Source organism: Vibrio sp. 2-1-2a (assembly GCF_032648565.1).
Taxonomy (GTDB): domain Bacteria; phylum Pseudomonadota; class Gammaproteobacteria; order Enterobacterales; family Vibrionaceae; genus Vibrio; species Vibrio diabolicus.
In genome coordinates this window covers 461,371-517,429 of sequence record NZ_WBOH01000002.1, presented here as the reverse complement: position 1 = coordinate 517,429, position 56,059 = coordinate 461,371, and the positions used below count along the sequence as shown (strand labels likewise).

Sequence of the window (56,059 nt, the reverse complement as noted above, 5' to 3'; positions counted from 1 at the left end):
CCGTTTAGAGGGGCGTGCAAGGATTGCGGTAAGATAGTCGTTTTTATCATTGTCTTTTAAGCTGAGAGTCCTTGCGTCTGTGAGTCACATGGATGATCACAATTTCATCTCTCAATCAGTAAATCTTACTTTCAAACATAATCCGGACAATTCCGTAATTCTTCCGCTGTTATCATGTTGCATTAACTGAATGAATTCACAACGAGTAAACGGATTGGCTTAGCGTTGAAACATTTTGTCTTTGCTTTTCAATTGCACCGTATGCATTTGTTTGCCATTCTTTTGCTATTCTCTTTTACGGAAAAGACACGTGTTAAAAAAACTCCTTCCTATTATCTCTTTGAGCCTACTCTTTGGCTGTGCTCAACAAAATGATCGTGCTCAGCAATATCTTGATGGTGAGTTTCCTCAGATCCTCAATCAAGTGGATGTGGTTGAGTCTAACAAACCACGCGATTTTACTGAATTTAACAAGCAAGCTGAGCAAGTGGTGATAAAGTCACCATCCATGGCGAAGATGTACCAACCGCTATATCAACGATTAAGTGAGTGGGCGCAACAGAGCGGAGATACCAGTGCGTTGAGTGCGTTTGGCATTCAAGCCGCGCAATTGGGTGGTGGTGATAAAAAAGGTAATGTGCTGTTTACCGGATACTTTTCTCCCGTGATGGAACTGCGTCATACACCAAACGACATTTTTAAGTACCCAGTTTATGGCAAGCCAAACTGCTCATCAGATTGTCCGACTCGCGCGGAGATCTACAATGGAGCACTAGATGGACAAGGTTTGGTGCTAGGTTACGCGCCTAATCGTATCGACCCATTTATGATGGAAGTACAAGGCAGTGGCTACGTGCATTTTGAAGATGATGATACGTTGGAGTACTTTGCGTACGCGGGTAAAAACAACAAAGCTTACGTCAGCATTGGCCGCATTTTGATTGAACGTGGTGAAGTGCCGCGTGAAAAAATGTCCCTCAAAGCAATCAAAGAGTGGGTGATGGACAACGACGATGCAACAGTACGCGAGTTGTTGGAGCAAAATCCTTCTTACGTTTTCTTTGCGCCAAAAGCAGAAGCGCCAGTAACAGGCTCGGCTGGTATTCCGTTGTTGCCAATGGCCGCTGTCGCGGGTGACCGTTCTATCTTACCAATGGGTACGCCAATCTTGGCGGAAGTGCCACTGTTGAATGCTGATGGTACGTGGAGTGGTGCGCATCAACTGCGAATGCTGATCGTTTTAGACACTGGTGGTGCGGTAAAACAGAACCATTTGGATCTGTATCATGGCATTGGTGCGAGAGCAGGAACGGAAGCAGGGCACTACAAGCATTTTGGTCGAGTGTGGAAACTTGGGTTAGAAAACTCACCAACTCAAGCGCCTTGGGCTTTACCGCCAGAAAAGCTACAATAGTCGTCCAAGAGAGAGGAACACTCTCTTATCTAGACATTTCATCAAAGAGTGCGTATAAATCGCACTCTTTGTTTTTCTATCGATCATCTGGACTTCAATATGCGTGAACTCGATACCCCAGCATCTGACAGCTACAATCAACGCTTTGGCGGCACTCGTCGTCTTTATGGCAACAGCGAAGTGGACATTCTTCGCGCTGCACACGTTTGTGTGATTGGTATTGGTGGCGTAGGTTCATGGGCGGTGGAAGCGCTGGCTCGTACAGGGATCGGTGAGCTAACTCTGATTGATATGGACGATGTTTGTGTCACGAACATTAACCGCCAAATTCATGCGATGACGGGCACCGTTGGTCAAAGCAAGATTGAAGTGATGGCCGAGCGTGTCAAATTGATCAACCCAGAGTGTAAAGTTAATCTGATTGATGATTTCATCACGCCAGACAATCAACATGAGTACTTAAGCAAAGAGTTTGATTACGTGTTGGATGCCATTGACAGCGTAAAAGCGAAGGCGTCTTTGTTGGCGTATTGCCGCAGCAACAAGATCAAAGTGATCACCACGGGTGGTGCTGGTGGTCAGGTTGACCCAACGCAGATCATGGTCGCTGATTTAACGAAAACGATCCAAGATCCTCTAGCGAAGAAAATCAAAGACACCTTGCGTCGTCATCATAACTTCCCTAAGAATCCGGCTCGTAAGTTTGGTATTGATTGCGTGTTTTCAACCGAGCAGTTGAAGTACCCTCAAGCAGACGGTTCAGTGTGTGGTGTGAAGTCGACAGCGGAAGGCCCAAAACGTATGGATTGTGCTAGCGGTTTTGGTGCGGCGACTGTTGTAACTGCAACGTTTGGCTTTGTCGCGGTATCGCGAATCGTTGAGAAGTTGATTTCAAAATATAAGAAGAGCGCATCATGACAGGTTTTCCCGTTTCTCCATTTGGTACAGATATCACCAGCGAAGACATTGTAGCGACTATGCAGCAATTTCAAGGCTGGGAAGATCGTTACCGTCAGGTTATTCAGTGGGGTAAAAAGCTGCCACAAATGCCAGAAGAGCTGAAATCAGAACAAGTTACCGTTTCGGGTTGTGAAAGCTTGGTGTGGTTAGTGAGCCAAGAGCAAGATGGCGTTTGGCATTTTTGTGCGGACTCCGATGCGCGTATCGTCCGTGGATTGATTGCCTTGGTAATGGCGGCTTATGACGGAAAAACGGCCGATCAAATTCAAGCATTTGACATCGACGCTTATTTTGATCAACTGGGGCTTATTGCACATTTAAGCCCGTCACGTGGTAATGGCTTGAAAGCTATTGTAGAGCAGATTAAGCAAACCGCCGTGTAACGAGTCATTTTCCCAATTCTTAAAAAACGCCGAATAGCCTAGCTGTTTGGCGTTTTTTGTATCTGAGTTGAGATATTTTTTGCATATGGATAAAAAGTATGCAAATGGTCGACTATTTTAGCGTTAATTAACCATTCTATTGATCCTGGTTCATTATATTGCCCACTTGGTTTTTATAAACTCAATTGTATTTAAAATTTGTCTATATTAGATAATAGACATATGCCCCATTCGCTCCTATTCTCCAATGTGGAAACACACTTGGAAGCGATTGGGTTACTTAGATACAAATGCTAGGAACCTCCCTATATGCAATTCACCTTGGAACATGCGCAAGACGTGTTATCCGGAATGCCAGACCCCACTTTTATTCTGAGTGAAGATGGTATCTATATTGATGTTTTTGGAGGAACAGATAAAAAAAAGCCTATCACGATGGAAGTAATTTGATAGGTGAGACTCTGCACAGCGTACTTGAGAAAGATAAAGCTGACTGGTTTATCGAACAGATAAATCGGTCACTGAAACAAGACAGTATTGTGACGATCGAGTACAAGATGTGCGCCGACAGCATTCAGGGAATAGATGCTAACAGTGGGCCAAGAGGCGACCTATACTACGAAGGCAAGATCTGCCCACTCGCTATAAAATACCGAGGTCGTCGCGTTGTCCTTATTCTTACACGCAACATCTCCAATCGCCACCGAGTTGAAACCCTTCTTCGCCATCAAAGCCAAATTGATGCTCTTACCAACATCTACAATCGACGTGTCTTTTTCGAAAAGCTCACAGAAGAAGTTATTAAATCCCAAGCTCCGGATTATCACTCCGCGTTGTTATTATTTGATTTAGATTTTTTTAAAGTCATCAATGATAAACGTGGTCATGATGCGGGGGATTATGTCTTAGAGACGTTAGCTGATTTGGTTTCTCACTTACTCGTCAAAGACGAAATTTTTGCAAGAGTCGGAGGGGAGGAGTTTGCGATTATTTTGCCAGAAACTTCTCTGTCGGCGGCGAAAGAGGTAGGAGAGGAAGTACGTTCCCACATTCAAAATTGTCAGTTCGAATTTGAAAAGATTGAAATTCCGGTCACGGTGAGTGTAGGCGTGGTGGAAATAGGCAGAAATGAAACCACCAAACGTTTGTATGCGCATGCAGATAAAGCACTTTATGCTGCGAAAAGAAATGGCAGAAATTGCGTGGCGACTCTGGATAGGCAGATGGAGTAACCTTGTTGGTTACTCCAAATCAAACCGTTGGGGTTATAGCATGTCGACGGCTTTTTCTACGGCGGCGATGAGTCTATCCACATCTTCAGCCGTGTTATAAATACCAAAAGAAACGCGTACCGTGCCTTTAACGTTTAGCGCATCCATCAATGGGTGAGCGCAGTGGTGTCCTGCTCGTACCGCAATGCCTTGTTGATCGAGCAGCGTCGCAATATCTTGGTGATGAACGCCGTCCATGACGAACGTCAGTACAGAGGCATTCGGTTGATAGCCTAGAATATGGATGTCATCCAACGCGCTTAGTGCTTGGTAGGCCTTATCCTGAAGCGCATGGAGATGATCCTCTACTTCGTGATGGTCAAAACCTTGGTACCACTCAATGGCTTTCGCTAGAGCAATCGCGCCCGCAACGTTTGGTGTGCCCGCTTCAAATTTACCAGGAAGTGCAGAAAACGTCGTTTTCTCGAACGAAACGCGTTCAACCATTTTACCGCCGCCGTGCCATGGTGGCATGGCTTCCAAAAGTTCAAGCTTGCCGTATAAAACCCCAATGCCTGCTGGTGCATAAAGTTTGTGACCTGAGAAAACGTAGAAATCGATATCTGATACCGATAAATCAAGCTGCTCATGGACGATGCCTTGAGCGCCATCAATCACAACAACCGCGCCAACGCTGTGCGCTAGTTCAGTGATTTTTTCGATAGGTTGTCGTGTGCCCGTGACGTTGGTGATTTGCGCACAAGCAACAATTTTACAGCGGTCAGACAGAAGCGCCTCAAATGCACTGATGTCGAACTGGCAATCTGATGTCATTGGAACTTTTATGACTTTGGCACCCGTTTGCTCTGCCACGATTTGCCAAGGCACGATGTTAGCGTGGTGCTCCATCTCGCTAATCAAGATCTCATCACCCGGTTGTAACGTGCTGCGGGCGTAAGTCTGAGCAATTAAGTTCAGTGCTTCGGTTGCGCCCCGTGTCCAAATGATCTCTTTAGAGCTGTTTGCACCAATAAAGTTTGCCACTCGTTCTCGTGCCGCTTCAAATTGGCTGGTGGCATTAGCCGTTAAACTATGACTGCCACGGTGAACATTGGCATTTTGCGCACTGTAGTAATGACTGATGACATCAATCACACATTGCGGTTTTTGCGTTGTCGCTGCGCTATCTAGATACACTAAGGGCGTATCGTTGACGGATTGATTTAGAGCAGGAAATTGCTCACGTACAGCATTTACGTCAAACATTATTCTTCACCAAGCTTATGGTAATGCAGAGTAGGCAGAGGGATCATTGGTTCAGCAACTGACCATGCGTGTTTTTTACCTGAGAGTTGAATGATTACTTCCATTGCGAACTCTAAAGCAGTGCCCGGACCTTGACTGGTGATAAGGTTGTGGTTGATATCAAAGGTCACGCGTTTGCTGCGCCACTTCTCTTCCGGGATATGTGACTGAAAGCTCGGGTGACAGGTCATCAGTGATTGTGGGAAAAGATCATGGTGTTGCAATACCAACGCCGGTGCTGCGCAGATAGCAGCGACCAACTTTCCCTCGTAGATGTGCTGCTTAAGGATTTCTATCATCACCGTGCTATCACGAAAAATTTCTGCACCACCAACACCACCAGAAAGCGCTATGGCGTCAAACTCATCATCAGCGATATCGACCAGCTTACAATCGGCTGTTAATGTGACTCCGCGAGAAGCTTTCATCGTCAATGAGCCATCAAAAGCAGCACTCGCTACCGTAACGTCATAACCCGCGCGAACCATCATGTCGATAACGGTGACGGCTTCCATTTCTTCGGTGCCCGGAGCGATTGGCACTAAGATTTTCTTACTCATTGTTCTGTCCAGCTTTGTTCTATTTGTTTGATGCGTTGGTAAAGTTTTAAATTCTCAGGCGTATTGATGCGATGTTTCTCGGCAGCCTTTAACAAGTATCCGGTTATAAAATCAATTTCCGTTCGACGCTGATGGAATACGTCTTGTCTCATTGAAGAATAGTTCTCAGCTGTGGCGTTCACCACTTGCATTACCGTATCGAAAAGAGAGCGAAACTCTATAGCAATACCTTCTTTACTCATTACTTCAACCAATTCTTGAGTGATGCTTTCGAGTTGTATCTTAAACTCGGGCTGCGCAAGCTCACCATTCTTACACTGGTGAATCGCAGTCAGTGGGTTAATCGCGCAGTTAATTGCTAACTTAGTCCATAACGCAGATTGGATGTGTGGATTCCAAATGGCCTCTGGAAGAGCATGATGCATAACATCTTGCAGAAAAGCGCACTGCATTCCTTTGTCATTATAACCACCCACTTGCGTTGTTCCGTGACCGGTATGCAGTACGTGTTGGTTATCTGGTTTGTATGCGCCGTGCGTCGTTGTGGCGAGCACGATCGGATTGTTTGGCAGAGCCTTCTCCACGCCAGAGGCGGTACCCATACCATTGTGCATCAGCATGATAATCGTGTCTGCGTTGATATGAGGCAGTAAAGGCTGAATGGCGTCTTCCATTTGCCAAGCTTTTACCGTGATCAAAATGAGATCTGCTTTATTTACGGAGGAAATATCTTGATTACTGAATACGATTGCGGGTGTGTCATCCAACTGAAGTGATTGTTGTCTCTCTGAACTTCTTCCCCACAATGAAACATTGTGCCCGGCAAGCTGAAATTTTGTTGCCCAGAGTGAGCCCACCGCACCTGGACCGAGGATAAGGATATTCACCAAACGCTCTCATTAAAAAGGTTTGCTGCAAGGATAATGAGGGAAAAAAGGAAAGCAAATAAAAATGGCGCCGAAAGGCGCCATTTTTGATGAAACTTAGTGGTTCAATTAGAACTTGTAAGTTACAGCTACATAGTGACCTACACCAGAAGACTCTGGCTTATGACCCCATGGTAGAGCTTCGCCATCTTTAAAGCCGTATACGTCTTTGTATAGCTTCAGACCGTAGCCAACAGCAAAGCGGTCAGAGTGCCAGTAGATGCCGTTGAACATAGCACCGCCGTTAGATGCTGTAGTGTTGAACTTATTGCCTTTGTCGTCATCCATACCGAATTGGTAATCAATGTAACCTTGGTAAGAAATGAATGAGCCGTTCTCGAAGAAGTAGAATGGTTTGAACCAGTTAGTAGAAACTTGGAAACCGTTCCAGTCTTTTTTGTTGCCATCGTATGTACCGTAAAGGTTTAGGCCAACTTTGCCGAACCAAGGTACCATTACGTCAGAACCTAGACCGATTTTTTGAGAGTTAACATCAGAGTTACCACCCCACTCGATTAGAGTTGCAACGTATAGCTCTTGAACTGGACCGAAAGATAGGTCTTTACCAGTTACCGCATCTAGAGACATACGTGGAGCAAATTTCATGAAGATTTTCTCGCCACCAGCTTTGTCGCTGCCTGGATCAGAAGCTAGGTTGAATACGTCAACGTAGCCGTATAGATCGAAAATACCAGAGCGACCGCCAAATTCCATCTCTAGGTAATCATGAGAAGATTCAGCATAACCTTTCTCATTGAATGCACCCATTAGGTTAAATTGCATCCACTTGTAATCGTTTTTGTGGATATCGCCGTCAGAGTAATCTGCAGCCAATACTGGAGCTGAAGTAGCCGCTAGAAGGCTAAGAGCTAAAAGTGATTTACGCATAAGGGGACTCTCTATGTTTGTAATGATTCAGAACACGCAATCTGTGCTGCGCTTTCCAATTGGCGGGAATAATAGCGATAAAAATCCCAAATGAAAGTGATAAAGGGTGCAAAATTGAACGTTTTTGGTGAGTTGCGTCACGAAATTATCTTTATTTACGGAACTTTTTGTTTGTTGCATTTGATTGCAATAAATATGTGATTTGGATCGTTTGCGTAAGCGATTTTATGACTTTTTAAGCCAGTCGATTAACCAACATAAATCGTTAGTGATCGGAGTGATAAGGGATTCGTATGTATCGGTGAATCAAAGAGGACGTTTGAATGAAAGAAGTCATGTTATTCCCACTCACTTCAGTTGTACTCCCTGAAGGTAAAATGAATCTGCGCATTTTTGAGCCACGATATAAGCGAATGGTAAAGGAATGCAGCCTACAAAATGTGGGTTTCGGAGTTTGCCTAGTAGGTAGTGAAGGTGACCCTAAAGACGTGGGAAATGTTTCATCTATCGGAACTTTGGTCAGGATCGTTGATTTTGAAACACTCAGTGATGGTCTTCTTGGTATTACAGTCGCTGGTGAGAAACGCTTTGTTGTCAAACGAGTTCGTGCAGATGCGGACGGCTTACGCCATGCAGAGGTCGAATGGCTAGACAATTGGCAACATCCAGACAACTCACCAGATTTCTTCTATTTAAGCCAGCAGTTATCCCATGTTTATGAAGAGTTTCCTCAACTTGGAAACCTCTACCAGCATCGTTTTTACGATGACTCAGCTTGGGTGACCCAGCGCTGGCTTGAATTACTTCCTTTAGACTGCAATCTGTTCGAACAGCTCGTTGGCGCAGAGAACTGCATTCCTGCGTTGCAATTTCTGACAGAAGCCATAGAAGCCCCGACTAACAAAGAGGCAAGGATATGAAAGGATTTAGCAGAGCTGCGCTAACTATGGTGGCGGCATTAGGACTGGCGGCGTGTGGCTCCGACAGCGACACCATCGAGTATTCCAATTTGCAAGCAGTACATGCGTCTTCTGATGCGCCGCTTGCAAATGTGTGGATAAACGATAAATCATCATTGACAGGTGTTGATTATGGTATGGGTTCTGGTTACATGAAGTTACGTGAGGGCATGAACTCAATTCAAGTTGATGTTCAACTTCCAGGCGATGAAACCGCGACCGTAATACCTAAAACAGAACTAGACCTTGATTCAGACCTCAATTACAACGTGTTCGTTGTTGGTGATGCCGATGGTTCGCCAAACCCAGTAGAACCTTTAGTTGTGACTCGCAGCGCCGATTCAATGGCTGATGCCAATAGTCTAGATGTTCAAGTTGTTCATGCAGCGTCTGGCGTTCCTGCCGTTGATCTCTACGTCACTGAGCCAGGGGCTGATCTTGCTAGCGCGACACCGCTTATGAATCTTGCATATAAAGCATCTACAGACGTATTGAACATCCCCGCTGGTGAGTACCAAGTTCGACTTGCTGTTGGGGATAACGTTGCTTTTGATTCGGGCACAATATCTCTTGCTGCTAATTCAAACTTGACGATTGCCGCTATCAGTACCGGAGATTCAAATAGCACGTCACCGGTTAAGTTGTTGGTATTGGATGGTTCAGGATCTTCTATAATCGAGGATATGGGCAGCCAAGCTGAAGTCAGAGTCGGACATCTTGTCGATGGAGCGCCGATCGTCGATGTCAACGTTAACGGGGCGGCCTTCGGTCCTCTTGCCGACTTAGCGTTCAAAGAGATTCGTGGTTATTTGGATCTCGATGCTGGCGCTTACGATATTGACGTTTACGTGGATGGCACAACAACCAATCCTATTATCGATGTTGACGGATTAATGGTTGCGGGCGGAATGGATTACAGTGTTTACGCAGTCGGTGTTGTTAGCCCAGCGATTGATATCGAACCTCTAGTTGTTGAAGACATGAGACGTGCAGTGGCAACTAGCGCGACGCTGAATGTGACACATGCGGCGGCGAATCCCGTAGCGGAAATGGTGGATATTTATCTCACTACAAGTGCTGGAATAGATGGAAGTGATCCAACTATTGCTAATTTTGCGTACAAAGATAGCGTTCAGGGATTATATGTCGCTGAAGGTACCTATTATGTAACCGTGACAGTGGCAGGCGATCCAAGTACGGTTGCTATTGATTCAGCACCAGTCAATGTGATGAATGGTGTTGTGTATCAAGTGGTTGCCATTGATGATGGGAACAACGGTGGCTTCAACTTGTTGGTTGATGACGTTACCGATTAGGACGAATGGGAGGAGATGACTCCTCCCTAAAATTAAGGCCGATTATGATGAGTGATAGCCCAAAAAAACTGGGGCGCAGTGATTGGAACGATTACATGGACAAAGTGAAAGCTCGAGATAAAGACGCGTTCGCTTTTGTATTCCGTTTTTACGCACCCAAGCTGAAGCAATTCGCTTACAAACATGTTGGTAATGAGCAAGTTGCTATGGAGATGGTGCAAGAGACCATGGCGACAGTTTGGCAGAAAGCGCACCTCTATGATGGGGAAAAGAGCGCGTTATCGACTTGGATATACACCATAATCCGAAACCTATGCTTTGATCTGTTGAGAAAGCAGAAAGGTAAGGAGTTACACATTCATTCTGATGACATTTGGCCGTCAGAATATTATCCACCAGATCTTGTTGATCACTATTCACCAGAGCAAGACATGTTGAAAGAACAGGTGGTTAAATTTTTAGATATTTTACCGAAAAATCAGAGAGACGTTTTACAAGCGGTGTATCTTGAAGAGCTACCTCATCAACAGGTCGCTGAATTATTTGATATACCCCTCGGTACCGTAAAATCCAGGCTGAGGCTTGCAGTAGAAAAGCTAAGGCATTCAATGCATACGGAGCAACTATGAACAAACACCCAGATAACAGCTTGTTAGAAGCATACGCTTCGGGAAGCATTGATGCAGTTTCTGGTCTTGTGGTCGCAACCCATTTAGAAACATGCACCAAGTGCCGAGCTTATGTGAACCAAGTCGAAGCCAGCCAAGCGAATATCGTGAGCGACATCCCCTCTGAATATGTCCCTGAATTCGACGATATGTTCAATGATATTATCAATGCGGAGCCAGCGACAGATAACATCGTTATCCGAGATCCTGCCGCAGTGAATGTTGCAGGAAAGAGCTTTGAGCTTCCCAAAACCTTAGCGCGTTTCTCTGACCTCGTAGGGTCATGGAGAAGTTACGGAGGCAAGGTTTTCAGTGCTCAGATTGATCTAGGGGAAGATGCTCGTGTTAGCTTAATGTACATCGGAGAAGATGTGCAAATCCCTCAACATACGCACAAAGGCTTAGAATCTACATTGATCCTACATGGTGGGTTTAGTGATGAGGACGGCCAATATGAAGAGGGCGACTTGATGATTCGAGACGCGTCAGTGAAGCACAGCCCTTACACTAAGGCCGGAGAAGATTGCTTGTGTTTAACCGTACTGACTGAGCCGATGATCTTTACTCAAGGTGTGGCACGTATATTTAATATGTTTGGCAAAGGGCTATACCCATAGACCTCTTATCTTATATCTCGCAAAACAAAAACCACCGAATTCGGTGGTTTTTTGATGCGCTTCTTAGTGCTTGTGACGTGCTTTTTCCAATAGAGCATCAAAGTAATGTCGTAGCGAGTACAACATAATCAAGCTTGGCACGACCATAACAGCGGTAAGCACAAAGAACGTGCTCCAGTCATTGAGGTAGTCCACCAGTTCTCCACTGAAAGAAGCAAGAGTCGTTCGTCCGAAGTTGCCCAAAGAGGCAAGCAACGCATACTGAGTTGCCGAGAATGCTTGTCCGGTTAGAATCGTCAAAAATGAAACAAAAGCGACAGTTGAGAAAGCAGTCGTAAAGTTATCGACAATAATGGTTGCTAAATACAGGTGCTCATTTGGGCCTACCGATGCAATCCAAGCAAACATCAAGTTGCTGGCAGACATAGCAATACCGCCGATCATTAATCCACGTACAATACCAAACCTAACGTTGAACATGCTTCCGACAAAGGTAAAGAAGATAGTGGCTCCCCAACCAATCAGTTTGGAGTAATAGCCAATTTGTTCATTGCTAAAACCAATATCTTTATAGAACGCGATCGACATCCTGCCCAAAAACGCTTCGCCAATTTTGAATAGGAAAACGAACAGCAAAAGAGTAATCGCGACACGGACGCCATTGCGATTAAAGAAGTCAAGGAAAGGTTCTACAACAGTCACAGTAAACCAAGCCACGACTTTTGAACCAACCACTTCTTTGTGGCGTTGTTCCGCGGCAGACTGAAGTTGTTCGCGTTGAGTCTTCGGTTCACCGACTAAAATCGTAAAGACCATTAGAATGCCGACTATCACCGCCATCCCGTAATACACGCCATTCCAACCGACGCTATCAGCATTAACAAACGCTAAATAACCCGGTAGTGAATAACCTGTCCACCAGCCAATGACCGCCATTGCAGAAGCTTGTGGCAGCTTAGATTCTTCTGATTTTGGGAAAGTATCAATACGAAAAGCATCTATCGCGATGTCTTGTGTGGCTGATGCGGTTGCAATACACAAGGCGAGTAGAGACGCAAACACCAAGTTCTCTGCTGGATTCACGCCCGCAATAAATACCGTCGCGACGAGTACAATACTTTGACAGAAGAAAATCCAGCTACGCCTTTGTCCAAGTAGTCGATAGAGCACTGGTAGCTTCACCCGGTCTACGAGTGGCGCCCAGAGAAAGTTAATTGCATAAACCGCAAAGACACTACCAAAGTAGCCTATTGCGGATAGGGTCAAACCAGCGTCTTTTAGCCAGCCAGACATATTTGAACCGATAAGTACCCACGGAAAGCCGCTAGAGCAGCCCAACATGAAAACCCACATGAGTCGTTTATCGAGGTAACTTTTTACCGTTTCCAACCAAGTGATGGAAGGTAATGAAGACATAAATCAATCCAATAAAATGAAGCCGTTGAAAGAGAAAGCCCTTCGATTATTCAAAGGGCTTATCGTTTTGGCTATTTAAGTAGTGTTGCTTTAGTGATGACGATTTGAGTCTCGGGAACATCACGCATACCGCGAGTCGTCGTAGTTGGCTGTTTTGCCATTTTTTGGATAATGTCGAATCCTTCCGTGACCTCGCCAAATACCGCATAACCCGGTGGACGAGCGCCGTAGTTTAGAAAATCATTGTCGACTAAATTGATAAAAAACTGACGAGTAGCAGAGTCAGGCGCGTTGGTGCGTGCCATTGCAATCGTCGCACGGTCGTTATTTAAACCGTTGTTACCCTCGTTTTTGATTGGAGCGTAAGTCTTCACCATTTGCATATCTTGGTTAAAGCCACCACCTTGCGCCATAAAGCCTGGAATAACGCGGTGAAAAATAGTGCCTTCATAGCTACCGTCTTCTACATATTTCAGGAAGTTTGCTACCGTAATCGGCGCTTTATCTTCATTCAGTTCGACAGTAAATGAACCTAACGTTGTTTCAAACGCCACTTTTGGTCCGGCCCAAACGCTGCAGCTGAGTAGCGCGAGAGAAAGAATTGCCTTGCGTAACATTAGAAACGCTCCTGCATGTATTGACGAAGCTCAGGATCATTGGCAATTTCTTTAAGTGTTAATGTCACTACATCATTCAGTGTTTGCTCAATGTCGGCATCAGACGCACTCAATGTGCCAGAACGCTTCGCAGTGCCTGTGTAAGTTTTGACCAGTTTACCTTCTGGTGTTTCTGCGGTGATTTCAAGCACGACTTTCGCATCCATCTCATTTTCCATCACCGAATGTTTTACGTTAACTAATGCTTCTTGAACGTTTAATTCAATTGCATTGTTGCTGTTTAGATCGGCATGGAAGCCTTGAGATGAAAACTGCTTCTCTAATGCTTCTTCTAACGCAATACGTAAATTCTGTTTAGCATGAAGAGGAAGAATGTTCGAACGGCCGTTATCCACCAACGCCACGTACTGCGCTGCACGTACATCTTTGCTGGTCAAACTGTAAGTCTTGCCTTGAACAATTGGATTGGTGCTCAGTGTGCTTTCTGGCATCAAATTCAGCTGAGGCTGTTGAGGCGCTGAACACGCAGCAAGCAACGCAACCGAAGCCGCAAGTACCAATTTTCTCATTTTATTATTCCTTTTAACTATTTTGCTAAAGCTTATTTTGCGCTTAATTTAGCAGGATTTTTTGTGGCCTGTAAAATCACAAACTTATTGTTGGAAGCGATAAGTTTCACATTCTTATCGCCAAACAGCCGTTTTAGTTTTGCGTCGTAACCAAGATGACGATTTCCAATCACCAGTAACTTACCACCTTCACTTAATACTTGCTTTGCATCACAGAACATTTGCCAAGCAATATGATCGGTGATTGCCTGCTGTTGGTGAAAGGGTGGGTTACACATAATCATAGAGCAGCTGTTGTGTTTAAAACCGTCCAAACAATTGTTTGCAACACACTGTATGTCTCTATCTTTACCAAGGTTATCTAGCAGGTTCTGCTTCGCGGACTCAAGCGCCATAAAGCTTTCATCAACACATGTTAATCGAGCATTCGGATTCAGCTGACCAAACTTCACAGACAGAACACCATTACCGCAACCGAGATCGATAACATTATCTATCAATGGGTCTTGAGGTAGGTGCTGCAGCATAAAACGCGCACCTAAATCTAAGCTTTCTCCTGAATAGACATTTGGCATGTTCTTGAGTTCGATATCTTCGCCATCAACGCGCCAAGTCGTGAAAGGGCTTACTTCAATTGTTGGGTCAACCGTTGCTTGAGCAAATACCAATCGGTGCTTTTTCCAGGCCAGAGAGGTTTTTGTCTCACCCAAATATTTTTCAAACAGTTTTAGCGTTGAAGTATGAATGTCTTTCGCTTTATTAACTGCAATGACGGGGCAGGATGCAGGCAGTGCTTTTCTTAACTGACTTAGTATCCAAACGAGGTGACGGTTACTTTTTGGCAGTTGCAGCAATACGAGATCAGTATTGGAAGGTACGGGATCCATCGTGGTTGCAAACGCTACCTTATTGCACTGGTTTTGCTCAAGGTTCTGCTGCACACCTTTATGAGAAATGAAAGAATCACTCATTAGCGTCACATGGTGCTTTTCTGAAAACCAGCAGGAGAGGGCACCAAAGCTGTCATTAATCACGAGGATGTTTTGATTGTCTGGCAAAGCAAGTTCTTCAACATGATTAATAAGATACTCATCACCGGCATCCCACGCTTGTAGAGTTTCATTGCTGCGTTTTGGGAAACGATGAAGTGTTAAGCTTCGCTCGTGAAGATTCAGTTCGGTTTTCATAGCTAAATGTAAGTTGATTTAGAAATTAAGTGTTATTGTCGCAAATGATGACGTGTCGAGATACAAAAAGCTGTCAAATTTTACGTGTTCAGTGGTGGTCGCTCTCTAGGCATGTTCATAGCGTCAAGCGCTTTGAAATCAGTTGAACGAAAATGCATCAATAATGAGAGTGATGTTTGAGTGATACACGTCTGCTTTACTTAGGTATATACTTATGGAATTCGCATCAATGAGGAACGAATATGATCCAAGAAATCATAGAGAAGAAACTACACAGTGAGCTGCAACCAAGCTATCTCAAAGTGATTAATGAGAGCTACATGCATAATGTGCCACCAGGCTCGGAGAGTCACTTCAAAGTGATTGTTGTGAGTGATTCGTTCGCGGGACAGCGTTTGATTGGACGCCATCGCCAAGTTCATCAAATTTTGGCAGATGAGCTGGATAACCACATTCATGCACTAGCTATTCATACATACACTGATGAAGAGTGGAAGCGTGAACAAGATGGCGCTCCTGATAGCCCTATGTGTATGGGGGGCGGTCACTAAAGACGCAAAATATAAAGGTGCAGAGAAAAGGTGGCTAAGGCCATCTTTTTTTGTTTTACATTCTTTAGGGGCATTGATGTGGCGCAAATTCTGGTTAAAAAATGTGTTAACAGTGTTTCAACAAATGAATGGAAATTGCAGGATATTTCAGGCGATGAATATGACTTTTCCATAAGATATGTATGGAATATGGCATTTGTGCGATCGGTCAAAGTTATGACTATTCTTTGACCTTTTAGACCTGATTCTACCGAAATAACCCCTCTATTCTAATGATTGGTCATGGCATCAAGTTCCTAAAAAATGCTAGACTACGGCACCTGATAAATCTCGCGTATTCCTTGTGACGAGATTTTTAATAGGATGTTGCGATTTTGATGTTTAAAACAACATCAAAACCGGACACTGATGTCGTGTCTAAAAGTTACGCAATCAAAAGAATCTTTTTCCCGATAAAAGTAGTGCAAGTGCGTATGATTACAATAAAGAAGGGCTTGGATCTTCCTATCGCAGGAACTCCATCCCAGGTGATTAATGATGGTAAGACCATCAAAAAAGTCGCCTTGCTTGGCGAAGAGTACGTTGGCATGCGTCCTACCATGCATGTCCGCGTTGGTGATGAAGTGAAAAAAGCGCAAGTTCTTTTTGAAGATAAAAAGAACCCTGGCGTGAAATTTACTGCACCAGCAGCCGGTAAAGTGATCGAAGTTAACCGTGGCGCTAAACGTGTCCTTCAATCTGTAGTGATTGAAGTGGCAGGTGAAGAGCAGGTGACATTTGATAAGTTCGAAGCCGCTCAACTTTCAGGTCTAGATCGTGAAGTGATCAAGACTCAGTTGGTTGACTCTGGCCTATGGACCGCTTTACGTACTCGTCCGTTTAGCAAGGTTCCTGCAATCGAGTCTTCTACTAAGGCTATTTTCGTAACTGCAATGGATACTAATCCACTAGCAGCTAAGCCTGAGTTGATCATTAATGAGCAACAAGAAGCATTCATTGCTGGTCTAGACATTCTTTCAGCCCTGACAGAAGGCAAGGTTTACGTATGTAAATCTGGCACTAGTTTGCCACGCTCTTCACAGTCTAACGTAGAAGAACACGTCTTCGATGGCCCTCACCCAGCAGGTCTTGCTGGCACCCACATGCATTTCCTATACCCAGTGAATGCAGAAAATGTGGCATGGAGCATCAACTACCAAGACGTTATCGCGTTCGGTAAGCTGTTCCTAACTGGTGAGCTATACACAGATCGTGTTGTGTCTCTAGCTGGTCCAGTTGTGAATAACCCTCGTCTAGTTCGTACCGTAATCGGTGCAAGCTTAGATGACCTAACAGATAACGAGCTGATGCCTGGCGAAGTTCGTGTGATTTCTGGTTCTGTACTGACAGGTACACATGCAACTGGTCCACACGCATACCTTGGCCGCTACCATCAACAGGTTTCTGTATTACGTGAAGGCCGTGAGAAAGAACTATTTGGCTGGGCAATGCCTGGTAAGAATAAGTTCTCGGTAACTCGCTCTTTCCTTGGTCACGTATTCAAAGGTCAGTTGTTCAATATGACAACGACGACCAATGGTAGTGATCGTTCAATGGTTCCAATTGGCAACTACGAACGCGTAATGCCTCTAGATATGGAGCCTACTCTGCTGCTTCGTGATCTATGTGCAGGTGATACAGACAGTGCTCAAGCACTGGGTGCGCTTGAACTGGATGAAGAAGATCTAGCATTGTGTACCTTTGTATGTCCAGGTAAGTACGAGTACGGTACGTTACTTCGTGAATGCCTAGATACTATCGAGAAGGAAGGGTAATTTTCATGGCTCTTAAAAAGTTTCTTGAAGACATCGAGCATCATTTTGAGCCTGGTGGTAAACACGAAAAATGGTTTGCCCTGTACGAAGCTGTAGCAACAGTTTTTTACACTCCAGGTATCGTAACAAATAAAAGCTCGCACGTTCGTGATAGCGTTGACCTAAAACGTATCATGATCATGGTTTGGTTTGCGGTATTCCCAGCAATGTTCTGGGGTATGTACAACGCAGGTGGCCAAGCTATTGCAGCGCTTAACCACATGTACGCTGGTGATCAACTAGCGACAGTTATCTCTGGTAACTGGCACTACTGGCTAACTGAAATGCTGGGCGGAACGATTGCCGCTGATGCAGGGGTTGGCAGCAAGATGCTACTAGGTGCGACCTACTTCCTACCTATCTACGCAACAGTATTCCTTGTTGGTGGTTTCTGGGAAGTGCTTTTCTGTATGGTGCGTAAGCACGAAGTAAACGAAGGCTTCTTTGTTACTTCTATCTTGTTCGCACTTATCGTTCCACCAACGCTACCTCTATGGCAAGCGGCACTAGGTATCACATTTGGTGTTGTTGTTGCGAAGGAGATCTTCGGTGGTACAGGTCGTAACTTCCTTAACCCTGCACTTGCAGGTCGTGCATTCCTATTCTTCGCTTACCCAGCACAAATCTCGGGTGACGTAGTATGGACTGCAGCTGACGGCTTCTCTGGTGCAACTGCTCTTAGCCAATGGGCTCAAGGTGGTAACGGTGCTCTAGTTAACACAGTAACTGGTTCTCCTATCACTTGGATGGACGCTTTCATCGGTAACATCCCTGGCTCTATTGGTGAAGTATCGACTCTAGCTCTAATGATCGGTGCAGCGATGATCGTTTACATGCGAATCGCTTCATGGCGCATCATTGCGGGCGTAATGATCGGTATGATTGCAGTATCGACTCTGTTTAACGTGATCGGTTCTGACACTAACCCAATGTTCAACATGCCATGGCACTGGCACCTAGTTCTAGGTGGTTTTGCATTCGGTATGTTCTTCATGGCAACGGACCCAGTATCAGCGTCATTTACTAACAAAGGTAAATGGTGGTACGGCATCCTGATTGGTGCAATGTGTGTGATGATCCGTGTAGTTAACCCGGCGTACCCAGAAGGTATGATGCTGGCGATTCTATTCGCGAACCTATTCGCACCTCTGTTCGACCATGTAGTGATTGAGAAGAACATCAAGCGGAGACTAGCACGCTATGGCAAGTAATAACGACAGCATTAAAAAGACGCTGGGTGTTGTTATCGGGTTGAGCCTTGTTTGTTCAATCATCGTATCAACAGCAGCAGTAGGTCTGCGTGATAAGCAAAAAGCTAACGCTGTCCTAGATAAGCAATCAAAGATCGTTGAAGTTGCAGGCATTGACGCGAACGGTAAGAAAGTACCAGAGCTATTTGCTGAGTACATCGAACCTCGTCTGGTAGACCTTGAAACAGGTAACTTTACTGAGGGTAATGCATCTACGTACGATCAGCGTGAAGCATCAAAAGATGCAGAACGTTCAATCGCATTGACACCAGAAGAAGACGTCGCTGATATCCGTCGTCGTGCGAATACAGCAGTGGTGTACTTAGTAAAAGACCAAGATGAAGTCCAAAAAGTTATCTTGCCTATGCACGGTAAAGGACTATGGTCGATGATGTATGCCTTTGTAGCCGTTGAAACTGATGGTAACACTGTGTCTGCTATTACTTACTACGAGCAAGGTGAAACTCCTGGACTTGGTGGTGAAGTAGAGAACCCTTCATGGCGTGATCAATTCATTGGCAAGAAATTGTACAATGAAGATCATCAGCCAGCGATTAAGGTCGTGAAAGGCGGCGCACCGCAAGGTTCTGAGCACGGTGTTGATGGCCTATCAGGAGCAACGCTCACTAGTAATGGTGTTCAACACACATTTGACTTCTGGTTAGGTGACAAGGGCTTTGGTCCTTTCCTAGCAAAAGTTCGTGACGGAGAACTTAACTAATGTCTAGTGCACAAAACGTTAAAAAGAGCATTCTAGCGCCAGTATTGGATAACAACCCAATCGCGCTACAAGTTCTTGGTGTATGTTCTGCTCTTGCAGTAACAACTAAACTAGAAACAGCTTTTGTAATGACGCTAGCGGTAACATTTGTAACTGCGTTGTCTAACTTCTCTGTTTCATTGATCCGTAACCACATTCCTAACAGTGTGCGTATCATCGTTCAGATGGCAATTATCGCATCGCTAGTAATCGTGGTAGACCAGGTGCTAAAAGCTTACCTATACGATATCTCTAAACAGCTATCTGTATTCGTTGGTCTGATTATCACTAACTGTATCGTAATGGGTCGTGCTGAAGCATTCGCAATGAAGTCTGCGCCAGTACCATCTCTTATTGACGGTATTGGTAACGGTCTAGGTTACGGCTTCGTTCTTATCACTGTAGGTTTCTTCCGTGAGCTATTTGGCTCAGGCAAACTATTTGGCCTAGAAGTTCTACCTCTAGTGAGCAACGGTGGTTGGTACCAGCCTAACGGCCTAATGCTACTAGCACCATCAGCATTCTTCCTAATCGGCTTCCTTATCTGGGTAATCCGTATTCTGAAACCAGAACAAGTAGAAGCGAAGGAGTAAGGACGTCATGGAACATTACATTAGTCTGTTAGTTAAATCGATTTTCATCGAAAACATGGCTCTGTCTTTCTTCCTAGGTATGTGTACTTTCCTTGCCGTATCTAAGAAGGTTAAGACCTCTTTCGGCCTAGGTGTTGCAGTTGTGGTAGTACTGACTATCGCTGTTCCTGTGAACAACCTAGTATACAACCTAGTTCTGAGAGAGAACGCGTTAGTTGAGGGCGTGGACCTTAGCTTCCTAAACTTCATCACCTTTATCGGTGTAATTGCAGCACTTGTACAGATTCTAGAGATGGTTCTAGACCGTTTCTTCCCACCTTTGTACAACGCGCTAGGCATCTTCCTACCGCTGATCACAGTAAACTGTGCAATCTTCGGTGGTGTATCTTTCATGGTACAACGTGACTACAACTTTGCTGAATCTATCGTTTACGGTTTCGGCTCTGGTGTGGGCTGGATGCTAGCAATCGTTGCTCTTGCAGGTATCCGTGAGAAGATGAAGTACTCTGACGTACCTCCAGGTCTACGTGGTCTTGGTATCACATTTATCACTGTAGGTCTTATGGCGTTAGGCTTTATGTCTTTCTCTGGTGTTCAACTGTAAGTCGGGTAAACCGCAACAATTAAGGAATAGTCAATGGACATTATTCTTGGTGTAGTGATGTTTACTCTGATCGTACTTGCACTAGTACTAGTGATTCTTTTCGCTAAGTCTAAGCTTGTACCAACAGGTGACATTACAATTTCTGTGAACGATGACCCTTCTCTGGCGATCGTTACACAACCAGGTGGTAAGCTACTGAGTGCTCTAGCCGGTGCTGGCGTATTCGTATCTTCTGCTTGTGGTGGCGGTGGCTCATGTGGTCAGTGTCGCGTAAAAGTTAAATCAGGTGGTGGCGACATCCTACCAACCGAGCTTGACCATATTACTAAAGGTGAAGCACGTGAAGGTGAGCGTCTAGCGTGTCAGGTTGCAATGAAAACTGACATGGACATCGAGCTTCCTGAAGAAATCTTTGGCGTTAAGAAGTGGGAATGTACCGTTATCTCTAACGATAACAAAGCGACATTCATCAAAGAGCTTAAGCTACAAATTCCAGATGGCGAATCAGTACCTTTCCGTGCTGGTGGTTACATCCAGATTGAAGCACCTGCTCACCACGTGAAATACGCAGACTACGATATTCCTGAGGAATACCGTGAAGACTGGGAGAAGTTCAACCTTTTCCGTTACGAGTCTAAAGTTAACGAAGAGACAATCCGTGCATACTCAATGGCTAACTACCCAGAAGAGCACGGTATCATCATGCTTAACGTTCGTATCGCAACTCCGCCGCCGAACAACCCAGACGTACCACCAGGTATCATGTCTTCGTACATCTGGTCTCTAAAAGAAGGCGACAAGTGTACTATTTCTGGTCCATTTGGTGAGTTCTTTGCGAAAGATACAGATGCAGAAATGGTATTCGTTGGTGGTGGTGCTGGTATGGCTCCGATGCGCTCACACATCTTCGACCAACTTAAGCGTCTACACTCTAAGCGTAAGATGTCTTTCTGGTACGGCGCACGTTCTAAGCGTGAAATGTTCTACGTAGAAGACTTCGATATGCTACAAGCTGAGAATGACAACTTCGTATGGCACTGTGCACTGTCTGATCCACTTCCAGAAGATAACTGGGATGGTTACACTGGCTTTATTCACAACGTTCTTTACGAGAACTATCTACGTGATCACGAAGCGCCAGAAGACTGTGAATACTACATGTGTGGTCCACCTATGATGAACGCTGCTGTTATCGGCATGCTAAAAGATCTAGGTGTAGAGGATGAAAACATCCTACTAGATGACTTCGGTGGTTAATCCCTCCAAGTGATTGAATCTATGGCTAGCTCTCTAAGAGCTAGCCATTATTTTTTGTAGAAGTAAAAATAATATTCAACAGTTGATATAGGTAATTGGATTTAAGTAATCGGTCCCATTCCCCATATCAATTCAACAACATTGGGAGTTAACAAGTGAAAACGTGGCTTGTTGCATTCGCTTCTCTATTGATTTTGGCTGGCTGTGAGCAGCCAGCAGATCAAATTCATCTAAGTGGCCCTACCATGGGGACTTCTTATAACATCAAATATATCGAGCAAGATGGTATTCCTACGCCAAAAGCGATGCAGACGGAAATTGATCGCTTACTGGAAGAAGTCAATGACCAAATGTCGACCTACCGTGATGATTCAGAATTAAGTCGCTTTAACCAGCATCAAACGAGTGAGCCATTTACTGTATCGACACAAACAGCAACCGTAGTCAAAGAAGCGATTCGTCTCAACGGTCTTACTTTAGGCGCATTGGATGTGACAGTCGGTCCTTTAGTTAACCTGTGGGGCTTTGGCCCAGAAGCTCGCCCTGATGTCGTTCCTACAGATGAAGAGCTAGCGGCACGCAAAGCCAATACTGGCATTCACCACCTATCTGTTGATGGCAATAAATTGTCCAAAGATATTCCTAACTTGTATGTCGATTTATCAACTATTGCTAAAGGTTGGGGGGTTGACGTGGTTGCTGACTACCTTCAATCAGAAGGGGTTCATAACTTCATGGTAGAAGTGGGCGGCGAAATGCGCCTCAAAGGCGTGAATCGTGAAGGCGTGCCGTGGCGCATAGCGATTGAAAAGCCGACTATTGATGAGCGCTCAATTCAAGAAATTATTGAGCCAGGGGACATGGCAATTGCAACAAGTGGTGACTATCGTAATTACTTTGAGAGTAATGGTGTGAGATACTCTCATATTATTAATCCAAGAACAGGCAAACCTATTCATCATAAAGTGGTGTCTGTAACGGTATTAGATAAATCGTCGATGACTGCTGATGGTCTTGCAACTGGTCTTATGGTGCTAGGTGAAGACAAAGGCATGGCAATTGCGAACGAAAATAATATTCCTGTTTTCATGATTGTGAAGACGGAAAATGGTTTTAAAGAGCTGGCTTCGGAAGCATACAAGCCGTTCATGAAGAAATAACAACAGAAGTGAGCATGTTCTTATGAGTACATTTCTAATTACGTTTGCAGTTTTTGTTGCGGTAATCGCAGCGATGGCTGTTGGCTACATCTTCCAGAAGAAAGTAGTGAAGGGTAGCTGTGGCGGTCTTGGTGCAGTAGGTATTGAGAAAGTATGTAACTGTCCAGAACCATGTGACGCGCGTAAGAAACGTGAAGCACGTGAAGCGGCGCGAGCTGAGAAATTGGCTGCATGGGAAAAAGATCGAATTGCTTAAGTATCGGTCATCCAAAGAGTAATACAAAATAACCCAGCTAAAGCTGGGTTTTTTATATTTCTCGCTCTACTTCTCTGAGAGTTTATACTTTGCTTGCTACGTTTAATCTAGGATGACCGGAGGCTTAAGTCGGTGCAGACTTCACAGCCACGTCATTTCCCTTTAATCACCGTACTTAACTGTTATTTGGTTATATACTCAAACTAAAGCGCGTTAACTTAGGAGGAAATATGGAAATGCATCAACACGGTATGGCTGAATTGTTTCAACAATTAGGCCTCGGCAGCTCTCCTCAAGAGATAAAGGACTTTATTAACGAACATCGGCACAAAAGAGCTTCAGCCCCTCTGCATGAAGCCAGCTTTTGGACAAGTTCGCAGGCCACATTTCTCAAACAAGCCATTGAAGAAGACGCAGACTGGGCAGAGTTGGTCGATCAGCTTGATGTGATGTTACGAGATTAAAGCACGTTTACAAACTCTCATTTCTATCAAGGCAGATTTAATTTATACTGTTTTTTTGAACAGTATTTAATGGCTATGTCAGACCGAATCAGAAAAATCATTCACGTCGATATGGATTGTTTTTATGCTGCCGTTGAGATGAGAGATAATCCTAGTTACCGTGGCATTGCACTCGCCGTTGGCGGTCATGAAAAACAGCGTGGCGTGATTAGCACCTGCAATTATGAGGCGCGCAAATATGGCGTTCGTAGTGCAATGTCAACGGCGCGAGCATTGCAACTCTGCCCCCATTTACTAGTCGTTCCCGGTCGAATGCACGTGTACAAACAAGTCTCTCAGCAGATTCGTGCTATTTTTGAGCGTTATACGCCTATCATTGAACCTCTATCATTAGATGAAGCATACCTCGATGTCACGGACTCGACAGCTTGCCGTGGCTCCGCAACGTTGATCGCAGAGTCTATTCGACGTGACATTTGGAATGAGCTTGGGCTGACGGCATCGGCGGGCATTGCACCGATTAAGTTCCTTGCCAAAGTTGCCTCTGATATGAATAAACCCAACGGTCAGTTTGTTATCCCGCCAGATAAGGTCCAGGAAGTTATCGATACACTTCCGCTGGAAAACATTCCTGGTGTTGGGAAGGTGAGTCTTGAGAAGCTACATCAAGCGGGCTTTTATCGATGTGAGGATATTAAAAACAGCGACTATCGTGAATTGCTGAGACAGTTTGGTCGTCAGGGAGCATCTTTATGGCAGCGTAGTCATGGAATTGATAATCGAGAGGTCGTCGTTGAGCGAGAGAGAAAATCCGTCGGTGTGGAACGGACATTCAGCCAGAATATCTCGAGCTATGATGAATGTTGGCAAGTGATCGAGGATAAACTTTATCCTGAACTCGAGAAACGCTTAGAGCGTGCAAGCCCAGATAAATCGATTATTAAACAAGGTATTAAAGTCAAATTTGCCGACTTTCAACTGACAACAATTGAGCATATCCATCCGCAATTAGAGCTTGAGGACTTCAAGATCTTGCTAAGAGATATTCTTAAGCGCCAAAACGGACGGGAAATACGCCTTTTAGGCTTGAACGTGATGCTCAAGCCCGAGAACCAAGCGCGTCAATTGAGCTTTTTCTAGGCTCTTACTGCTTCTACCTGAGCTAATACTTGTTCAAAGCTTGTGTTGGCCATCGCACCATAACCCGCCAGTTTTGAAGCTTTTAGCTGGCTAATTAAAGGGGTACTAATTCCACACAAGAAGCGGGCGACAGCATCATTGCTGATAGCTGAAGGGGAGAGCTGAATAAATTCCTGCACCCACATTGCTACTTGAGGTGGCTCAATATCCTCACCTTGTGGTGTTGGGAACGAAGCGACTTGACCACGACACACGGAGCAGTGACCACATTGCTCTGGTGCATTGTGATCAGCAAAGTAGTTCGCCAATTGTGAGCTCAAACAGTGCTCTGACTGGAACAAGCGCAGCATGGTGTGAATTCTTTCGATATCTTTGCTTTCTTTGGATTGGAACAGTTCATACAGTTGTTGGATTAAAACATCAGAACTTTGTGTGGTTGGCAAAACAGAGTACACGTCGGTCAGTTGTTTGCTCTCTAGCTCTATCCAACCATTCTGGTGAAAATAGTCGAGGGCTGCGACAACTCGGCTGCGTTCCGATTGATAGTTCATCCATAACGCTTCTAGGTCAACTTGGCACCACACTTTGGCTTTTTGCGAGGAGGAGAAAATAGCTTCCACGAATTGACGTCGCTCGCCTTGAAATTGATTCACAATAAATTGCTGATCGTGCAAAAACTTAAAGCGATATTCCGCAAAGTAACTGTATTTTGCTTCAATGAGTTTATGTAGCTCCAAATAAACCAACAAGGTTTTGAGTGGCAATTGGCGGATATTACTTTCACGCGATAAACGCAGTGGCACTACCTCCCATTGTGGAGCATGTTCTTTCGCTTGCTCGACTACATAGTTAATAGAGGTTAGTTCAGGTGTGTCACCATAGACAAAGTTTTCCAACACCGTTAAGCCGGACGTATTGCCTAGCAGAATGCACTCAGAACGTTGCCCGTCCCTGCCTGCACGCCCAATCTCTTGTGCGTAGTTCTCGATCGATTTGGGTAAGTCGAAGTGAATGACGCGGCGGATATCAGATTTATCGACCCCCATACCAAATGCAATCGTTGCAACAATACAGTCAATTTGGCTATCCATGAACTGCTGTTGGATTTGTTCACGAACGTCGCTTTTCATGCCGGCGTGGTATGCGTGAGCATTAATGCCAATATGGATTAGTGACTTTGCTACTTGCTCTGCTGTCTGCTGTTGTGTCACGTATACGATAGTCGGAAGCTTAGGTGAAGAGGCGATGATCTCACTTAGCTTTTCTTGTTTCGTTGCTTCCTCGCACGGGATCACCGAGATATCCAGATTGGGGCGGTAGAAGCCTGTAACGGTAATATGTTCACTGGCAATATCGAACTTTTGTTTCATGTCTTCAATAACTGCGGGCGTTGCTGTTGCAGTGAGAAGCAAAGATTGTGGAATGTTCAGTTCACGTTGATATTGCGGTAGCTTGAGATAATCAGGGCGGAAGTTATGTCCCCATTCGGAAATACAGTGCGCTTCATCAACCACCATCAAAGAGATCGGCACTTGGCGAATGAACTCACGAAAACGCTCGTTCTTTAGGCGCTCAACAGAAATCATCAATATTTTGATCTGTCCATTTTTTACCCCTGCCATGACGCGTTGTGACTCTTCTCTGCTTTGACTGCTATCGATAGAAGCGGCTGGGATCCCTTTACTTTGCAAAAAGTTCAGCTGATCTTTCATTAGCGCCAACAACGGCGAGATCACCAACGTAAGATTGGGCAATACGGTTGCTGGCAATTGGTAACAGAGAGACTTACCCGAACCCGTAGGAAAGATGGCCGCAGCAGAGTAACCATTCATAACCGCTTCAATAACAGGTTGTTGACCTTGGCGTAATGAGTCAAAACCAAATACGGATTGAAGTGTTTGATGCAGCGAGTCACTTTGCATAATAGGGAAACCTTTCTTTGATGGTAAACTTAGGTACATTAACACACCCTGAGTGCCAAACGCGCGTCCTAAAAGTATGAACAAAGCTGACTTAGTCCAAATTATCATCCAACATCTGGAAGAAAAACTTCAAGTGGCCCATGCATCGGCTCTGCGAGCCATTGATGCCGCGACAGATGAAGAAACTGTTCCCGAGCATAAGTACGATACGTTAGCACTTGAAGCCGCGTATCTTGCTCATGGACAAGCAATGCGAATCCAAGAGAGTGAAGACGAGCTGCGTCAATATCGCGCTCTAGTGACTCGCGACTTTAAAGGCGCACCTGTTGGTGTAGGTGCTTACGTCGTTCTCGCAGATGAGAATTTGCTTGAAAAGCACTTCTTTGTAGGCCCTTGTTCTGGTGGTCTGACTGTTAAATATCAGGCTCAGGAAGTCTTTGTCTTAACAGCAAAATCTCCTCTTGGTCGAGCGTTATTCGGGAAAGAAGAAGGCGATGAGATTGATGTAAAAATAGGAGATAAAACAACTTGTTACGAAGTCGTGACGATTTGCTGACATCTCATGTATCACTCAGTGTTATGTTTAACACGAGTAATGTTAAATAAAAGAGAATGACATGAAAAAGCTTTTTACACTCTCATTGCTGATGGTCAGTGCTACTGGTTATGCAGCGCAGTGTCGTGTGGACATCAATAATGAAGTCCGTATGGATGGGCAAAGCTTGGAAATTCGCCAAACGACAGGTGATAAAGCTGTCGTGGATGAGGATAACAATCTATTCATCAAAGGTGAGCTAATTGAACTCAATGCCGACCAAAAAGCGGCAATTGAAGACTATCGCGAAAAAATGAACGCGTATATTCCACAAGCAAAGCAGTTGGCGAGTGATGGTTTAGCGCTTGCAAATGACATCATCGATGATGTCGCGGAAAGCCTAGACGCATCTGGCGCGTTTGATAACGTCAAAGTCGCAGTACAGGACTTTTTCGCTGATGTTGAATCACGTTACTACAAAGATGGCGATTTCATTCTACCAGCGGAAAGTTTTGAGTCCATGACACAAGGGTGGACTGAAGACTTTGCAAAAGCACAAGAGATCTTCAATAAAGAGTTTTTAGCGAGTTCGTTGGATGCTTTATCGAAAAAAATGAAGGAAGAGGGGGGAATAAACCTCACTGCATTATCGGAGAGTATGGCTGAACTCAGCGCGAAAGTAGAAGAGCGTTTGGCTGAGCATTCGAAAGAGGTAGAGCAACAAGCAGAAGACTTGTGCGACTCGTTGGATGACATGGCAGGGCAAGAAGACGATTTGTTGAAGAAAATCCCTGAGTTAAAAGATTACCGAGTATTTACGATTTAATTACCCTTTAAAAAGTAAAAACTCGATGCGATAAAGAAAGAGAGCACAATTGTGCTCTCTTTTCGTTTTTACATACTTGAACAATTAATGAAAGCAAGACGATATTTCCGTTTTACCCGCTTGTTCTTTGATAGCTTATTGCGCGTTCATCTCGGTGAGCTTATCGCCGACAGGTTTTGAGAAATTAAAACCATCATGCTGATCCCAGTTGATAGACCACGTCATTACCCCTGCATAATTCGGGTAATTGAACGCTGGCTTAACGGTGCCGCATGAAGTGCCTTTGGTTAAACAATCTAGTGCGCTGATAATATTCTGTGTCGGAGCCTGGCCTGAATTTGCCGAGCTAGGACCTGAAGGTAAGCCGATTGCGACTTGATCATCACGTAGTGGTGCAAACTGAGTGCCGTCGGCCAATTCAAAGCCTTCGATAAGCATTTTAGATTGCGCTACCATCATATCCACAGAGCCTTCTGGTGCACTGCCTGGCAGATATGGGTTTGGCAAACCACCGTTGTTATATAGCTGGACGTGAAGTAGGTCGAGCGTGCTGCGTGTCTCGTTAATCACAGGAATGTAAGCTCCCCAAATACCGCTGTAAGCCACATAGCCGCCTTGAACATAAGGATGCTCAGGTGCCATGGTTAGGTACATGTCGCCACCCATGTTTTGCTCTATTTGAAGCAAAGCACGACCAAGGCGAGCTTGAATTTGCGAGCCATGAACCAAGTTAGATCCACTCTCTAAATCCACATCAAGACCATCAAAGCCCCACTCAGCGATAAGACCTGTTAGGCTAGAGACAAAGTTGGCTTCGTCTTGATCGGTATTCAGCGTAATCGTGCCTTCTGCGCCGCCAAGAGAGAGAACAAACTTTTTACCTTTAGCTTGAAGCGCTGCCATGTCTTGTTTGAACTGTGCTGGGTCGAGCGCTGGACAATCGCTGTAAATATCGCCTGAATATAGATTAAAGTGCACGGTACCATCACTGTTGCGGTCATTTTCGGCAAAGGCAATATCAATCACATCCCACGCATCAGCCATATCTGCTAGACGAATTGGACAGCCAGCCCCATTTACAAAATTGTGCCAGTAACCGATGAGTTTATGACGTTTCTCTGCTTGCTCAACCACCGTTATTGCTGCTGCGTCAGACAATGCATTGCTTCCTGACAAATCCACAGCTTGGGCGCTAACTGTAAAGTTACCAAGTGCAGTTGGTGTCCAGTTGGCTGTGTAAGGTGCCGTGGTATCGGTTGCAACAATAGAGCCGTTGATCATGAAATCAACGTGTTTAATGCCTGAGGTTAAAGATGTTGCATCGGCACTTAATGCGAGGTTTTTGCCTAAGCCGACGGTTTGACCGCTACTTGGTGAAGTCAGTGAGACGACCAAATCTTTATCGCTGACTTCCACACCAACCAAGGACTCTGACGTGTTGTTAGCATTATCGGTTGCGACGGCTTTAAGCTGGTTAGCGCCAATAAGTGTGGCGTTCCAAGTAACGGAATATGGTGCTTGAGTGATGACCCCTAAGCTGGTGTTGTTCGCAAAAAACTCAACTTGCGTGACTGTGCCATCAGCATCGCTTGCGTTAGCCGTGATTTCGTTATTGCTGCCAGCGAGCACGACTTGTCCATCCGTTGGTGCCGTAATGGTAACTTGCGGTGGCGTCGAACAAGCACCTAGGCCACTCCAAGCATCTTGCCAATATAGCCCTTCACCAGGCTCGTAAGCCCATGTCGCATCCGAGGAACACCAACCCGCAACGTCACAACGATATTTTTGGTTGAAGTGAGAAACTAGGTCGCCAACTTGATAACTCGTTCCCGCCGCGTAAGGCACTGCATCTGCACATCCGCCCGTCCCTGTTTCTGAATTACTAACAACAAGCGTTACTTCTTGGCTCATGGTTGCGAGGTTTGTGTCATCAGTCGCTTGTGCTTTAAACGAATGTGTACCAGCATTCGCGGTCCATTGATATTCGTAAGGTACGCTGGTATCAATCGCAACGGATTGATTGTTCATGAAGAACTCAACTTGTGTGACCACACCATCAATATCATCAGCTTGAGCGGCTACGGTTAGGTTATCGCCTACATTAAGCACTTCTGTGCCTACTGGGCTTGTCAATGAAATGCTTGGTGGCGGCAACTCGACTTGTGGTTGAATTTGGATAGAAATCGTCGTGGTGGTAACGGCTCCCTCATTATCGGTTGCAATCGCGGTCAATTGCGAGACACCTTCAATAGCGGTCCAAGATGCTTCGAATGGTGCTTGAGTTACCACAGCAACCGTTTGGTTGCCTGCAACAAACTCAACTTGTGCGATTTGGCCATCTTCGTCGGCTGCGTTGGCTAGCAAGGTGATCGCACTGCCTTCGGGAATTTGTGCGTTGTTTGTTGGAGAGGAGAATGACACTGTTGGCTCTAGATTGTTGCTTCCACCATCACATTGCCCTAACGCTTTCCATGCCTCCCAAGCCCCTGAATTGGTAACAGGGTCATTGCCTTGCGTCCAATACGCGGCCTCGTAAGCGGCTCCTTGCGTTTTTACTAAAGTGCCCGATGTATAAGTCGCAGTGCTGTCCCAGTCGGGTAAGCTTTGGCAGTTATAGGCTTGAGCTTGGTAGCTGACGCTGAGTGCTGCAACCATCGCTCCGTGAAGTAGAGTGACCTTCATTTTCCTCTCCTTGAGTCATGGATATAAATGAGAACAGAGTAATAACTAGCTGATAAATAGACATAAGGGGGAAAAAGCGAAGCACAATATTCTGCTTTTCGACACAGTATCACGAGGAACTATTCGTTCCTTACACCAAAGCTCATTATTTTTCGGCTCACTTCACGATGGGAGAATCATAAATTCTAGGCGTGTGAAAATGACAAAAGTCGCCAGGTCTTAGGATGATGAATGTGAGATGTACGTTAAAATTTACAAGCTGAATGACTGTGAATTGTTTCAACTGTCGAGTATTTGACCGGAGTGCTCTTGTTGAATAGTGAATATTGCTATAGTGTACTAGTTAGCTAGTTCAATGATATTTTGTGTGAGTAGTATGACACAGCAAACCTCTTCTCAGCCTCGTGAGCATTTTGGCTCTCGTCTCGGATTCATCTTAGCAGCCGCAGGTGCCGCAGTTGGCCTTGGCAATATTTGGGGCTTTCCAACCCAAGCTGCCAGTAATGGCGGCGGTGCTTTCCTGTTGGTTTATTTGGTGATGATTCTTATCGTCGCATTTCCTATGCTGGTGGTTGAAATGGCGATTGGTCGTCATGGTCAAGCCAACCCGGTGGATAGTATGCGCTCGCTTACCAATCACCCGGTAGGTAAAAAGCTCGGCGGTATTGTGGGCTGGATAGGTTTAAGCGTACCAAGCGCTGTTTTAGCGTTTTACTCTATTGTCGGTGGTTGGTTGATCTGCTTTTTACTGGGTGCAATCACAGATCTAATGGGGTTAGAAGCTGCAACTCAATGGCTAAAGGGCTTTAGCGTTGAACGTAACTTGTTCGGAACTATTACTTTTTATGTGCTAACAATTCTTATCGTACAAGGTGGAGTAAAACAAGGTATTGAGAAGTGGTCAACACGCTTGATGCCAGCATTGTTTGTTCTGTTTGCCCTGCTGTTTGCTTACATCATGACGCAAAACGGTGCGATGGAAGGGCTAAAGCATTACTTGGTACCGGATTTCGAAAAGGTATGGGACCGCAAGTTGATTCTTGCTGCAATGGGGCAGGGCTTCTTCTCGCTTACGATCGGTGGCTGTTCAATGCTGATTTATGGCTCTTACTTGAGTAAGAAAGAGAACCTACCAAAGATGGCGATGAACGTGACCATGGTAGATACTGCCGTTGCTTTCATTGCAGGGTTAGTGGTGATGCCAGCGATGTTTGTTGCGATGCAAAAAGGCGTTCAAATCTATGCTGAAGATGGCTCTCTATTAAGCTCTGATACGTTGGTATTTACCGTATTGCCGTTGATGTTTGATAGCTTAGGTTTGCTTGGTCAATTGTTCTCTATTGTGTTCTTTTTATTGCTGACGATTGCGGCGCTAACGTCTTCAATTTCAATGTTAGAGTGTCCAGTGGCGTTAGTGAGTGAGCGTTTCAACACTAAGCGTAGCGCAACGAGCTGGGTTTTAGGTGGTCTCATCGCCTTGCTCAGTGTGGTGATTGTTTATAACTTTGGCGCTCTGTTTGGTATGGTCGCGACGGTTGCTACTCAGTATCTACAACCAACCGCTGCGCTCTTATTCTGCTTATTTGGTGGTTGGGTATGGAATCGCAACTCAAAAATCAAAGAGCTTGAGCAAGGTTGCCCGGAGTTTACGCAAGGTTGGTTTGGTAAGTTATGGCCTGCGTATGTGAAGTTTGTATGTCCAATTCTTGTGGCTACGGTCATATGGGCTTCATTCGGCTAATCGAAACGTCTATTGGACAAAAGAGAAGGGCTTGATGAGTGATCATCAAGCCCTTTTTCATGTTGGTTATTCCCCGTTTCAGTTACCCGCGGTTATTGCTGCGGGTTAACGGAATTGTCCTGCTTCTGGAAGAAAGTCAAAACCAGCAGAAGCCAGTTTTGCTTCTAGTGCTGTGCGATCGATATCGAAGAAAGCTACCAGTTTATCTAAGTCACCACCGAAGTCGTCGCGTAGCTTCATATTTACAATGCTCATGAGCATGACAGGATCCATGGATTCAAAGTTCGCTAGATTCATTACTTATCCTCAAAATCTGAAATCAGTAGGTTTGCCGCAGCAAATGCCGCTTTTTCACGCACTTCTTTAGGCAAAGACTCATCCGCCGCAACATCGTTCAGCGCTTTAACAGCACATGAAATTGCCTGAGGAATGTAAGCTTGATCGCCACTACCAATTTGAGCATAAAGCTCACGAACCAGTTCACAACAGCCGTATACTTGCATGTTTTCTTTCCACTAAATGATAACTTATCTCAATATACACACAGCAGATTTGAAACTCAAAGTGCAGAGTTGTTTTGGCTCAAGTTGAGGAGTTGCTTGAGCGAGATTTAATCACTGCATTTGTACTTCTAACTGCTGAGTGACTTCTGGTGAAAGCTGAAGTTGTTTTGCCAGTTCTTGCAAATACGCTTTTTCCATGAAGTTTTGCTCATCAGCAACAATCAAAGACGCGAGATAAATTTCTGACGCTTGTTGAGGAGAGGTCGCCTGATTAGCAATTTCAGCAGGATCAAGCGGTTTGTTTAGTTCTTGCTGAACGAGTTGACGTACGTGCTCATCTGCGCCCATATCCGCGAGGGCTTGCTCGATGCGGGCCATTTCCTCTTCATCGACATGGCCATCGGCTTTTGCGGCTCCAATCATTGCTTTTAAAATTAGTACACTGTGTTTGCTGTCATCGGGGTCAAAGGTCTCATGAACACCTTGACCGGACTGTTTGGCTTGCCAGTCGTTATAAACTTTGTAGGCTAATGCTCCAAGCGCAGCAGCGCCACCGACTTTTAATGCGCCCGAGCCTATTTTCTTGGTCATTTTTTTACTTTTCTTCGAGCCCATCAGCATGCCGATAAGGCCTCCGCCAACGGCGCCTGCTCCTAGCGTTTTCAGGCTACTTGAGTTTGATGAGGATTTGATGTTGTTAGTTTGTTTACCTAACGCATCAGCCCCTTGCTTGAGTAAGTCTGATTTGAGTGCTTGGTTTAGAAGACTTTTTAAATCCATAACTGACCTCCTTTAGATGATGAAATCAGTTTAATAGCAAGAAGCTGAACCAAAGATTAACAAAGTGAATAGTTCTAAAGGGAAGTAGTAAGGTTGCCCAGTAATAAAAAAGGGCTGACCGAAGTCAACCCTTTCTAATTATTTTGAAATTACTTCAAATGAGAACCGTCGAGCGCTTACTTTAGTTGAGCCTTTACGTGCTCGATAATATCAGTCATTGCGACTGGCGTTTTCTCACCAGTAGCACGGTTCTTGTATTCGAAGTTGCCTTCTTTCATTGAGCGGTCACCGATAATAATTGTATGCGGTACACCAATAAGCTCCATGTCAGAGAACATTACGCCTGGGCGTTCTTTACGATCATCAAATAGTACTTCGATGCCCATTGCCGTTAGCTCAGCGTACAACTTCTCAGCGGCTTCTTTTACTTCTTCTGACTTGTGCATGTTCATTGGAACGATCGCAACCTGGAATGGTGCGATTGCATCTGGCCAGATGATGCCGTATTTGTCATGGTTTTGCTCAATAGCAGCCGCTACGACGCGAGTGATACCGATGCCGTAACAGCCCATTTCTAGGATGACGTTCTTACCATCAGGACCAAGTACACCACAGTTCATCGCTGCGGAGTAAGCGTTGCCAAGTTGGAAGATATGGCCAACTTCGATACCACGCTTAAGCTGGATAATGCCTTTACCACATGGGCTTGGATCGCCTTCAACCACGTTGCGTAGGTCTTCAACTTGACCAAGCTCTGCGTCACGACCCCAGTTAATGCCGAAGTAGTGTTTGCCATCGATGTTCGCACCCGCACCGAAATCACTCATTACCGCTACGCTGCGGTCAACGATGAACGGCAGTTTAAGACCAACAGGGCCTAGAGAACCAGGACCAGCACCGATAAGCTCACGAATTTCTTCTTCAGATGCCATTTCCAGTGGAGCTGCAACTTGAGGAAGGTTCTCTGCTTTCACTTCGTTCAGTTCATGATCGCCACGAATGATAAGCGCGATGATTGGTGCATCAACTTCGTCAGACGCTTTCACAAACAAAGTTTTCACTGTTTTTTCAATTGGCAGCTCGAACTGTTCAACCAATTCAGCGATTGTTTTTGCGTTTGGCGTATCTACCAACGTCATTTCTTGCGTTGGTGCCGCTGCTTCAGAGGCTGGAGCTAGTGCTTCTGCTTTTTCGATGTTTGCCGCGTAATCTGACTCGGTAGAGAATGCGATGATGTCTTCGCCACTTTCAGCCAGTACGTGGAACTCTTGAGAGCCGCTACCACCGATAGCACCGCTATCTGCTAGTACAGGACGGTAATCCAGACCCATGCGATCGAATGCTTTGCAGTAAGCATCGTGCATTGCGTCGTATGACTTTTGTAGGCCGTCTTTATCAATGTCAAAGCTGTACGCATCCATCATTGAGAATTCACGTGAACGCATTACACCGAAGCGTGGACGACGTTCGTCACGGAATTTGGTTTGGATTTGGTACAGGTTTAGCGGAAGCTGTTTGTAAGAGCTCACTTCATTGCGAACAAGGCTAGTGATCACTTCTTCAGCGGTTGGGCTAAGTACAAACGGACGAACATGACGGTCAGTAAAGCGAAGTAGCTCAGGACCCATCTTTTCGCTGCGGCCTGTCTCTTCCCATAGTTCAAACGGCTGAACAACGGGCATCAAAGTTTCGACTGCGCCTGCATTGTCGATTTCTTGACGAACGATGTTTTCGACTTTACGCAGTACACGTAGACCAGTAGGTAGCCAGGTGTATAGACCTGAAGCCAGCTTACGGATCATACCTGCACGTAGCATGAGCTGGTGGCTCACTACTTCTGCGTCGTTTGGAGTCTCCTTCAGAGTAGAAAGAAGATAATTACTGGTACGCATTAAATTTATCCGTTTATTTAAGTTAGATACTCAAGCTTGAATAAGCTGGAGTATAGGAGTTCCCGAAAGGGAAATTTATTAGCCGTCTATAATATCAGCCAATTGCGTTTGTCAAAAGCTTTCAATAGCGGTAACCGTTATTAAGTTGCTTGTTGCTGTGAACTTTACGTTCAAGTCGAACAAATTTACCGCATATTCTTTGTCGTCCGGCTTGCTTTTCTTGTATGCAGGACGAGGATCTTGGGCCAGAACTTGTTCAATGACTGACCTTACATAGTCAGTATCGGATCGATTTTCTATCGTTGCTAATGCTTGAGCAGAAAAGTTGACTTGTGACTTTTCTGGTTCTTGGTCTGCGTATCCACCTTGTGCTTCTGGAATCGAATCCGAATAGGGGATATAGGGCTTAATGTCCACAATCGGTGTGCCATCCACGAGATCAACACTACCTAGATCAAGATAGATTTGATCGCCTTGCTTAGTGACTCCTTTTACTTCAACGGCTGACATTCCGATTCCGTTTGGGCGGAAAGTCGAGCGTGAGGCAAAGACACCTATTCGTTCATTGCCGCCTAGTCGTGGCGGACGGACGGTTGGCTTCCAACCTGCTCCCAAATTCTGATCAAACAAAAATAACAGCCAAACGTGAGAGAACTGTTCTAGTCCGCGTACTGCTTCGGGGCTATTCGCTGCACCTAACAGTTTTACGCGTGCTTTCGCAGTTGGAACTAAGCGAGGCTGGCGCGGTACTGCAAACTTTTCTTTGTACGGTGTCTCAATGACACCGATGGGTTCAATGGAATACATGGTGGACGTCTTTAAGAATTCATTGAGATGAAAAGTATCACAAATTTCTCTTGCTTTTCTTGTTGATAATGATTATTAATTAAAATGTTATAACATAACATTTTAATTGAGAGGAAAAGTATTATGAAACCAGGAATCCACCCTGAATATCGTCCAGTGGTGTTCCACGACACCAGCGTAGATGAATGCTTCGTTGTTGGTTCTACGTTGAAAACAGAGAGAACCATCGAATGGAAAGATGGCAAAACCTACCCTTACTTTACGTTAGATGTGTCGTCAGCCTCCCATCCGTACTACACCGGTAAACAGCGAGTGGTTCAAACAGAAGGTCGTATTGCGAACTTCAACCGTCGTTTTGGTCAATTTAAGAGCGAAAAGGAATAAATCATGAAGGTAGTCAAATCATTAAAAAGTGCAAAAAGTCGTCATCCGGATTGCCAGATCGTAAAACGAAGAGGGCGTCTATATGTCATTTGTAAGGCGAATCCGAGGTTTAAAGCAGTGCAGAAGTAATCGTTCTGCATATTTCTGGCTTATGGTTTTGTTTAATTGATAATTTTGACTTAACTGTTTTACATGGATGAAATATCTACGTTTTTGTTCATTATTGGTTATAAAACTCTCTAATGGTCACAGTTTGTAACATTTAGGGCTTTTCTTTAACCTTCTACTCAAGTACCCTTCGCTCGCTTTTTTGACATTTTTGTCACATTTGCACAGGAATAAAAACAAGGAGGGAACAGATGAGTTCATCTGATTCAATTAAACAAAACTCGCCTAAGAAGCCGCTGTTTACGCGCTTTTTGGATACTGTCGAATATTTGGGGAACTTATTACCTCACCCGATCACACTATTTGCCATTTTCTGTTTAGCCATTCTGGTGATGTCGGGCATTGCAGGATACTTCGAAGTTTCCGTTGTAGACCCTCGTCCTGAGGGCGCAAAAGGTCGTGCCGCAGATGGCATGATTCATGTCGTTAGCTTACTTAACGCTGATGGACTCGAACTTATCGTTACTAACTTAGTGAAAAACTTTGTTGGCTTTGCACCTTTAGGCACGGTTTTGGTTGCGATGTTGGGTGTTGCTATTGCTGAGTACTCTGGTTTGCTATCTGCAGCTATGCGTGGCTTGGTTATGGGCGCATCTCAACGCATGGTAACAGTGACTGTTGTTTTCGCTGGTATCATTTCAAATACGGCATCAGAGCTGGGGTATGTGGTACTTATTCCACTGGCAGCAATGCTGTTCCATTCTCTAGGTCGTCACCCACTTGCAGGCCTTGCTGCGGCATTCGCTGGTGTATCTGGTGGTTATTCAGCAAACCTACTTATCGGTACGGTTGACCCGCTACTGTCAGGTATTACTGAAACTGCAGCGCAAATGATTGACCCAACTTACACTGTTGGTCCAGAAGTTAACTGGTACTTCATGTTTGTGTCGACGTTCTTCATTGCAATCACTGGTGCGTTTGTTACTGAAAAAATTGTTGAGCCAAAGCTTGGCAAATATAGTGAAGAAGAAGCCTCAGAAGATTTGTCTAACGACAAAATGGGCGGCTTGACAGACATTGAGAAGAAAGGCCTAAAACTAGCAGGTGTTGCTGTACTGGTTGTTTCTGCGTTGCTTGCTTGGACGGTTGTTCCAGCCGACGGCATCTTACGTTCTGATGCAGGTACAATTGCAGGCTCTCCATTCCTGAAAAGTATCGTGGCATTCATCTTTGTGTTCTTTGCTATCCCAGGCTTTGTGTTTGGTAAAGTTGTTGGCACGATGAAGACGGATCGCGATGTGATTGATGCAATGGCGAAATCGATGTCTTCTATGGGCATGTACATTGTATTGGTTTTCTTTGCTGCTCAGTTCGTTGCTTTCTTTAAATGGACTAACTTCGGTCAGGTATTTGCGGTTGCTGGTGCAAGCTTCCTGCAAGAAATTGGTTTAACTGGCCCGATGTTGTTCTTTGCCTTCATTCTGATGTGTGGCTTTATCAACCTAATGATTGGTTCGGCATCGGCACAGTGGGCAGTAACGGCACCGATTTTTGTTCCTATGTTGATGCTTGTTGGTTATGCACCGGAAACGATTCAGGCTGCTTACCGAATTGGTGACTCGACGACAAACATCATTACTCCAATGATGAGCTACTTTGGTTTGATCCTAGCGGTAGCAACTCGTTACATGAAGAACTTAGGTATCGGTACGCTGATCGCGACCATGCTACCTTACTCAATCTGCTTCATTGTAGGTTGGAGTGTGTTGTTCTATCTGTGGGTATTCGTATTTGGTTTACCAGTAGGCCCTGGCGCAGCAACATACTACACACCGTAAAAACGGTTACCTCACACAGCTCCATTATAAAAAGCCTGCGAACGTCGCAGGCTTTTTTATCGATCCAGATTGTGTGCACGCAGGCTTGCTTGGCTATCGATGTCGTTTTATAGCTGAAAACGCATCAACAAAGGGCGATAAAAGTGCTGAGTGAGCCAGCACAAGCTTTGCCAAATTACGCGTTTGTACCAAGGTAAGTGCGCAATATAAACATAGCTAAATTCAATTTCTGGCTGGGCTTTTCGGTTGCGTTTAAAAGCTGGTGCCCCTGAGCTCATATTAAAGCGACGCTGGCATATCATTGCGTGGCGGATGGTATAAGCAGATATTCTTCTATACAGCGCAAAACTCTGCGGCTTATTGGTATCGTAGCCAAAAATTGGGCAAGTCATGTCGTTATCAATTTCTACTATGCCTAACGTAGCCAGCATCTCGTCTTGATAAAACAGTCCCACTAAATGCACTAAGTTATTCTGGCTAGCCTGCTTTAAATATTGGGTTGAAAACTGGATGTTATTCCGGCTGTATTTATCAAGGTAAAGCATGTCATATAACACTTTGGCGCGCTGAAACTCTTCATCAGTAGCCAGTGGCTTAAACTGCCAATCTTTATCATTAAACAGCTTGAAATCTTTTGTTAAATCTCGGTTGAAGCTGAATGCTTGCCAATCCTCAAGTAAATACACTTGTCGTGTTACCAAGCTTTGCCATTGTTGCTGTTCTAATCGCTGAATTAAGTGTGAGTGCTGAAGTTGGTTGAGGGAGCGAAGCACCAAGGGAAAGGTGGGGTATTGATCGAGTGCCACGCGGCGCAGCTCATCAAGGTTTAAGGATTCCCATTGTTCGCTATACATATTGGTGGACAAGCACTGATTGTTGAGCGTTTGGACTTGATCCAATCCAGCCAATGATAAGATTGGTTTAGTCATATTAATAAGTAGCTTACATACCCATCGAACAGCCACATTTTTGACTTTGTGAAGCTCTTCTTCGGCGTAGCCACTAAGCAGTGTCATAGGGGACACGGCATAACAGTTGTTTGGTATTTTTGGTGTTACGGAGTAGGGAATGGCAACATCATTGATATAGTAGCAACCAAAGCTTGCTGTGCATTCATTAATAGGATTCGATTGCATAAGAGTGATAAAGGTTTTATGCCATTCTTGAGAGGAAAGTGTCATGATGGCAACGCTTCTCCATTCCACTCAATATCAACGGTAGAAGCGGCGCTCCATTTTGCCTTGTTCTGCCTAGCTAACCGGAGTAATTCAAACACACTCCGGATTTGGCTCCCTACCGGCAAGTTATGCTGTTGCATTACATTCACTCCAGACCACCAATCTTGCCAAGTTCGAGCCTTAAATAGGGATAATCCACCTTCAGCGATGAGTGTTATTGGACCTAAATGATGCAATCGCTGCTTGGAAGGACTGGTAAACTCCATATTAGGAAGCAGTTGATTGCATCGAGATGAGAGTAGGTGCAAACCACTTGTGGCTCTTGGGTTGCATTCAATCACGTAGAGATCATTTTGTGATTGGATGAAGTCAAACGACACCTGCCCATGATAAGTATGACGCTCACCAAAAGCTGCGATAAAAGTATCTAGTCGTTCGCATGAGATTGGCTGAAAAGCACTGGCGGCCGATCCGTTTACACAGTATTTCGGCACATAAGCTTGGTGTGCTTTAAGGTCACCATGTTCAAAAATCGCATAGTTACACATTGGCGTTCCGTGGATTTTTTGTTGCTGCACCCAAGGATAAAGGGTCGATATCGTGGCGGCTGAAATAGACTGAGTAGTCACATCTCGTATGACTTGCCCGCCAAACCGAGAGTAAACTGGCTTTAGAACGGTTCTCTTATTAATTTCAATCTCACTTTTATCTGCGACCAAACGAGTTTTTGGAAGTGTAATCTCTGGCAAGCCTTGAAGCTGTTCAAAAACGGTCAACTTGTTGTGCAGGGCATTGAGTAGTCCCACATTGGGCAGAAAAAAATCTACTTCTGGGCATTGCTTGGCAACATGGGCCAAGTAATAAACTTCTTCACAAGTGGGTATCACCATATCAATACGCATCTGAGTAATGATTTTTAGGATCTGCTGTTGGTAGGTGGGAAACGCAAATCGAGGTGAAGCGGTGGGGATATAAGACTCGATGCCTCGCAAAAATGATCCCAGAGGCTTTTTTAGCGAATCGGTGAGAATTACTTCATGCCCATGATGCATACACATGGTTGCCCACTCTAGTGCAACTGGTGCTCGGGCTCCGGTGATTAAGACCCGCATATGTTCACCACACGTCGTTGTTTATTCATTGGCGTCCAAATAGGCGTAGGGCGGTAACTAAATCTGACAGGATCAAGCCGTAATTGGTCAAACAACTGTATCAAGACTTGATGTATAACCCGATGGTGGTGAACATCCGCTTCAATTTGAATGGTTTGTGACCCTGTTTGGGTGATTCGGTAATCCACGCGACCTTTGGCAGATAGTGTTATAGCGCGGTAGATGAGATCTGGTAACACCGTCACTGGGACGTGGTTTGCGTTTAGCGTGAGGCGATCACCACATCGTCCGGCAATCGCGCCAAGAGGTTCAAATACGCCATTATCCTGTTTATTCTCAATAATATCGTCGAGCTGATAACGAATAATTGGCTGAGTTTTACGACGAAAATCGGTAATGATTGGGCTGTAGTGAGTACGTTCGGTGTTCAGCCAATGTTTTTCGATATAAACAACATCTTGATTCCAGCGCATTTGGCCATGCTGATCAGTACATGCAAGAAAACCTTCAGTACATTGATAGACTTCATGGAGCTCGCTGTCGAACCGTTGAGAAATATAATGACGGTCACTCTCGGTTAGAACCTCTGCCCCAGAAATGATCCGTTGTGGTTGAATTGCGGGTTGACCAAATTGACCGCTGAACTGGGCGCAGAGCTGAAGAGCTTGCGCACTACCAACCAAAAGCGTGGGTTGGAACTCATCTAGCTCTTTTATCCATTCTTGGTAAGGTTTGGTTAAATCGGCATAAAAAAATGTGACAGGCCCTTTCGCGACGGATTTATACAGTGGGCTGTTGGCGCGCAAGGCTAGCGCAATTCGGTGCTTTTGCCATAGGTTGGGCAACAGGCGAGCCAATATATTGCCAGCCCACAGTTGTGTTTCCTGCTTGTCAGCAAGAAACAACCCGCGCATGCCTGATGTGCCCGAAGAAAGCCCAACAGTAACATCGCCAACTTTCGAAGCGGCGAAGTTGCGTGACTGTTCTGCTTCGAGTGCTTGTTGCATTAGTTGTTCAGCATCTAAGCCTTTCGTATTTAACTCTGAAAGGTTCTCCATCATGGTTTGCTTATTCATGATAGGGAAATCACTGAGTGGTGCACCTTGAAAAGAGCGGTAATACGGTGAATGACGGCATACCCAATCCAGATGTTGCGTTAAATGTTGTTGCTGCCACGTTTCGACTTGTTCCCTTGAGCCGAAAGGGCGGTAGCGGGTTCGCCAGAATTCTGAGATAAGCGTTCTCACTTCATCCATCCTTCTTTGATTAGCTGCTGGATAGTTTCCTGACAATGTGAAGGCACGAAGCGAACAACGTGGTGGGTTTGTTGGTAGCAACTTCTCAATTCGGAGAGGGTGTTTTTATAGGCTTTTGTATCATCGCAAAGCATGTTCGCCAGCCAATGCTGATCGATATTTTCACTCAAGCTCTCGATTAACCAGCATGCATCGGCGAGTAAGAACAGCCAACTTTGGTCTCTTTTAACCAGCAAGCCCACTTGGCCAGCTGCATGGCCTGGCAAGCTAACCATATAAATAAGTCCATCGTCGAACATGTCTTTACAGAGCAAGTTAACCCCTTGGCACTGAGGAAGAATTTGGCTGATTGGCACAGAAAAATCACCATGAATGATGAAGTTAGATTCTAGTTGTGGAGGGAGCAGAGCTTTTAGGTATCCTTTTCTTACGCCTCCAATTCGACCACTTTTAGTAATTGCATCCACCCCTTTTTGTTGGCAATGCAATTGAGAGTGGGAAAACTCAGACACGGCAGCAATGTGATCAGCATGGAAGTGGGAGAGCACTAAATGCTCAATATCATGAGGTTTGAGATTTTCTTTTGCTAACTGCGCAACAATCCCATGTTCTTGTTGATAGCGGCAAGGTGTTGTCCAAGCATAAAAACGTTCAGGGAAGGGACGAGTCGCGCTAAAAAAGTGCTCGTGATATCCCGTATCAAACAGGATGTTGCCTTGTGTCGGGTGTTGAATTAACGCAACGGCTGCCGGAAATGCTCTAGGCTTGATACCAGAGCCTGGTTTGACAACAAAGCCTGGGTGTACGCAGTGTCCAGCCTCAAAGATTTTTATTTTTAGACCAGTTTGCATACTGCTGTATTCCTTCTTGAATTGAAAAAAGCGGTTGGTAATTCAGTGTTTGTTTCGCCTTGCTGATATCCAGAGTTTGATGGTAGTTAAACAATCCTGCGCTGTATGAGGTGAGCCTTGGTTCTGGCTGATGTGGTAAGCGCCTTCGTATTTGCTCACTGAGCTTTAATAATGGTGATACCACACCGTATGGTAGTGATTGTAACGTTACTTTTAGGTTCAACCCCACACATAAAGCTTGCAGTACAGTCTCAATTGGCATTGGTTCGTTGTTGGATATATTGAAGACATCACCATGCTGAAGTCGGTCTGCCTGAGTGCAAGCGAGCATCGCCGCATGGGCAACGTTGTCGACATAGGTCAGATCAACCACTGGATTTCTACCCGATGGCAGAAGCAGAGTGTTGTTTTTTATCGCCTTAAGCACTCTTGGGATAATCGCGCGATCGTTGGGGCCAAAAATGCCACGAGGTCTTAAAATGATCGCTTTGCTTTGACCTTTTACGGCTTCAAGTTCAGATAGGTATTTAGTGTGTGCGTAATCATTGCACCAGTGTGAAGCAATGGCGTCGGTTTCTCGAATATTCCAACGGTCTTGATGGTCAAAATAGACGCTGGTGGAGGAAATATGGATAAAGCGCGAGATTTGATGCGAATTAGCCGCACTGGCGAGGTTTTTGGTGGCATCTACATTGGCTTGATAAAACGCTTCCCACTTTCCCCATGGGCTTGAGAGAGCGGCACAATGGATGATTGCATCCATACCTTGGCATACCGCATGAACTGCTGAGTGGTCTCTTAAATCGACTATATGTGGGATAACATCGAATTGCTCGGCGAGTTGTTTAGCGATGACTGTATTTCGTGCTGTAAAGTGCAGTTCATGCTGCTGGTGAAACATTCTCAGAATTGCGCTACCCAACATCCCGCTGCCACCAGTGACCAATATCTTCATAGTTTTAGCACTCCCATCCCTAGTGACAACCCTGCGGCGGTGCCAGCTAATAACACATGTTTTCCTGCTGTTTCTGGCTGATTACGCAGCCAGTGTAAGTTAATTGGGAGTGAGGCTGCGACTTGGTTTCCCAAAGTCGAAAAGTGATTAACGGTTTTCTCGGTTGGTAACCCGGTGAGTGATGGCAGTTTTTTTAACCCGTGCGCACTGGCTTGATGCGGAAGAAAATAATCAATATCGCTGAGTGTTACCGGAGAGGCGTCAAAGCCTTTTTTTAGAAACGCCGGTAAGGTTTTACGCACATGTTTAAAGAGTGCTTTGCCCTCCATCTCAAACTGGCAGCTTTTTAAATAAGCTTGATGCTCTGAGGTGTGAGGGTTGACATGACTACCTCCGCCCTTAATTTGACAAAATGAATACCCGGTATGATGCGTTTCAAAGTGACTGGTGAGTAATCCATCACCGTTTTGTTCTTCGAGCAAAAACGCGGCGGCACCGTCGGCGAATAAGGTTGCAACTTCTGGTTTGAGCGTAAAATTTCGATTCAGTGTGATGCCAGTGGCGAGCTCACTGGTAACAATGAGAATCCGACGGTATCGTTTTGCGAAGAATAGACTCTGAGCAAGATCAAGCGCAGAAAGAAATGATAAACAGGTGCTGTTCAAATCAAAACTTTCTAGCCATGTTGGAGCGTCTAACGCGGCGAGAACCGCTGAGGCGTCGTAGGGCAGAGACTGGTGGTGAGTGCCGCTGGCGTAGATAAGGAGATCAACGGAGCTCAGGGTATGTATGCTTCCTAAACACTGCTCTATCGCCTGCACCGCCATGTAAATAGCGGTCTCTTTTGTATTGGCTACATGACGATATTCAACGTCGAATTTATTTCGGCAGGTCCCTGGCGCCAATTTTAGGAAGCGATCCATCTCTCGATCTGACCATTGATTCGTTGGCAGGTAGCTTCCACTAGAAACGATGTTAAAGCCCATTATTCTCTATACATTTATTAAAAACGTCGTTCAAAATAAACCACGTTGCATATTGAAGCTATGGCGAGCGAGATGAAAAATAAACAGAACAAAACAAATGGGAGTAAGAGCACGCTTTGGGTGCAATGCTGAAAATGAATTTTCAGGAATGAGCCAGGCTTTTTGCTGGCTCAATATGAATAGAGTGAGGATTACTTCCTAAATTTAGCCAAAATACGATCTAAATGGTTCGCAAATTCGCGGCGATCGGTTTGGGAAAGCGCAGCGGGACCACCAGTCTGAATTCCGCTTGAACGCATGGTTTCCATGAAGTCGCGGATATTTAGACGCGCTTTGATGGTGTCTTTCGTATAAAGCTCGCCACGTGAACTGAGGGCTTGAGCGCCTTTAGAGATGACCTCATCTGCAAGCGGAATGTCTGATGTGATCACCAAATCGTTGGCCTCCACACGCTTAACGATTTCGTTGTCAGCGATGTCAAATCCAGCTGGAACTTGCAGCGAGTGGATGTTGTCTCTTTTGGGCACCGGGACAACGTGGTTGGCGACAAACGTACATTCAATCCCCGTGCGTTCGGCGGCACGCACAATGGTTTCGCGGATGACTTTCGGACACGCGTCTGCATCTACCCATAACTTCATGATGACTTCTCACTTAGCTTGGCTTCTAGCTCTTCAATGCGAGCGACTAGTTTTTTCACCGTGCTTTCTAGCGCTGCAAGACGATCATTATCGGTATGCGCTTGTGCTGCGACTTCAACCTTGGGAACACGCTGAGCACTTTTCCAACTTTTTATTGCGGTGATTAATGCAGGCATTGGGACGGGCGTTTTCAAGCGTGCTTTCACTAACGCTACGGTTGGCTCTTTTCCTTGTTGTTGCAGTTGTTCCATTACCGCTTCTAATTCTTTAGTAACGTCTTGAGTTAACATTTTTAATCCTTAACAACGATATATCTATCATCATACGTTGAGTCCCCTAATTTGGCGAATAGCAATTTGGAAAGTGTGGTGTGAGAGATCTCTTACATGGGTTGTGAGAGAAAACGATTTCGTGAGCGGAAAAATAGAAATTACAATCATCAACTTATTGATAAATAATGATTTAACAACTATTTAACCAATGTGGTGTATAAATATTTATCTAGGATAGATTGTCAATTTTTAGGAAAGGCGTAAATTGAGAGTTGTCAGCAGGAAGCAGACATGGAACAGGAAAGCACCAAGGATTTGGTTATCGTCAGGAAGACGATTTGGTTGGTCAGGATGATTAATCAAGCATGGAGCGTAGGACATTGTAAGGACACTATCATCAATAGGATGTTGATGACTAAGGATAGACAATGGACCCCTCTAGGATAGAGGTCATGGACAGCGTCAGGAAGATGCAAGGGACACCGCTCAAGGAACAAGTGATGTGTGCTAACGGGGAATGTTAGCTATCAGGATGATAAGGACACCGCTAGGACGGCGACGTAAGGAATAAGCTGACGGAATCAGCCACTATTATGGATGATGCATGGAGCACTTTTAGTAGCCGGACTGCTGCGAGTAAGACCATGACCCCGATACTTATGTGTCGGGGTCTTTCTTATATAAAAAAGATACCTAGTCGTTCTCGTTGAATTAAGCACTAGAGGTGGCTTGGGTATATCAGTGTCACAAAATTTATAAATTCCTAATAACACTTAATAAAAAACAATCCAGATCAATATCCTTTCCAATCAGTTGGTTTAACTTTCGGCTTCTCTACAAGGTGTTATGCCCCGCAGTTATTGAGCATATTCAAGCTCATCGAGTTTGCGATCTGCGGATAAATAAAGTTTGTTGTAATCAAGGAACAGATGTGGCCATAGTAACCAGAAGAATGCTTCTTCTACCCTACAATGAGTCGTTGCAACTAGAGTTCGTCATGCTGAATTGCTGTGCGAAAAACCGTGCTGAAATGAACGGTCCGTATACTGTCGCGTCTGCCAAACAGATGTTTGAGAAAATACTGGATGATGAAAATATTTATAGTATGGCGGTGCTAGAAAGCACCAGTCGTGACTATATGGGGCACGTGTTCATTTCCCATCTCGATTCCGAGCCTGAGTTAGGGTTTATTTTTGATAAATCTTATTGGGGTAAAGGGTTAGCGACAGAAGCTCTAAAAGCGTTTTTCCCAAAGGCGTGCCGTGAGCTGGGGCTACATAAGGTGAAAGCTAATGTGAATAGCAACCATCAAGCTTCTATGGCGGTGCTGAAAAAACTGGGATTTGTTGAAACAAAAGAAAGTAAGGATCTATATGGCCCTTACTTTGAAATGGAATTTACAAGCGATGCGGTGGTAGGTGAAAGTTCTGCGGCCTGAAACCGACCATAGTTAGCTCCCCTTGGTAGCAATCGTCACCAAGCGATGAAAACTCAAATTGATACACCGTATGCCAACGCCAGGCTCCGTCTGGCGTTTTTAGTTTATGGGCACCAAAGGCGATGCTGATTAATTGGAGATCCAATTGCTCACATTTACGCGTGATTGCCACTTTTGCGAGTTCGGCTTGACGACGTTGTTGCCAAAACAGATAACAGAAAAAGCATAGCCCTAAAATTGCTAAAAGATCACCAATCATCCCTGAACCTTTATTATCCCTTTGTTGCTTGTTGTAAGCTTACTAGCGCGTTTGCTAGTTCTTCGGATGGATTTGAATGTAGCAAGGGCAATAGCACCATTCTTAACTCTGGTAGCATCACTAAATCGGCAAATAACTGATTAAATAGGGCTTGATTACCGGTTTGAGCTAAACGCAGCAAAAACTGTTCTGCTACCTTTTCATTGGCTAGTAAGTGCCAAGCTCGGCCAGCCACGCCAATCAGTACTTCCTGATGGCTTAAACGAGGGCTTTGTAATATCGCTTCTAACACTGGAGAGGCAATGGCTGTTGGTGCGCCAGCCAAAGCTCGGATAAGCGCTGAAAGTAGGAAGAGATCAGGCTCGCTACTTGCGATTTCTTGTTGTGCTTTTTCCGCGATACGTTCTGCTAAACGCTCTTGTAACTCTACATGCTCAAGCGCACCCAACAGAGCATAAAGTGGCTCATTCGGTAGGTGGTTCAACGCTTTGCGTATCATTACCCCATTTTGCTCTTTGTCCAAACGAGCGGCCATGTCGGTGATCCCTTGCAGACCTACGGTTTGCCAATTGTCCCAGCCTAAACCGCCTGAAAAGTAATGTTGAGTGTGCTCGTAATATTGGCTGGTAGGAAGATCGAGATTCGCGCGGACCTGGCTATGAAACACGGCCATTTTGTCTTCGGAAGGTTTGAACGTATATGGGTTATTAGACAGCTTTTGCTGTTGCTCTTCAGTGATATCATCATTGAGGCGTGTTCCCATGGCTTCCACTACGTATTTTATGAAATTGCCGATATCCGCTTGCTTTAACAAACCGCGCTCGTCCAATTCAAACTTTAGAAACCAAATCCAAGGTTGCTTTTGTTCATTCCAATAAGCGATGGCAAGGTGTGCTTTACGCTGCATTGGGAATGGGTACGGTGCTTGACCTTTTTCTACATCGGCAAACTCTTTCTTAGCGATGGTTTTGATACGACGACCAAGATCGAAGATTTGATAATCACAGCGGCTGTTGTTCAACAGTTGAGTGAGGGTTTGAATGTTTTCCATTAAATACGACGTCCTAACGTTCTTTTCACAAGAAATGGTATCATTCTCGGCTAATTCAAGGTTCGAGATAGAATTAATGGTAACAAATACTCAATTGGTCGACTTACTTCACCAACTTGAAACGCAGCTTAAAGAACATAAGTTGTGGCAACACACTAGGCCTTCAGAGCAAGCCTTACAAAGCGTGGAGCCATTTGCGATTGATACGTTGCATCCTCATGAGTGGTTGCAGTGGATCTTTATAGACAGAATGCACGTGCTAGTGGAAAACAACCAACCATTGCCAAGAGGGTTTTCTCTCGAGCCCTATTTTTCAGAAGCGTGGAAGCAGGAACCGCAGTTCGCAGAGCTGCTTGTTACAATCCGAACCATTGACGAACTGTGTAAGTAAACGAATGCTAGAACAAGAAATAGCGCGATCTTCAGAACCAGTTGAGCTGGAGATCGTTTATCAGGATGAATATTTTGTAGCGGTCAACAAGCCTGCCGGCATGTTAGTGCATCGCAGTTGGTTAGATAAACACGAAACTCAATTTGTCATGCAAACTTTGCGCGACCAAATTGGTCAGCATGTGTTCCCATTGCATCGTCTGGATCGTCCAACATCTGGTGTGCTCGTGTTTGCTTTGTCGAGTGAAGTCGCGTCACAAGTCATGCCGATGTTTGCTGAACATAAAATGGAAAAGACATACCACGCAATAGTACGCGGTTGGATTGAGGAAGAGGGCGTCTTAGATTACGCGCTCAAAGTCGAGTTAGACAAGATTGCGGATAAGTTCGCTTCACAAGAAAAAGAAGCGCAAGAAGCGGTGACGGAATATAAACCGTTGGCTAAGGTGGAAGTTCCCTATTCGACGGGTAAATTTCCTACAACGCGTTATTGCTTAGTTGAGATGAAACCTAAAACGGGGCGTAAGCACCAACTTCGTCGTCATATGGCACATCTACGCCATCCGATCGTGGGTGATACAACGCACGGGGATGGAAAGCACAACAAGCTGTATCGCACAGAGTTTGATTCTCATCGTTTGCTACTGCATGCTTCAGAGTTACGGTTCGTCCATCCATTTACCGATCAAGAGATTGTCATGACGGCCAATATTGATGAGACTTGGCAGCAATTGTTTACTCGATTTGAGTGGGATGAATCGATGATCAACCGATAATCGGCGCAGTTAGATCTAGATAATGATTGAGTACAAATAAAAAGGGTTAGCATCAATGCTAACCCTTTTTTAATATTTAAGACTTAACGTTTTACTTTAGTTTTTCGAGATCCGCCTCGATCTCTGCGATCTTGCTCGAAACAACTTTTTCTAAATGACGAAGGTCTGAGAGAATTTTCTCTTTGACATCAACCTCAGGTTGTTTCGTTGGCTTAGTGATCTTATTCAGTTCATCAATGACCAATGTGAGGTTACGGTTGATTTCCGTTACTTCTTTATATTTGTGACTGCCACTGTCCACAAGAACATTTTTGATTTGGCGCGGGTATTTGAATTTAACGCTTTTGGCGAACAGCTCGCCTTTTTGCTTGTGGAAATAGATCTTGAGCACGTCTTTGTGTGCTTCTTGGCGTAGGGAATAACGTTCAATCTGCTTAGGGTCGTGAATACCCAAACCAGTGAGGTGGGGATACATAGGCTACCTCTATTACATCGAATTGATATTGATATAACTGTAGCAGCCAATGTATGAGCTAGATAGCTGATATTTAGCCAAAATGCTTAACTTGTGGGCAAGATCGCTCTCGCCCTGAACCGAAAAGATTGGCAGGTTTGATCTAAGCTGCGACCTCATCAGATAACTTTTCGATCAATCTCTCTCTTAGCTCATCTTGCTGTTCTTCACTTAATCTTCCCCCTGCATCACTGGTTAAAATAAACAAGTCTTCTGCTCGCTCACCAATGGTGGTGATTTTGGCACCGTGAAGGTTGATATTTAAATCAGCAAACGTACGGCCTACTTTGGCCAACAGCCCCGGTGTGTCTAGCGCGACAAACTCCATTAAAGTGTGTTTTTTACCTTTGGTTGGTAAGAAGTCGACTTTGGTTTTCACATTAAAGTGCTGAAGTTTGTTCGGAGTACGGCGCGTTTTAATCTTGGTTGGTCGGCCCGCCTCCAGTACATGGGTGAGGTGCTTAATCACCGCGGCGTGACGAGACTCATCGATCGCTTCGCCATGTTGATCGAGTACCATAAAGGTATCAATCACGTGCCCATCTTTGCTGGTCATTATTTGTGCGTCGTGTACATTAAAATTACGCCTATCTAACTCCGCCACGACCGTCGCAAATAAAGCAGGCTGGTCTTTCGTATATACAAACACCTCAGTGCCGCCACGAGTGGCTTTTTTACTGATCAAGACCAAAGGCTTAGTCGGATCTTCCATGCGAAGTAAGTGTTCGCAGTGCCACGCGATTTGCGTATGGGTATGACGAAGGAAATAGTCAGCTTTGAAGCGTTGCCACAATACTTCAATTTCGCGCGCGGCAAACCCCTCTTTGCGCAGCATTGCAGAGGCCATTTGTTGGTTGTGGCGAATTCGCTCACGCACATCGACAGGATTCTCTAACCCTCTACGTAAAGCACGTTGTGTGGAGTAATACAGCTCTGCCAGTAAGGTTCGTTTCCATGCATTCCAAAGTTCTGGGTTGGTTGCACAAATATCTGCAACTGTCAGGCACACAAGATAATCGAGAGATTCTTCGTCTCTGACTTTTTTGGCAAATTCGGTAATCACATCAGGATCATAAATGTCTCGGCGCTGTGCGGTGACGGACATTAATAGATGATGCCTTACCAACCAAGCGACAAGTTTGGCCTCGGGCTTTGATAAGCCATGCTCAATACAGAAGTCGTAAGCCTCACCTTCGCCTATAACAGAGTGATCGCCGCCACGTCCTTTACCGATATCGTGGAAAATAGCGGCAATAATCAGCAGTTCTTTCTTTTGCATCCGAGGGTAGACGTCACAGCAAATAGGGTGCTTCGCATGATTGTCTGGGTCACTAAAGGTGTTGATGTGTTTCAGTAAGCGAATACTGTGTTCATCAACGGTGTAGGCGTGGAATAAGTCAAACTGCATTTGACCAACAATTTGACTCCATTGTGGTAAATAGGCCGCCATAACCCCTAATCGGTGCATTAGGCTGAATGCTTTATGCAGAGCATTAGGGTGACGACATAACGCCATGAACTTTTCACGCGCAGCAGGAATGGTGTGCAAAAATTTGTTGAGTCGACGGCGCGCGGTGCGCAGCTGACGTAGTGTTGGTGGGCTCACCCCTTCAATGGTTGAGTCGTTCGCGATATGTAAGAACATATCCAGAATAGTTTCTGGGCGAGCTTGAAACAATGCGGGTTTCCGCGCTTCAATCAAAGAGCCACGGCGTTGGAAGTCGGCATCGAGAATCTCGGCACTTTCTGTCGCACCACCATTAATGATCGCTTGATCAAAAAGTTTGAGTAACATTTTATTGAGCTCTGCCACACGACGAAGTGTGCGATAGAACTCTTTCATCATCATTTCTACGCCTCGGTTGCCTTCACCGACGTAGCCTAGATTTTCCGCAACTTGAGCTTGATGGGCAAAGGTCAAGCGGTTGTCATAGCGGCGAAGCTCCATGTGCAGAGCGAAACGCACTCGCCAAAGGAAGTCCTGACATTCAACCAATTCTCGGTATTCTGCGTCAGTTAAAAATCCGTATCGGCTCATTTCCAGCAATGACGTGGCACCAAAGTGACGTCGGGCGACCCAGCTTAATGTATGAATATCGCGCAGCCCGCCAGGGGTCGACTTAATGTCTGGTTCTAAGTTGTAGGTCGTATCATGGTAACGCGCATGGCGTTCTCTCTGCTCTTGAATTTTAGCGCGGTAAAACGTTTCACTTGGCCAAAAGGAGTCTGATAATACGACTTTCTTCAGTGCCTGAAAGGTATCCTCGCTGCCACACAGTAGACGCGCTTCTTGAAGGTTTGTCGCGACGGTCAGATCGGCTTTACCAATTTCCGCACATTCGTTAACGGTGCGAACAGCGTGTCCGACCTCGAGTTTTAAATCCCACAACAGCGTAATGAATTCGCTGATTTTTGCTTCTAGCGCGGTCGGCAGCTTATTGTTCGACAGAATCAAAATATCGATATCGGAGAGCGGATGTAGTTCGCCACGCCCATAGCCACCCACGGCAACTAGGGAAATGTTGTAAATATCTTTGAAGCCAAAATGTTGCCACAAACGATTCAGAAGCAGATCCATGTATTCTGCCCTGGCTAAAACCAAGCTTGTTACCGGATGATGATTGAGAAACTCTTGGTTTTGATCGGAGCTAAATTTCTCTAACTCTTGTTTGAGTTCTCCGATATTGATTTGTTCATCGGAAAAGGTAAGAGGGGACTGAAGTGTCATATTTGCCATCCGTGCAAGCTAATCTAGTTACAATCTAACAAATTTGTGGCAGATAAAAAATATCCCCGCCGAAGCAGGGATATAGTAAACAACGAGTGGTCGTAAGCTTTACGCGTTTTTCATTAGGCGAGGAATCGTATCGTCGCTACGAAGCGTCAGTACTTCACAACCTTCTTTTGTTACAACAATGGTATGTTCCCATTGCGCAGAGTTCTTGCCGTCGCCTGTGTAAACGGTCCAATCGTCTTGAGCGTCAACAGAGCAACCAAATTTACCTGCGTTAATCATCGGCTCAATAGTAAAGCACATGCCTTCTTTTAGTACGCGGCGGTCTTTGTTCTTGTAATGAACCACTTGTGGTTCTTCATGGAACTCATCTCCGATACCGTGGCCACAGAAGTCTTTCACAATAGAAAACTTGTTGCGAGGGTTGTTTTTGTTGTTCTCTTTGATGTATTTCTCGATAGCTGTACCGATGTCACCAACTGTTGAACCTGGCTTAACGGTACGCATACCAACATACAGTGCTTCTTGAGCAACCATGCATAGACGTTTGTTTGCAGGTGAAACATCACCGACTAGGAACATCTTAGAAGTGTCACCATGGTAACCTTGAGGACGCACGCTCAGATCCGCATTTTCGTCATTTGGAACGATTACGGTAATATCAACGTTTAAGATGTCGCCATCTTTTAGTACCGCCGGCTTCATTTGACCGTTGCTACCGATTTCGTCTTTTTCTGCTGGAATACCGTGGCATACGATATGGTTGATTGAAGTACAAATCGACTTAGGGAAACCATGGTAATCAAGCGGAGCAGAGTATGCGCCTTTTTCTAGAGCGTACTCATGACAGATTTTGTTCAACTCTTCTGTCGTCACACCAACTTTGATGTGTGGTTCGATCATTTCTAGAATCTCTGCGGCCAGCTTGCCCGCAATGCGCATGCGTTCTATTTCTTCAGCAGTTTTAATCTTGATTGACATTGGCTTTCTCTACTTATTCCTAAGCACGTAAACGTGCGAATGGCCGCATTCTATCAGACATCGGGGCGTTAACCCAAGTTAGATAGGAATATGCATCATTCTTAATTCGATCGTATGTTTAAAGTTTTGCTTATAAATAGGAGAAAGTGGCACGGTGAAGAAATAATTTTTACTAGCCACAGTGAGCTAAAATATGGTATAAAGCGCGCCGGAATAGAGGACTGTTCTCTTCGTTTAGCAAAGCTAAGCGGCGAAGCAAGCTTCATCCGAATAACCTTTTATCTTTAAATCACACACATTCCGTCACATATTCCGGGGTGCTGAGCAGAAGCTTGGTCGGAGTTATGGGGAATGTGGAGGCCTAACCCCATAGAGGAATTTAAAATGGCAACTGTATCAATGCGCGATATGCTAAAAGCTGGTGTTCACTTCGGTCACCAGACTCGTTACTGGAACCCAAAAATGAAGCCATTCATCTTTGGCGCTCGTAACAAAGTTCATATCATCAACCTAGAAAAAACTGTACCAATGTTCAACGACGCTCTAGCTGAACTAGCTAAAGTTGGCGAGAAGAAAGGTAAAGTTCTATTCGTAGGTACTAAGCGCGCTGCATCTGAAGCTGTTAAAGAAGCTGCAATCGCAAGCAACCAGTTTTACGTAAACAACCGCTGGTTAGGCGGTATGCTTACAAACTACAAAACAGTTCGTCAGTCTATCAAGCGTCTAAAAGATCTAGAGACTCAATCTCAAGACGGTACTTTTGACAAACTAACTAAGAAAGAAGCTCTAATGCGTACTCGCGAAATGGAGAAGCTAGAGAAATCTCTTGGTGGTATCAAAGACATGGGCGGCCTACCAGACGCTCTATTCGTAATCGACGCTGATCACGAACACATTGCAATTAAAGAAGCTAACAACCTAGGTATTCCAGTATACGCTGTGGTAGATACTAACTCTAACCCAGACGGCGTTGACTACGTAATCCCAGGTAACGACGACGCGATCCGCGCTGTACAGCTATACCTGAACGCTGCTGCTTCAGCAGTATCTGAAGGTCGTAACAAAGACGTAGCTGCAGTTGCTGAAAAAGACGGTTTCGTAGAAGCTGAATAATAGCGGCTCTGTGTCACACTTGGTCTATGTGAAACCTTTGTGTAGCATAAACTAAGTTATAGTTAGCAATGGGGGCCGACAATGTTAGGCCCCTGTTTTTTACCTTATTTCGAATCAAACGAGGAATACAGAATGGCAACTGTAACTGCTGCTCTAGTTAAAGAACTTCGCGAGCGTACTGGCGCTGGCATGATGGAATGTAAGAAAGCGCTTGTAGAAGCAAACGCTGACATCGAACTAGCAATTGAAAACATGCGTAAATCTGGCGCAGCGAAAGCAGCTAAGAAAGCTGGTAACGTTGCAGCTGAAGGCGCAATCATCATCAAAGAAGAAAACGGCGTTGCTGTTCTTCTTGAAGTTAACTGCCAAACTGACTTCGTTGCTAAAGACGGTAACTTCACTGCATTCGCAGAAGAAGTTGCAGCTGCAGCTCTAGCTTCAAAAGCGACTGTTGAAGAGCTACAAGCACAATTCGAAGACGCACGTGTAGCTCTTGTAGCTAAAATCGGTGAAAACATCACTATCCGTCGCGTAGAATACGTTCAAGGCACTGCAATTGCTTCTTACCGTCACGGTGAGAAAATCGGTGTTGTTGTTGCTGGTGAAGGCGACGCAGAAACTCTTAAGCACGTTGCAATGCACGTTGCTGC

59 protein-coding genes (2 of these 59 running past the window's edge) are annotated in these 56,059 nt (G+C 45.0%); 31 read left to right on the top strand and 28 right to left on the bottom strand.

Annotated elements, in window-relative coordinates:
• The 5 genes from F7Y48_RS07065 to F7Y48_RS07045 all read left to right on the top strand — a co-directional run.
• Positions 1 to 37, top strand: the final stretch of a protein-coding gene (locus F7Y48_RS07065) for a DUF2850 domain-containing protein (RefSeq protein ID WP_005380234.1). Its footprint begins 419 nt before the window's first position; the window shows 37 of its 456 coding nt (coding positions 420-456); the start codon falls outside the window, past its left edge; its stop codon occupies positions 35 to 37.
• A 273-nt stretch (positions 38 to 310) separates the two neighbouring features.
• Positions 311 to 1,414 (top strand): murein transglycosylase A, encoded by a 1,104-nt coding sequence (gene mltA, locus F7Y48_RS07060; RefSeq protein WP_012841480.1) that lies wholly within the window; start codon positions 311 to 313, stop codon positions 1,412 to 1,414.
• A 99-nt stretch (positions 1,415 to 1,513) separates the two neighbouring features.
• Entirely contained in the window at positions 1,514 to 2,332 is an 819-nt protein-coding gene (gene tcdA / locus F7Y48_RS07055) for a tRNA cyclic N6-threonylcarbamoyladenosine(37) synthase TcdA (protein WP_258506853.1), read from the top strand.
• Positions 2,329 to 2,757 (top strand): cysteine desulfurase sulfur acceptor subunit CsdE, encoded by a 429-nt coding sequence (gene csdE / locus F7Y48_RS07050; RefSeq protein WP_258506852.1) that lies wholly within the window; start codon positions 2,329 to 2,331, stop codon positions 2,755 to 2,757. Before tcdA ends, csdE begins: the two co-directional genes overlap by 4 nt.
• 446 nt (positions 2,758 to 3,203) lie before the next feature.
• Positions 3,204 to 3,989: a GGDEF domain-containing protein gene (locus tag F7Y48_RS07045; protein ID WP_258506851.1), complete on the top strand. Its 786-nt coding sequence runs from the start codon at positions 3,204 to 3,206 to the stop codon at positions 3,987 to 3,989.
• Between the two features lie 33 nt (positions 3,990 to 4,022).
• On the opposite strand, the gene csdA is transcribed toward F7Y48_RS07045, so the two are convergent.
• From csdA to F7Y48_RS07025, 4 genes are all read right to left on the bottom strand, one after another.
• Positions 4,023 to 5,234, bottom strand: a complete 1,212-nt coding sequence (gene csdA / locus F7Y48_RS07040) for a cysteine desulfurase CsdA (RefSeq protein ID WP_203343356.1) — start codon at positions 5,232 to 5,234, stop codon at positions 4,023 to 4,025.
• Complete coding sequence (locus F7Y48_RS07035) at positions 5,234 to 5,833, bottom strand: DJ-1 family glyoxalase III (protein WP_006742560.1); 600 nt, start codon at positions 5,831 to 5,833, stop codon at positions 5,234 to 5,236. The genes csdA and F7Y48_RS07035 overlap by 1 nt, the downstream gene beginning before the upstream one ends.
• Positions 5,830 to 6,720: a 2-dehydropantoate 2-reductase gene (panE, locus tag F7Y48_RS07030; protein ID WP_053809814.1), complete on the bottom strand. Its 891-nt coding sequence runs from the start codon at positions 6,718 to 6,720 to the stop codon at positions 5,830 to 5,832. Before panE ends, F7Y48_RS07035 begins: the two co-directional genes overlap by 4 nt.
• A gap of 108 nt (positions 6,721 to 6,828) precedes the next feature.
• Positions 6,829 to 7,647: an outer membrane protein OmpK gene (locus F7Y48_RS07025; protein ID WP_046874988.1), complete on the bottom strand. Its 819-nt coding sequence runs from the start codon at positions 7,645 to 7,647 to the stop codon at positions 6,829 to 6,831.
• Positions 7,648 to 7,970: 323 nt separating this feature from the next.
• On the opposite strand from F7Y48_RS07025, the gene F7Y48_RS07020 reads away from it, so the two are divergent.
• Genes F7Y48_RS07020 through F7Y48_RS07005 form a run of 4 tightly spaced genes read left to right on the top strand, consistent with a single transcriptional unit; the run spans position 7,971 to position 11,207 of the window.
• Positions 7,971 to 8,567, top strand: coding sequence for an LON peptidase substrate-binding domain-containing protein (locus F7Y48_RS07020; RefSeq protein ID WP_005380253.1), 597 nt, complete (start codon positions 7,971 to 7,973; stop codon positions 8,565 to 8,567).
• Positions 8,564 to 9,922 (top strand): DUF4397 domain-containing protein, encoded by a 1,359-nt coding sequence (locus F7Y48_RS07015; protein ID WP_182036628.1) that lies wholly within the window; start codon positions 8,564 to 8,566, stop codon positions 9,920 to 9,922. The genes F7Y48_RS07020 and F7Y48_RS07015 overlap by 4 nt, the downstream gene beginning before the upstream one ends.
• A 44-nt stretch (positions 9,923 to 9,966) precedes the next feature.
• Complete coding sequence (locus F7Y48_RS07010; RefSeq protein ID WP_005380255.1) at positions 9,967 to 10,551, top strand: RNA polymerase sigma factor; 585 nt, start codon at positions 9,967 to 9,969, stop codon at positions 10,549 to 10,551.
• Positions 10,548 to 11,207 (top strand): ChrR family anti-sigma-E factor, encoded by a 660-nt coding sequence (locus F7Y48_RS07005; RefSeq protein WP_048625904.1) that lies wholly within the window; start codon positions 10,548 to 10,550, stop codon positions 11,205 to 11,207. Before F7Y48_RS07010 ends, F7Y48_RS07005 begins: the two co-directional genes overlap by 4 nt.
• A gap of 63 nt (positions 11,208 to 11,270) precedes the next feature.
• Here the strand turns inward: F7Y48_RS07005 and F7Y48_RS07000 are convergent, their stop codons facing one another.
• The 4 genes from F7Y48_RS07000 to F7Y48_RS06985 form a co-directional block, all read right to left on the bottom strand.
• Positions 11,271 to 12,623, bottom strand: coding sequence for an AmpG family muropeptide MFS transporter (locus F7Y48_RS07000; protein WP_006742554.1), 1,353 nt, complete (start codon positions 12,621 to 12,623; stop codon positions 11,271 to 11,273).
• 71 nt (positions 12,624 to 12,694) lie between these two features.
• A complete protein-coding gene (locus tag F7Y48_RS06995; protein WP_053809811.1) occupies positions 12,695 to 13,240 on the bottom strand; it encodes a peptidylprolyl isomerase in 546 nt (181 codons plus the stop codon).
• Complete coding sequence (locus tag F7Y48_RS06990) at positions 13,240 to 13,809, bottom strand: YajG family lipoprotein (RefSeq protein WP_012841484.1); 570 nt, start codon at positions 13,807 to 13,809, stop codon at positions 13,240 to 13,242. Before F7Y48_RS06990 ends, F7Y48_RS06995 begins: the two co-directional genes overlap by 1 nt.
• Positions 13,810 to 13,841: 32 nt before the next feature.
• On the bottom strand, positions 13,842 to 14,996 hold the full coding sequence (locus F7Y48_RS06985) for a methyltransferase (protein WP_182036627.1): 1,155 nt from the start codon (positions 14,994 to 14,996) through the stop codon (positions 13,842 to 13,844).
• A 242-nt stretch (positions 14,997 to 15,238) separates the two neighbouring features.
• Between F7Y48_RS06985 and bolA the strand changes: the two genes are divergently transcribed.
• From bolA to dinB, 11 genes are all read left to right on the top strand, one after another.
• Entirely contained in the window at positions 15,239 to 15,547 is a 309-nt protein-coding gene (gene bolA, locus F7Y48_RS06980; RefSeq protein WP_005380262.1) for a transcriptional regulator BolA, read from the top strand.
• Positions 15,548 to 16,020: 473 nt separating this feature from the next.
• The gene (locus F7Y48_RS06975; RefSeq protein WP_041853022.1) at positions 16,021 to 17,361 is read left to right on the top strand and encodes a Na(+)-translocating NADH-quinone reductase subunit A; all 1,341 of its coding nucleotides are present in this window, start codon (positions 16,021 to 16,023) and stop codon (positions 17,359 to 17,361) included.
• Between the two features lie 5 nt (positions 17,362 to 17,366).
• Entirely contained in the window at positions 17,367 to 18,611 is a 1,245-nt protein-coding gene (locus F7Y48_RS06970; RefSeq protein WP_006742551.1) for an NADH:ubiquinone reductase (Na(+)-transporting) subunit B, read from the top strand.
• Positions 18,601 to 19,371 carry a Na(+)-translocating NADH-quinone reductase subunit C gene (locus F7Y48_RS06965; protein ID WP_006742550.1) on the top strand — a complete coding sequence of 257 codons (771 nt, stop codon included), beginning with the start codon at positions 18,601 to 18,603 and terminating at the stop codon, positions 19,369 to 19,371. The genes F7Y48_RS06970 and F7Y48_RS06965 overlap by 11 nt, the downstream gene beginning before the upstream one ends.
• Complete coding sequence (locus F7Y48_RS06960) at positions 19,371 to 20,003, top strand: NADH:ubiquinone reductase (Na(+)-transporting) subunit D (RefSeq protein WP_005380269.1); 633 nt, start codon at positions 19,371 to 19,373, stop codon at positions 20,001 to 20,003. Before F7Y48_RS06965 ends, F7Y48_RS06960 begins: the two co-directional genes overlap by 1 nt.
• Before the next feature lie 7 nt (positions 20,004 to 20,010).
• Complete coding sequence (gene nqrE / locus F7Y48_RS06955) at positions 20,011 to 20,607, top strand: NADH:ubiquinone reductase (Na(+)-transporting) subunit E (RefSeq protein ID WP_005380270.1); 597 nt, start codon at positions 20,011 to 20,013, stop codon at positions 20,605 to 20,607.
• A gap of 33 nt (positions 20,608 to 20,640) precedes the next feature.
• Positions 20,641 to 21,864: an NADH:ubiquinone reductase (Na(+)-transporting) subunit F gene (nqrF, locus tag F7Y48_RS06950; protein WP_005380271.1), complete on the top strand. Its 1,224-nt coding sequence runs from the start codon at positions 20,641 to 20,643 to the stop codon at positions 21,862 to 21,864.
• Positions 21,865 to 22,019: 155 nt separating this feature from the next.
• On the top strand, positions 22,020 to 23,024 hold the full coding sequence (locus F7Y48_RS06945; protein WP_047008896.1) for an FAD:protein FMN transferase: 1,005 nt from the start codon (positions 22,020 to 22,022) through the stop codon (positions 23,022 to 23,024).
• Positions 23,025 to 23,046: 22 nt separating this feature from the next.
• Positions 23,047 to 23,280, top strand: coding sequence for a (Na+)-NQR maturation NqrM (gene nqrM, locus F7Y48_RS06940; protein ID WP_005436655.1), 234 nt, complete (start codon positions 23,047 to 23,049; stop codon positions 23,278 to 23,280).
• A 230-nt stretch (positions 23,281 to 23,510) separates the two neighbouring features.
• A complete protein-coding gene (locus F7Y48_RS06935; protein WP_012841486.1) occupies positions 23,511 to 23,744 on the top strand; it encodes a DUF2789 domain-containing protein in 234 nt (77 codons plus the stop codon).
• A 111-nt stretch (positions 23,745 to 23,855) separates the two neighbouring features.
• Positions 23,856 to 24,884 carry a DNA polymerase IV gene (dinB, locus tag F7Y48_RS06930; protein WP_230198196.1) on the top strand — a complete coding sequence of 343 codons (1,029 nt, stop codon included), beginning with the start codon at positions 23,856 to 23,858 and terminating at the stop codon, positions 24,882 to 24,884.
• Here the strand turns inward: dinB and F7Y48_RS06925 are convergent.
• Positions 24,881 to 26,806 (bottom strand): ATP-dependent DNA helicase RecQ, encoded by a 1,926-nt coding sequence (locus F7Y48_RS06925; protein ID WP_182036678.1) that lies wholly within the window; start codon positions 26,804 to 26,806, stop codon positions 24,881 to 24,883. The genes dinB and F7Y48_RS06925 overlap by 4 nt on opposite strands.
• A gap of 76 nt (positions 26,807 to 26,882) precedes the next feature.
• On the opposite strand from F7Y48_RS06925, the gene F7Y48_RS06920 reads away from it, so the two are divergent.
• Positions 26,883 to 27,362, top strand: a complete 480-nt coding sequence (locus F7Y48_RS06920) for a GreA/GreB family elongation factor (RefSeq protein ID WP_182036626.1) — start codon at positions 26,883 to 26,885, stop codon at positions 27,360 to 27,362.
• A gap of 61 nt (positions 27,363 to 27,423) precedes the next feature.
• On the top strand, positions 27,424 to 28,167 hold the full coding sequence (locus F7Y48_RS06915) for a YggN family protein (RefSeq protein ID WP_182036625.1): 744 nt from the start codon (positions 27,424 to 27,426) through the stop codon (positions 28,165 to 28,167).
• A 135-nt stretch (positions 28,168 to 28,302) separates the two neighbouring features.
• On the opposite strand, the gene F7Y48_RS06910 is transcribed toward F7Y48_RS06915, so the two are convergent.
• Positions 28,303 to 30,849 (bottom strand): Ig-like domain-containing protein, encoded by a 2,547-nt coding sequence (locus tag F7Y48_RS06910; protein WP_182036624.1) that lies wholly within the window; start codon positions 30,847 to 30,849, stop codon positions 28,303 to 28,305.
• Between the two features lie 376 nt (positions 30,850 to 31,225).
• Here F7Y48_RS06910 and F7Y48_RS06905 point away from each other — a divergent pair, with 376 nt between their 5' ends.
• The gene (locus F7Y48_RS06905; RefSeq protein ID WP_098415020.1) at positions 31,226 to 32,590 is read left to right on the top strand and encodes a sodium-dependent transporter; all 1,365 of its coding nucleotides are present in this window, start codon (positions 31,226 to 31,228) and stop codon (positions 32,588 to 32,590) included.
• A 105-nt stretch (positions 32,591 to 32,695) separates the two neighbouring features.
• On the opposite strand, the gene F7Y48_RS06900 is transcribed toward F7Y48_RS06905, so the two are convergent.
• From F7Y48_RS06900 to tsaA, 5 genes are all read right to left on the bottom strand, one after another.
• Positions 32,696 to 32,887 carry a DUF4250 domain-containing protein gene (locus F7Y48_RS06900; protein WP_012841490.1) on the bottom strand — a complete coding sequence of 64 codons (192 nt, stop codon included), beginning with the start codon at positions 32,885 to 32,887 and terminating at the stop codon, positions 32,696 to 32,698.
• A complete protein-coding gene (locus tag F7Y48_RS06895; RefSeq protein ID WP_005391765.1) occupies positions 32,887 to 33,093 on the bottom strand; it encodes a YaeP family protein in 207 nt (68 codons plus the stop codon). Before F7Y48_RS06895 ends, F7Y48_RS06900 begins: the two co-directional genes overlap by 1 nt.
• A 111-nt stretch (positions 33,094 to 33,204) precedes the next feature.
• Positions 33,205 to 33,873, bottom strand: coding sequence for a tellurite resistance TerB family protein (locus F7Y48_RS06890; RefSeq protein WP_046874978.1), 669 nt, complete (start codon positions 33,871 to 33,873; stop codon positions 33,205 to 33,207).
• A gap of 176 nt (positions 33,874 to 34,049) precedes the next feature.
• A complete protein-coding gene (locus F7Y48_RS06885; protein ID WP_006742543.1) occupies positions 34,050 to 35,765 on the bottom strand; it encodes a proline--tRNA ligase in 1,716 nt (571 codons plus the stop codon).
• 111 nt (positions 35,766 to 35,876) lie between these two features.
• On the bottom strand, positions 35,877 to 36,572 hold the full coding sequence (gene tsaA / locus F7Y48_RS06880) for a tRNA (N6-threonylcarbamoyladenosine(37)-N6)-methyltransferase TrmO (protein ID WP_048625897.1): 696 nt from the start codon (positions 36,570 to 36,572) through the stop codon (positions 35,877 to 35,879).
• 123 nt (positions 36,573 to 36,695) lie between these two features.
• On the opposite strand from tsaA, the gene F7Y48_RS06875 reads away from it, so the two are divergent.
• From F7Y48_RS06875 to F7Y48_RS06865, 3 genes are all read left to right on the top strand, one after another.
• Positions 36,696 to 36,956, top strand: a complete 261-nt coding sequence (locus F7Y48_RS06875) for a type B 50S ribosomal protein L31 (RefSeq protein WP_182036623.1) — start codon at positions 36,696 to 36,698, stop codon at positions 36,954 to 36,956.
• Between the two features lie 3 nt (positions 36,957 to 36,959).
• Complete coding sequence (gene ykgO / locus F7Y48_RS06870; protein ID WP_009844388.1) at positions 36,960 to 37,085, top strand: type B 50S ribosomal protein L36; 126 nt, start codon at positions 36,960 to 36,962, stop codon at positions 37,083 to 37,085.
• A 230-nt stretch (positions 37,086 to 37,315) separates the two neighbouring features.
• Positions 37,316 to 38,902 carry an AbgT family transporter gene (locus tag F7Y48_RS06865; protein ID WP_006742541.1) on the top strand — a complete coding sequence of 529 codons (1,587 nt, stop codon included), beginning with the start codon at positions 37,316 to 37,318 and terminating at the stop codon, positions 38,900 to 38,902.
• 107 nt (positions 38,903 to 39,009) lie between these two features.
• On the opposite strand, the gene F7Y48_RS06860 is transcribed toward F7Y48_RS06865, so the two are convergent.
• From F7Y48_RS06860 to F7Y48_RS06825, 8 genes are all read right to left on the bottom strand, one after another.
• Positions 39,010 to 40,083: a hypothetical protein gene (locus tag F7Y48_RS06860; protein ID WP_012841492.1), complete on the bottom strand. Its 1,074-nt coding sequence runs from the start codon at positions 40,081 to 40,083 to the stop codon at positions 39,010 to 39,012.
• A complete protein-coding gene (locus tag F7Y48_RS06855; RefSeq protein ID WP_006742539.1) occupies positions 40,080 to 41,192 on the bottom strand; it encodes an ATP-grasp domain-containing protein in 1,113 nt (370 codons plus the stop codon). The genes F7Y48_RS06860 and F7Y48_RS06855 overlap by 4 nt, the downstream gene beginning before the upstream one ends.
• On the bottom strand, positions 41,180 to 42,448 hold the full coding sequence (locus F7Y48_RS06850; protein ID WP_316682930.1) for a F390 synthetase-related protein: 1,269 nt from the start codon (positions 42,446 to 42,448) through the stop codon (positions 41,180 to 41,182). The genes F7Y48_RS06855 and F7Y48_RS06850 overlap by 13 nt, the downstream gene beginning before the upstream one ends.
• Entirely contained in the window at positions 42,436 to 43,299 is an 864-nt protein-coding gene (locus F7Y48_RS06845) for an MBL fold metallo-hydrolase (protein ID WP_109169604.1), read from the bottom strand. Before F7Y48_RS06845 ends, F7Y48_RS06850 begins: the two co-directional genes overlap by 13 nt.
• Positions 43,268 to 44,254, bottom strand: a complete 987-nt coding sequence (locus tag F7Y48_RS06840; RefSeq protein WP_182037377.1) for an NAD-dependent epimerase/dehydratase family protein — start codon at positions 44,252 to 44,254, stop codon at positions 43,268 to 43,270. The genes F7Y48_RS06845 and F7Y48_RS06840 overlap by 32 nt, the downstream gene beginning before the upstream one ends.
• Complete coding sequence (locus F7Y48_RS06835; protein WP_182037376.1) at positions 44,251 to 45,240, bottom strand: ketoacyl-ACP synthase III; 990 nt, start codon at positions 45,238 to 45,240, stop codon at positions 44,251 to 44,253. The genes F7Y48_RS06840 and F7Y48_RS06835 overlap by 4 nt, the downstream gene beginning before the upstream one ends.
• 191 nt (positions 45,241 to 45,431) lie before the next feature.
• Positions 45,432 to 45,881: a YaiI/YqxD family protein gene (locus tag F7Y48_RS06830; RefSeq protein ID WP_012841495.1), complete on the bottom strand. Its 450-nt coding sequence runs from the start codon at positions 45,879 to 45,881 to the stop codon at positions 45,432 to 45,434.
• A complete protein-coding gene (locus tag F7Y48_RS06825; RefSeq protein WP_012841496.1) occupies positions 45,878 to 46,171 on the bottom strand; it encodes a hypothetical protein in 294 nt (97 codons plus the stop codon). Before F7Y48_RS06825 ends, F7Y48_RS06830 begins: the two co-directional genes overlap by 4 nt.
• A gap of 934 nt (positions 46,172 to 47,105) precedes the next feature.
• Here F7Y48_RS06825 and F7Y48_RS06820 point away from each other — a divergent pair.
• Positions 47,106 to 47,591: a GNAT family N-acetyltransferase gene (locus F7Y48_RS06820; protein WP_080936742.1), complete on the top strand. Its 486-nt coding sequence runs from the start codon at positions 47,106 to 47,108 to the stop codon at positions 47,589 to 47,591.
• On the opposite strand, the gene F7Y48_RS06815 is transcribed toward F7Y48_RS06820, so the two are convergent.
• On the bottom strand, positions 47,551 to 47,850 hold the full coding sequence (locus F7Y48_RS06815) for a DUF3301 domain-containing protein (RefSeq protein ID WP_082244856.1): 300 nt from the start codon (positions 47,848 to 47,850) through the stop codon (positions 47,551 to 47,553). The two genes, F7Y48_RS06820 and F7Y48_RS06815, sit on opposite strands and share 41 nt — an antisense overlap.
• Positions 47,851 to 47,863: 13 nt before the next feature.
• Positions 47,864 to 48,901 carry a DUF3549 family protein gene (locus F7Y48_RS06810; protein ID WP_182037375.1) on the bottom strand — a complete coding sequence of 346 codons (1,038 nt, stop codon included), beginning with the start codon at positions 48,899 to 48,901 and terminating at the stop codon, positions 47,864 to 47,866.
• A 76-nt stretch (positions 48,902 to 48,977) separates the two neighbouring features.
• Between F7Y48_RS06810 and F7Y48_RS06805 the strand changes: the two genes are divergently transcribed.
• A complete protein-coding gene (locus F7Y48_RS06805) occupies positions 48,978 to 49,292 on the top strand; it encodes a YqcC family protein (RefSeq protein WP_005391784.1) in 315 nt (104 codons plus the stop codon).
• Positions 49,293 to 49,296: 4 nt separating this feature from the next.
• Positions 49,297 to 50,067 carry a tRNA pseudouridine(65) synthase TruC gene (gene truC / locus F7Y48_RS06800; RefSeq protein WP_046874970.1) on the top strand — a complete coding sequence of 257 codons (771 nt, stop codon included), beginning with the start codon at positions 49,297 to 49,299 and terminating at the stop codon, positions 50,065 to 50,067.
• 91 nt (positions 50,068 to 50,158) lie between these two features.
• Here truC and F7Y48_RS06795 read toward each other — a convergent pair whose 3' ends face one another.
• The 3 genes from F7Y48_RS06795 to map all read right to left on the bottom strand — a co-directional run bounded on the left by F7Y48_RS06795 (position 50,159) and on the right by map (position 54,296).
• Complete coding sequence (locus tag F7Y48_RS06795) at positions 50,159 to 50,542, bottom strand: DUF3461 family protein (RefSeq protein WP_005380322.1); 384 nt, start codon at positions 50,540 to 50,542, stop codon at positions 50,159 to 50,161.
• Between the two features lie 142 nt (positions 50,543 to 50,684).
• Complete coding sequence (gene glnD / locus F7Y48_RS06790; RefSeq protein WP_085344087.1) at positions 50,685 to 53,309, bottom strand: bifunctional uridylyltransferase/uridylyl-removing protein GlnD; 2,625 nt, start codon at positions 53,307 to 53,309, stop codon at positions 50,685 to 50,687.
• Positions 53,310 to 53,417: 108 nt separating this feature from the next.
• Positions 53,418 to 54,296 carry a type I methionyl aminopeptidase gene (map, locus tag F7Y48_RS06785; RefSeq protein WP_005380326.1) on the bottom strand — a complete coding sequence of 293 codons (879 nt, stop codon included), beginning with the start codon at positions 54,294 to 54,296 and terminating at the stop codon, positions 53,418 to 53,420.
• A 384-nt stretch (positions 54,297 to 54,680) separates the two neighbouring features.
• Here map and rpsB point away from each other — a divergent pair, with 384 nt between their 5' ends.
• Entirely contained in the window at positions 54,681 to 55,409 is a 729-nt protein-coding gene (gene rpsB / locus F7Y48_RS06780; protein WP_012841501.1) for a 30S ribosomal protein S2, read from the top strand.
• Between the two features lie 132 nt (positions 55,410 to 55,541).
• On the top strand, positions 55,542 to 56,059 hold the 5' portion of the coding sequence (gene tsf / locus F7Y48_RS06775) for a translation elongation factor Ts (RefSeq protein ID WP_012841502.1). 328 nt of this gene lie beyond the right edge of the window; the window shows 518 of its 846 coding nt (coding positions 1-518); it begins with the start codon at positions 55,542 to 55,544; its stop codon lies off the right edge, out of view.

Excerpts from the sequence above, each read along its gene's own strand:
- glnD (WP_085344087.1), bottom strand. The coding sequence starts at position 53,309 with ATGACACTTCAGTCCCCTCTTACCTTTTCCGATGAACAAATCAATATC.
- F7Y48_RS06850 (WP_316682930.1), bottom strand. The coding sequence starts at position 42,448 with ATGGATGAAGTGAGAACGCTTATCTCAGAATTCTGGCGAACCCGCTAC.
- F7Y48_RS06840 (WP_182037377.1), bottom strand. The coding sequence starts at position 44,254 with ATGAAGATATTGGTCACTGGTGGCAGCGGGATGTTGGGTAGCGCAATT.
- F7Y48_RS06995 (WP_053809811.1), bottom strand. The coding sequence starts at position 13,240 with ATGTTACGCAAGGCAATTCTTTCTCTCGCGCTACTCAGCTGCAGCGTT.
- F7Y48_RS06900 (WP_012841490.1), bottom strand. The coding sequence starts at position 32,887 with ATGAATCTAGCGAACTTTGAATCCATGGATCCTGTCATGCTCATGAGC.
- map (WP_005380326.1), bottom strand. The coding sequence starts at position 54,296 with ATGTCAATCAAGATTAAAACTGCTGAAGAAATAGAACGCATGCGCATT.
- F7Y48_RS07010 (WP_005380255.1), top strand. The coding sequence starts at position 9,967 with ATGATGAGTGATAGCCCAAAAAAACTGGGGCGCAGTGATTGGAACGAT.
- csdE (WP_258506852.1), top strand. The coding sequence starts at position 2,329 with ATGACAGGTTTTCCCGTTTCTCCATTTGGTACAGATATCACCAGCGAA.
- nqrE (WP_005380270.1), top strand. The coding sequence starts at position 20,011 with ATGGAACATTACATTAGTCTGTTAGTTAAATCGATTTTCATCGAAAAC.
- F7Y48_RS07025 (WP_046874988.1), bottom strand. The coding sequence starts at position 7,647 with ATGCGTAAATCACTTTTAGCTCTTAGCCTTCTAGCGGCTACTTCAGCT.
- F7Y48_RS07035 (WP_006742560.1), bottom strand. The coding sequence starts at position 5,833 with ATGAGTAAGAAAATCTTAGTGCCAATCGCTCCGGGCACCGAAGAAATG.
- F7Y48_RS06855 (WP_006742539.1), bottom strand. The coding sequence starts at position 41,192 with ATGCGGGTCTTAATCACCGGAGCCCGAGCACCAGTTGCACTAGAGTGG.
- F7Y48_RS06935 (WP_012841486.1), top strand. The coding sequence starts at position 23,511 with ATGGAAATGCATCAACACGGTATGGCTGAATTGTTTCAACAATTAGGC.
- F7Y48_RS06820 (WP_080936742.1), top strand. The coding sequence starts at position 47,106 with ATGCTTCTTCTACCCTACAATGAGTCGTTGCAACTAGAGTTCGTCATG.
- ykgO (WP_009844388.1), top strand. The coding sequence starts at position 36,960 with ATGAAGGTAGTCAAATCATTAAAAAGTGCAAAAAGTCGTCATCCGGAT.
- nqrM (WP_005436655.1), top strand. The coding sequence starts at position 23,047 with ATGAGTACATTTCTAATTACGTTTGCAGTTTTTGTTGCGGTAATCGCA.
- F7Y48_RS06845 (WP_109169604.1), bottom strand. The coding sequence starts at position 43,299 with ATGCAAACTGGTCTAAAAATAAAAATCTTTGAGGCTGGACACTGCGTA.
- rpsB (WP_012841501.1), top strand. The coding sequence starts at position 54,681 with ATGGCAACTGTATCAATGCGCGATATGCTAAAAGCTGGTGTTCACTTC.
- F7Y48_RS06865 (WP_006742541.1), top strand. The coding sequence starts at position 37,316 with ATGAGTTCATCTGATTCAATTAAACAAAACTCGCCTAAGAAGCCGCTG.
- F7Y48_RS06795 (WP_005380322.1), bottom strand. The coding sequence starts at position 50,542 with ATGTATCCCCACCTCACTGGTTTGGGTATTCACGACCCTAAGCAGATT.
- F7Y48_RS06810 (WP_182037375.1), bottom strand. The coding sequence starts at position 48,901 with ATGGAAAACATTCAAACCCTCACTCAACTGTTGAACAACAGCCGCTGT.
- F7Y48_RS06825 (WP_012841496.1), bottom strand. The coding sequence starts at position 46,171 with ATGTTAACTCAAGACGTTACTAAAGAATTAGAAGCGGTAATGGAACAA.
- F7Y48_RS06885 (WP_006742543.1), bottom strand. The coding sequence starts at position 35,765 with ATGCGTACCAGTAATTATCTTCTTTCTACTCTGAAGGAGACTCCAAAC.
- tsaA (WP_048625897.1), bottom strand. The coding sequence starts at position 36,572 with ATGTATTCCATTGAACCCATCGGTGTCATTGAGACACCGTACAAAGAA.
- dinB (WP_230198196.1), top strand. The coding sequence starts at position 23,856 with ATGGATTGTTTTTATGCTGCCGTTGAGATGAGAGATAATCCTAGTTAC.
- F7Y48_RS07020 (WP_005380253.1), top strand. The coding sequence starts at position 7,971 with ATGAAAGAAGTCATGTTATTCCCACTCACTTCAGTTGTACTCCCTGAA.
- F7Y48_RS06925 (WP_182036678.1), bottom strand. The coding sequence starts at position 26,806 with ATGCAAAGTGACTCGCTGCATCAAACACTTCAATCCGTATTTGGTTTT.
- F7Y48_RS06965 (WP_006742550.1), top strand. The coding sequence starts at position 18,601 with ATGGCAAGTAATAACGACAGCATTAAAAAGACGCTGGGTGTTGTTATC.
- F7Y48_RS06985 (WP_182036627.1), bottom strand. The coding sequence starts at position 14,996 with ATGAAAACCGAACTGAATCTTCACGAGCGAAGCTTAACACTTCATCGT.
- F7Y48_RS06905 (WP_098415020.1), top strand. The coding sequence starts at position 31,226 with ATGACACAGCAAACCTCTTCTCAGCCTCGTGAGCATTTTGGCTCTCGT.
- F7Y48_RS07015 (WP_182036628.1), top strand. The coding sequence starts at position 8,564 with ATGAAAGGATTTAGCAGAGCTGCGCTAACTATGGTGGCGGCATTAGGA.
- F7Y48_RS06860 (WP_012841492.1), bottom strand. The coding sequence starts at position 40,083 with ATGACACTTTCCTCTCAAGAATGGCATAAAACCTTTATCACTCTTATG.
- F7Y48_RS06890 (WP_046874978.1), bottom strand. The coding sequence starts at position 33,873 with ATGGATTTAAAAAGTCTTCTAAACCAAGCACTCAAATCAGACTTACTC.
- F7Y48_RS07000 (WP_006742554.1), bottom strand. The coding sequence starts at position 12,623 with ATGTCTTCATTACCTTCCATCACTTGGTTGGAAACGGTAAAAAGTTAC.
- bolA (WP_005380262.1), top strand. The coding sequence starts at position 15,239 with ATGATCCAAGAAATCATAGAGAAGAAACTACACAGTGAGCTGCAACCA.
- F7Y48_RS06835 (WP_182037376.1), bottom strand. The coding sequence starts at position 45,240 with ATGGGCTTTAACATCGTTTCTAGTGGAAGCTACCTGCCAACGAATCAA.
- F7Y48_RS06915 (WP_182036625.1), top strand. The coding sequence starts at position 27,424 with ATGAAAAAGCTTTTTACACTCTCATTGCTGATGGTCAGTGCTACTGGT.
- F7Y48_RS06805 (WP_005391784.1), top strand. The coding sequence starts at position 48,978 with ATGGTAACAAATACTCAATTGGTCGACTTACTTCACCAACTTGAAACG.
- F7Y48_RS06830 (WP_012841495.1), bottom strand. The coding sequence starts at position 45,881 with ATGAAGTTATGGGTAGATGCAGACGCGTGTCCGAAAGTCATCCGCGAA.
- F7Y48_RS06910 (WP_182036624.1), bottom strand. The coding sequence starts at position 30,849 with ATGAAGGTCACTCTACTTCACGGAGCGATGGTTGCAGCACTCAGCGTC.
- F7Y48_RS06920 (WP_182036626.1), top strand. The coding sequence starts at position 26,883 with ATGAACAAAGCTGACTTAGTCCAAATTATCATCCAACATCTGGAAGAA.
- truC (WP_046874970.1), top strand. The coding sequence starts at position 49,297 with ATGCTAGAACAAGAAATAGCGCGATCTTCAGAACCAGTTGAGCTGGAG.
- F7Y48_RS06990 (WP_012841484.1), bottom strand. The coding sequence starts at position 13,809 with ATGAGAAAATTGGTACTTGCGGCTTCGGTTGCGTTGCTTGCTGCGTGT.
- F7Y48_RS06975 (WP_041853022.1), top strand. The coding sequence starts at position 16,021 with ATGATTACAATAAAGAAGGGCTTGGATCTTCCTATCGCAGGAACTCCA.
- F7Y48_RS06970 (WP_006742551.1), top strand. The coding sequence starts at position 17,367 with ATGGCTCTTAAAAAGTTTCTTGAAGACATCGAGCATCATTTTGAGCCT.
- nqrF (WP_005380271.1), top strand. The coding sequence starts at position 20,641 with ATGGACATTATTCTTGGTGTAGTGATGTTTACTCTGATCGTACTTGCA.
- F7Y48_RS06960 (WP_005380269.1), top strand. The coding sequence starts at position 19,371 with ATGTCTAGTGCACAAAACGTTAAAAAGAGCATTCTAGCGCCAGTATTG.
- csdA (WP_203343356.1), bottom strand. The coding sequence starts at position 5,234 with ATGTTTGACGTAAATGCTGTACGTGAGCAATTTCCTGCTCTAAATCAA.
- F7Y48_RS06875 (WP_182036623.1), top strand. The coding sequence starts at position 36,696 with ATGAAACCAGGAATCCACCCTGAATATCGTCCAGTGGTGTTCCACGAC.
- F7Y48_RS06815 (WP_082244856.1), bottom strand. The coding sequence starts at position 47,850 with ATGATTGGTGATCTTTTAGCAATTTTAGGGCTATGCTTTTTCTGTTAT.
- tcdA (WP_258506853.1), top strand. The coding sequence starts at position 1,514 with ATGCGTGAACTCGATACCCCAGCATCTGACAGCTACAATCAACGCTTT.
- F7Y48_RS06895 (WP_005391765.1), bottom strand. The coding sequence starts at position 33,093 with ATGCAAGTATACGGCTGTTGTGAACTGGTTCGTGAGCTTTATGCTCAA.
- F7Y48_RS07005 (WP_048625904.1), top strand. The coding sequence starts at position 10,548 with ATGAACAAACACCCAGATAACAGCTTGTTAGAAGCATACGCTTCGGGA.